The organism is Streptomyces sp. NPDC104313 (genome assembly GCF_055583985.1).
In genome coordinates this window covers 730,393-788,063 of the sequence record NZ_JBVJMW010000001.1, presented here as the reverse complement: position 1 = coordinate 788,063, position 57,671 = coordinate 730,393, and the positions used below count along the sequence as shown (strand labels likewise).

Genomic DNA, 57,671 nt, shown 5'->3' with positions numbered 1-57,671 from the left:
CGGATCACTCCACCTGGGCCACGCCTTCGAGCACACCCTGATCGACGCCCTCGTCCGCCGGAAGCGCATGCAGGGCTTCGAGGCGCTCTACCAGCCGGGCATGGACCACGCGGGCATCGCCACCCAGAACGTCGTCGAGCGCGAGCTCGGCAAGGAGGGCAAGTCCCGCCACGACCTGGGCCGCGAGGCCTTCGTCGAGCGCGTCTGGCAGTGGAAGGACGAGTCCGGCGGCCAGATCTCCGGCCAGATGCGCCGCCTCGGCGAGGGCGTCGCCTGGTCCCGTGAGCGCTTCACCATGGACGAGGGCCTGTCCAAGGCCGTCCAGACCGTCTTCAAGCAGATGTACGACGACGGGCTCATCTACCGCGCCGAGCGCATCATCAACTGGTGCCCCCGCTGTCTCACCGCGATCTCCGACATCGAGGTCGAGTACCAGGAGGACGACGGCGAGCTCGTCTCCATGACGTACGGGGACGGGGACGAGACCATCGTCGTCGCCACCACCCGTGCCGAGACGATGCTCGGAGACACCGCCGTCGCCGTCCACCCCGACGACGAGCGCTACAAGCACCTGGTCGGCAGGCAGATCAAACTGCCGCTCACCGACCGCACGATCCCCGTCGTCGCCGACCACCACGTCGATCCCGAGTTCGGCACCGGTGCGGTCAAGGTGACGCCCGCCCACGACCCGAACGACTTCGAGATCGGCAAGCGCCACGACCTGCCGTTCCTCACGGTCCTGGACGAGCGCGCGATCATCACCGTCCCCGGCCCCTTCCAGGGCCTGGACCGGCTGGAGGCCCGCTCCGCCATCGTCGCCGCCCTGCGCGCCGAGGGCCGGATCGTCGCCGAGAAGCGGCCCTACGTCCACTCCGTCGGGCACTGCTCGCGCTGCAAGACCACCATCGAACCGCGCCTCTCCCTCCAGTGGTGGGTCAAGGTCGCCCCGCTCGCCAAGGCCGCCGGCGACGCGGTCCGCGACGGCAGCGTCAAGATCCACCCGCAGGAGATGGAGAAGCGCTACTTCGACTGGGTCGACAACCTCCACGACTGGACGATCTCGCGCCAGCTCTGGTGGGGGCACCGCATCCCCGTCTGGTACGGCCCGAACGGCGAGGTCGTCTGCGTCGGACCCGACGAGGCGGCGCCCACCGGCGAGGGCTGGACCCAGGACAGCGATGTCCTGGACACCTGGTTCTCCTCGGGCCTGTGGCCCTTCTCCACGCTCGGCTGGCCCGAACGGACCGACAGCCTCGCGAAGTTCTACCCGAACTCCGTCCTGGTCACCGGCTACGACATCCTCTTCTTCTGGGTCGCCCGGATGATGATGTTCGGCCTGTACGTCAACGACGGCGTCCCGCCGTTCTCCACGATCGTCCTGCACGGCATGGTCCGCGACGAGCACGGCAAGAAGATGTCGAAGTCCTTCGGCAACGTGGTCAACCCGCTGGACTGGATGGACAAGTACGGCTCCGACGCCCTGCGCTTCACCCTCGCGCGCGGCGCCAACCCCGGCACCGACGTGCCCATCGGCGAGGAGTGGGTCCAGGGCTCGGCGAAGTTCTCCAACAAGATCTGGAACGCCACCCGCTTCGCCCTGATGAACGGCGCCACGATCGAGGGCGAGCTGCCCCCGGTCGAGGAGATGTCGGTCACCGACCGCTGGATCCTGTCCCGTCTGAACAAGACGGTCGCGGAGGTCGACGCGTTCTACGACGACTTCCAGTTCGCCAGGATCAGTGAGTCGCTGCGCCACTTCGCGTGGGACGAGGTCTTCGACTGGTATGTCGAGCTGTCCAAGACCACGTTCTTCGCGGGCGGCCGCCCGGCCGTGGTCTCGGGCCGGGTCCTCGGCGAGGTCCTGGACGTGATGCTGCGGCTGCTGCACCCGATCGTCCCGTTCGTCACGGAGACGCTGTGGACCGCGCTCACCGGGCGCGAGTCGATCGTCATCGCCGAGTGGCCGGGCGACTCCGGCTTCCGCGACGACGCGGCCGAGCAGGAGATCGAGCTGGTCCAGCAGGTCGTCACCGAGGTCCGCCGCTTCCGCAACGACCAGGGTCTCCAGCCCGGCCAGAAGGTCCCGGCCGAGCTGACCCTGACCGGCACGGCGCTCGCCCCGCACGAGGCGGCCATCCGCCAGCTGCTGCGGCTCCAGCCCGCCGGGGACGACTTCCAGGCCACCGCGTCGCTCCCGGTCGCCGGGGCCACCGTCGCCCTGGACCTGTCCGGCACCATCGACGTGCCGGCCGAACGCAAGCGCCTCACCAAGGACCTGGAGGCCGCGCTGAAGGAGAAGGCCCAGGCGGAGGCCAAGCTCGGCAACGAAGCCTTCCTGGCCAAGGCGCCGGACAACGTGGTCGACAAGATCCGTGGCCGGCTCTCCAAGGCCGAGGCCGACACCGAGCGGATCTCCGCCCAGCTGGCGGCCCTCCCGCAGAGCTGATGAGCTGACGGCGAAGCCCCCGCACCCCCGACCGACCGGGGGAGCGGGGGCTTCGCCGTACCGCTGGGCGAGAGTCCCCCGGGCGCCGCGCGCGATGTCGGCGGCCATCCGTAGACTGGTCCCCGTGAGTGAGCCCCGCCCTTCAGACCGGCACGATGCGCCCGATCCCGACGACACCTTCGAGGAGATCGTCGACGAGGCGACCCAGCGCGACCCCGACCTGGCGGTGATCGAGGCCGGGAGCCGCACCCTGCGCGCCCACTCGGGCCGGCCCCAGGGCGAAGCGGTCCCGGCCCGCCCGGCCGACCCCGAGACCGACAAGGCGCTGCGCGCGGTGGAGCAGGAGCTCGCCGGACGCTGGGGCGAGACCAAGCTGGAGCCGTCCGTCACGCGCATCGCCGCGCTGATGGACGTCCTCGGCGAGCCGCAGCGCGCCTACCCCTCCATCCACATCACCGGTACCAACGGCAAGACCAGCACGGCCCGCATGATCGAGGCCCTGCTGAACGCCTTCGAGCTGCGCACCGGCCGCTACACCTCCCCGCACGTCCAGTCGATCACCGAGCGGATCAGTCTGGACGGCGTCCCGATCGAGCCCGAGCGGTTCATCGAGACGTACGAGGACGTCAAGCCGTACGTCGAGATGGTCGACGCCCAGCAGCCCTACCGGCTCTCCTTCTTCGAGGTCCTCACCGGCATGGCGTACGCGGCCTTCGCCGACGCGCCCGTCGACGTGGCGGTCGTCGAGGTCGGCATGGGCGGCACCTGGGACGCCACCAACGTCATCGACTCCACGGTCGCCGTCGTCACCCCCATCTCGCTGGACCACACCGACCGGCTCGGCACCACGCCCGCCGAGATCGCCGGGGAGAAGTCCGGGGTCATCAAGCAGGGCGCCACGGTCATCCTGGCGCAGCAGCCGGTGGACGCCGCGCAGGTGATGCTCAAGAAGGCCGTCGAGGTCGATGCCACCGTGGCCCGTGAGGGCATGGAGTTCGGCGTCACCTCGCGCGAGATCGCCGTCGGCGGACAGCAGCTCACCCTTCGGGGCCTGGGTGGTGAGTACGAAGGGATCTTCCTCCCGCTGTACGGGGCCCACCAGGCGCACAACGCGGCCGTCGCGCTCGCCGCCGTCGAGGCGTTCTTCGGCATCGGCGCCGAGCAGGCCCGCTCCCTCGACATCGACGCGATCCGCAAGGCGTTCGCCTCGGTTCTCTCGCCCGGCCGTCTGGAGGTCGTGCGCTCCAGCCCGACCGTCGTGCTGGACGCCGCGCACAATCCGGCGGGCGCCAAGGCGGCGGCGGACGGTATCTCCGAGGCGTTCAGCTTCTCCCGGCTGATCGGCGTGGTCGGCACGAGCGGCGACAAGGACGCCCGCGGGCTCCTGGAGGCCTTCGAGCCGATCTTCGCCGAGATCGTCATCACGCAGAATTCCACCGCCCGCGCGATGGACGCGGACGAGCTGGCCGCGATCGCCGTCGAGGTCTTCGGCGACGACCGGGTCCAGGTAGAGCCGCGTCTCGACGACGCGCTGGAGGCGGCGATCACGCTGGCCGAGGAGGACGAGGAGTACGCGGGCGCCGGGGTGCTGGTGACCGGATCCGTGATCACGGTCGGCGAAGCCCGGCTGCTGCTGGGAAGGGGCTGAGAAGAAGGATGCGGACGCTCTGCGCCTCGACGCTGATCGGCGAGTTCTTCGTGATCGGCTTCGCCGGTCTCGTCGCGATGAAGCTGGACGACGCCTCCATGGCCGTGGTCTGGACGGTGTGCGGCATCGGCATGGTCCTCTCCGTGCTGCTGTGCGGAATGATCACCCGGCCCGGCGGCGTCCAGTTGGGCTGGGCGCTCCAGGTCGCGCTGGTCCTGAGCGGGTTCGTGGTGCCGACGATGTTCGTCCTGGGCCTGGCCTTCGGCGGTCTGTGGTGGGCCTCGATCCACTACGGGCGCAAGATCGACGAGGCCAAGGCCGACTGGGCCGCCCGGCAGGAAGCCGAAGAGGCCGCGGCCTGAGGCCCTGAGCCGGGCCTCCCGTCCGGATCCCGGCCGTCCGCCTGTCCGGATCGTGCCTGGCCCGCCCGACACGACCGGCTCGCCCTTTGGGCCCCGGAAATCCGGGGCCCAAAGGTGACCCTGGGTGAACCCGGGCGCAGACCCGCCCCCGAACCCCTGTAATCTCGCCCTCACCGCACCCGTATGCCTGGCCTTGCAAGGAGCCGTACATGACTCAGCGCACTCTCGTCCTGCTCAAGCCCGACGCGGTCCGCCGTGGCCTGATCGGCGAGATCGTCGGCCGCATCGAGCGCAAGGCGAACTGGCGGATCACCGCGCTGGAGCTGCGCACCCTGGACGAGGAGACTCTGGAGCAGCACTACGGCGAGCACAAGGGCCGCCCGTTCTACGAGCCGCTCATGGAGTTCATGAAGTCCGGCCCCGTCGTCGCCCTGGTGGCCGAAGGTGAGCGGGTCATCGAGGGCGTCCGCGCCCTGGCCGGCCCCACCGACCCGATCGCCGCCGCGCCCGGGTCCATCCGTGGTGACTTCGGCACGATCACCCGCGAGAACCTCATCCACGCCTCGGACTCCGAGGAGTCCGCAGAGCGAGAACTGAAGCTTTTCTTTCCGGGACTTTCCTGACCCGATCGGCCAAACAGCGCTGTACGCGAGGGGCGACCGAAGTAATTCGGTCGCCCCTCGGCATAGGGTTTGGGATCGCGGGAACGCATCCCTTCGACGCGACGTCACCATGGGTAGAACGGGCACCCGTTCCGCTCACCATGGCGAAGGACCCTCGCGTTGTGTCCGTGCATACGGCACTACGATGGAAGCTTCCACGCCCGCAGCGCCAACCTCGCCTACCAGAACAAGCCATCTTCGCTACCTGGGAAGGCCCGACGCATCCTCATGGGGAACAAGGGGAACTCAATGTCGTTCATCGGCCGTGACATGGCTATCGACCTCGGGACTGCCAACACGCTGGTGTACGTCAGGGGGCGCGGCATCGTTCTGAACGAGCCGTCCGTCGTGGCCATCAACACCAACACCGGCGGAATTCTGGCGGTCGGCTCCGAGGCCAAGAAGATGATCGGGCGCACGCCGGGCAACATCGTTGCCGTGCGGCCCCTGAAGGACGGCGTGATCGCCGACTTCGAGATCACCGAGCGGATGCTCCGCTACTTCATCCTCAAGATCCACAAGCGTCGCTACCTGGCCCGCCCCCGGGTCGTCGTCTGTGTGCCCTCCGGTATCACCGGGGTCGAGCGCCGCGCCGTCATCGAGGCGTCCACGCAGGCCGGCGCGCGCCAGGTGCACATCATCGAAGAGCCGATGGCCGCGGCCATCGGCTCCGGCCTGCCGGTCCACGAGGCCACCGGGAACATGGTCGTCGACATCGGCGGCGGCACCACCGAGGTCGCCGTGATCTCGCTCGGCGGCATCGTCACCGCCCAGTCGATCCGCACCGCCGGTGACGAGCTGGACAACGCGATCATCCAGCACATCAAGAAGGAGTACTCGCTCCTCCTCGGTGAGCGGACCGCCGAACAGATCAAGATCACCATCGGTTCGGCGTTCGACCTGGAGAAGGACGAGCACACCGAGATCCGCGGCCGCGACCTGGTCTCCGGGCTGCCCAAGACGGTCGTCATCTCGGCCGCCGAGGTCCGCAAGGCCATCGAGGAACCGGTCAACGCGATCGTCGACGCCGTGAAGACGACACTCGACAAGTGCCCGCCCGAGCTGTCCGGCGACATCATGGACCGAGGCATCGTCCTCACCGGCGGCGGCGCGCTGCTGCGCGGTCTTGACGAGCGGCTGCGCCACGAGACGGGCATGCCGATCCACATCGCCGAGGACCCGCTGGACTCGGTGGCGCTCGGCTCCGGCAAGTGCGTCGAGGAGTTCGAGGCGCTCCAGCAGGTGCTGGACGCCCAGCCCCGACGCTAGAGCACGTCCGGGGTGTCCCTCCGGGGACATCACCCGATCCGGCGAGCGGACGCTGACGCTCCGCCCGCCGGATCGTTGATATAGATCGTTGTTGTACCTGTACCGGCGCGGAGACACATCGGCCCGGACACACGTACAGCGACGTACAAAAAGGCACGAACATTCCGACGAGGAAGGCACGGCCGCCGCACGTGAGGGACACACGAGAGAGCCGGCTGCTCCTGGTGCTGCTGATCGCCATCGCATTCGCCCTGATCACGGTGGATATCCGAGGCGGCGAGGAGTCACCGGTGGACGGCGCGCGGCAGGCCGCGGCCACCGTCTTCGGGCCGGTAGAGAACGGCGTGGCGGCAGCGGTCGACCCGGTGGGCAACGCCATAGGCGCGGTACGGGACTCCGGCAACCGGCACGACCGGATCTCCGCCCTGGAGCAGGAGAACGCCGCGCTGAAGGCCAAGCTCGGCAGCGACGACCGCACCAACAGCCGGGTCCGCCAGCTCGACGCCATGCTGAAGAACGCGGGCGCCGGACAGTACGGCATCAAGGGCGCCGAGGTCATCGCCATAGGCGCGGCCCAGGGCTTCTCCTGGACGGTCACCATCGACGCCGGGGCGGGCGACGGCATCCGCCGCGACATGACCGTCCTCAATGGGGAGGGGCTGGTCGGCCGGGTCACCACCGTCGGCCCCGACACCGCGACGGTCCTGCTCGCCAACGACCCGGACTTCACCGTCGGCACCCGGATGGAGAAGACCGACGAGCTCGGCTTCGCCACCGGCCAGGGCTCGCGCCCGCTGTCGGTGCAGTTCCTCAACGGCAAGGCCAAGGTGAAGGCCGGCGACCGGCTGGTCACCTTCGGCTCCAGCAAGGACAAGCCCTTCGTGCCCGGCGTGCCGGTCGGCGAGGTCGTCCGCGTCGACCCCTCCGGCGGCGCGCTGACCCGGACCGTCTACGTGAAGCCCTACGTCGGGTTCACCAAGCTCGACATCGTCGGCGTCGTCGTCCAGGCTCCCCGCGAGGACCCGCGGGACACGGTCCTGCCCAAGCAGCCCGTCAAGACGAAGCCGAAGCCGACCCCCACGGTCACCGTCACGGTCCAGCCCAACGGGGACCTGGTGGACGGCTCCGGCAAGGTCGTCGGCAACATCAACGAGCAGCCGGGCGGCGACGCCGCCGGTGACGCGGCAGGCGACCAGCAGGGCAACACCCAACCCGACAACGCGGCCAACGACCAGGAGTAGAGCTGATCCCCATGCGCATCAACCGGACTCTGCTCTCGATCGTCCTGGTCGTCGTCGCCCTCGTCGTCCAGGTCTCCGTCCTCGCCCGCCTCCAGCTCCCCGGGGCCGTCCCCGACCTGCTGCTCCTCACCGTCCTCGGACTTGCCTTCGTGTACGGGCCGGTCAGCGGCTCCCTCATCGGCTTCGGCGCGGGCCTCCTCGCGGACCTCGCCCCGCCCGCCGACCACGCCGTCGGGCGCTACGCCCTGGTGCTCTGCGTCATCGGCTACCTCGCGGGCCTGGCCCGGCCGGAGAACGGGCAGCTGAAGTCGGCCTTCGCCCCGATGGCCGTGGTCGTCGCCGCCGCGATCGGCTCGACCCTGCTGTACGCGGGCGTCGGCGCACTCGTCGGCGACACCGCCGCCCGCCATGTGGGCCTGGGCAGCCTGCTGTTCACGGCCGCGATCTACGACCTGCTGCTGGCGCCCTTCACGGTGCCGCTCATCATGGCGCTGGCCAGACGCACCGAGAACGACCCGTTCGCCGAGGCCTCCTCCGGCGGCAACGACGTCGCCGCGGGCTGGCTCGCCTCGGGCACCGGCCTGCGGATCGGCAATCAGCGCGGTGGGCTGCGCGTCAAGGCCGCCCGCAACCGCGCCGCCCGCGCGGGCAGGATCAAGGGGGTCAAGCGACTGTGAAGCCGTACGCGACCGAGGAGGCCGGGGGCGCTCCGTGAGGCTCTACTTCCCGGGGGACGACCCCCGTACCCCCAGCAGGACCACCACAGGGGGCACCGCGTGAGCAACATTCCCGAGACCGGGCGGACCCAGCGGGTCCAGATCCGGCTCATCGTCATCCAGGTCCTCGTCTTCTCGCTGCTGCTCACCCTCGGCGGCCGCCTGTGGTACCTCCAGATCCGCAACGGCGACGAGTACACCGCCGAAGCCGCGGGCAACGGTGTGCAGCAGGTCGTCAAGCCCGCCGTGCGCGGCTCGATCCTCGACGCCCGCGGCGTGCCGCTCGCCGACAACGAGACCCGCCTCGTCGTCTCCGCGAGCCGCACCGAGCTCCTGAAGATGAAGGACGACGGCATCGGCGTCCTCACCCGGCTCGCCGACGTCCTGGACATGAAGGCCCAGGACGTCCGGGACAAGGTCCGCCTCTGCGACGCCAAGACCCCCCAGCCCTGCTGGAACGGATCGCCCTACCAGCCGATCCCGGTCACCGACGAGGCCACCACCCAGCAGGCCCTCCAGATCCGCGAGCGCGCCGAGGACTTCCCCGGCATCACCGCCGAACCCACCCCCGTACGCCGCTACGCCGCACCCGGCAAGGCGAAGACCGCACAGGTCCTCGGCTACCTCTCGCCCGTCACCGACGACGAGATCCAGAAGGCGCAGGACGGCCCGTCGCCCTACCTCCGCTCCGACCAGGTCGGCCGCTCCGGACTGGAGCGCACCTACGACAAGGAGCTGCGCGGCAAGGCAGGCGTCACCCGCTACGAGGTCGACAACCTCGGCCGCGTCATGGGCGAGGCGGAGAACGACCCGGCGGTGTCCGGCTCCACCCTCGTCACCAGCCTCGACGCCCGCGTCCAGGCGGTGGCCGAGTACGAGCTGGCCCAGGCGATGAAGACCGTCCGCCAGGAGACCGACAAGATCACCGGCCGTAAGTACGAGGCCGACTCCGGCGCCGTCGTCGTCATGGAGTCCAAGACCGGCCGTGTCGTGTCGATGGCCTCCCAGCCCGACTACGACCCCAACGACTGGGTCGGCGGCATCTCCGGCAAGCAGTACGCCAAGCTCACCAGCAAGAAGTCCAACTACCCGCTGCTCAACCGGGGCATCCAGGGCCAGGCACCCGCCGGCTCGATCTTCAAGGTGGTGTCGGCGAGCGCCGCCGTGCGTGGCGGCCACGCCTTCGACGACCTCTACGAGTGCAGCAGCTCCTACAGCCTCGGCAACCAGACCTTCGCGAACTTCGAGTCCCAGGGCCACGGCCCCATCACCCTCGGCGACGCGCTCAAGTACTCCTGCAACACCGTCTTCTACCGTCTCGGCCACGAGGAGTGGGCGCGTGACGGCGGCATAAAGCCGAAGAAGGACGCCAAGAACTGGTTCTACCGCACCGCCCGTGACTTCGGTCTCGGCGCCGAGACCGGCGTCGACCTGCCCAACGAGGTCAAGGGCCGCATCCCGGACCGAAAGTGGAAGCAGGACTTCTGGAAGGCCAACAAGAACGCCTGGTGCAAGGAGGGCAAGAAGGGCGGCACCTACGTCCAGCAGATCGCTTACGAGAGCTGCCTCGAAGGCAACCAGCTCAAGGCCTACGACAGCATCAACTACGCGATCGGCCAGGGTGACGTGCTCGTCACCCCGATCCAGATGGCTACCGCCTACGCCGCGATCAGCAACGGCGGCACCCTCCACGAGCCCACCGTCGGCAAGGCCGTGATCAGCCCCGACGGCAAGAGCGTCCAGGAGATCGAGCCCAAGGCCGCCGGCAAGCTGCCGGTCAACGCCCAGACCATCAAGGACCTCGACAAGGGGCTGCGCTCGGTGGTCGAGCCCGGCGGCACCGCCGCCTGGCGGTTCGGCGGCTGGCCGCAGGACAAGATCCCGATGCGCGCCAAGACCGGTACCGCCCAGGTGTACGGCAAGCAGACCACCGGCTGGTTCGCGACCTACACCGACGACTACACGATCGTCATGACGATCTCCCAGGGCGGCACCGGCTCCGGCTCCGCCGGGCCCGCCGTCCGCAAGATCTATGACGCGCTCTACGGCCTCGACGCCGAGGGCAACCAGGACAAGAAGAGGGCCTTGCTCCCGAAGCCCCAGAAGGCGCTGCCGAAGGTCCAGCCCGACGGTTCGATCTACGCGCCGAAGGTCAAGCCCTACGACCCCACTCCGGTCACGCCGCAAGAGCAGCCGGGCGGACAGGAACCCCAACTGCCCCTGCAACCCGCGGGCCAGCCAGGACTCACCGGATCGCCCGCGTCGAACGGGAGGCAGCCCTGATGGCAGGTGGATTCTCCGTCTCCCGATACGCCCCCGAACAGGGCTCCTGGGCCAAGCTGACCGCCCGCGACTCCCTCGTACGGCGGCTGGACTGGCCGCTGCTCGGGGCCGCGCTCGCGCTCTCGTTCCTCGGCGCGCTGCTCGTATGGTCCGCGACCCGCAACCGCGACCACCTCACCCAGGGCGACCCGTACTTCTTCCTCCTGAGGCACGCCCTCAACACCGGCATCGGCCTCGCCCTGATGATCGGCACGATCTGGCTCGGCCACCGCACGCTGCGCGGGGCCGTCCCGGTCCTCTACGGCATCTCGGTGCTGCTGGTCCTGGCGGTCCTCACCCCGCTCGGCACCACGGTCAACGGCGCCCACGCGTGGATCAAACTCCCCGCGGGCTTCTCGATCCAGCCCTCCGAGTTCACCAAGATCACCATCATTCTCGTGATGGCGATGCTGCTGGCGGCCCGCGTCGACGCGGGCGACCAGGCCCACCCCGACCACCGGACCGTCGCCAAGGCTCTGGGCCTCGCGGCCATCCCCATGGGCATCGTCATGCTCATGCCGGACCTCGGCTCGGTGATGGTCATGGCCGTCATCGTCCTCGGCATCCTGCTGGCCTCCGGCGCCTCCAACCGCTGGGTCTTCGGCCTCCTCGGCGCGGGCGCGGCCGGAGCCGTCTCCGTCTGGCAGCTCGGCCTGCTCGACGACTACCAGATCGCCCGCTTCGCCGCCTTCGCCAACCCCGCGCTCGACCCGGCGGGCGTCGGCTACAACACCAACCAGGCCCGCATCGCGATCGGCTCCGGCGGACTCACCGGCACCGGGCTCTTCGAAGGCACCCAGACCACCGGTCAGTTCGTGCCCGAGCAGCAGACCGACTTCGTCTTCACCGTCGCCGGCGAGGAACTGGGCTTCCTCGGCGCGGGTCTGATCATCGTGCTCCTCGGCGTCGTCCTGTGGCGCGCCTGCCGGATCGCCCGCGAGACCACCGAGCTGTACGGCACGGTCGTCGCCGCCGGGATCATCGCCTGGTTCGCCTTCCAGTCCTTCGAGAACATCGGCATGACGCTCGGCATCATGCCGGTCGCCGGGCTGCCCCTGCCCTTCGTCTCCTACGGAGGGTCCTCGATGTTCGCCGTCTGGGTGGCCATCGGACTGCTCCAGTCGATCCGGGTGCAACGGCCGATGTCCGCCTGAACCCGGCCGGTCGCGGGTAGGTGTCCGTACATGGCGGACACCAAGCGCGAGATCGAGCGGAAGTACGAAGCCACCGACGACACCCGGCTGCCCGACCTGACCCGGGCGGCCGGGGTCGACCGGACGGCCCACCGCGGCCTGACCGAGCTCGACGCCGTCTACTACGACACCGCCGATCTCCGTCTCGCGGCCGACGCCCTCACCCTGCGCCGCAGGACCGGCGGGGCCGACGAGGGCTGGCACCTGAAGTTCCCCGTCGCCACCGGCATCCGTGACGAGATCCACGAGCCGCTCGCCGACACCCTGCCGCCCCCGCTGGCCGCCCTCCTGCGCTCCCGGGTCCGCCACACGGAGATCGCCCCCGTCGTCCGGCTGCTCTCCGCCCGCGACGTCCACCACCTCACCGCCGCCGACGGCACCCTCCTCGCCGAGGTCAGCGTCGACCGGGTCCGCGCCGAGCGGCTCGCGGGGGAGGGCACCGGCACCACGGCGGCCTGGACCGAGATCGAGGTGGAGCTGGCCGACGACGGCGACCCCACGATCCTGGACGCCGTCGAGAAACGGCTGCGCAAGGCCGGGGTGCACCCCGCGAAATCCGCCTCCAAGCTCGCCCGCGCCCTGGCCGAGACGGCTCCCGCACATGAGAGGAAGAGGCCCCCGGCACCGGACGGGCCCCGGACCGCGGGCGACCACGTCCTGGCCTACGTACGCGAACAGATCCGGACGATCGTCGACCTCGACCCCGCCGTCCGCCGCGACCTCCCCGACTCCGTGCACAGGATGCGCGTCGCCACCCGCAGGCTGCGCAGCACCTTCAGGACCCACCGCAGGCTCCTCGACCGCGAGGTCACCGACCCCCTCGGCGCGGAGCTCAAGTGGCTCGCCGCCGAACTGGGCCTCGACCGCGACCAGGAGGTCCTGGACGAGCGCCTCGGCACCAGCGTCGAGTCCCTGCCCGCCGCCCTGACCCTCGGCCCGGTGCGCGGCCGCCTCCGCGCCTGGTCGGCCGCCCGCCGCACCGGATCGCGCCGCAGGATCATCGACGTACTGGACGGGCAGCGGTATCTGGACCTCCTGGACGCCCTCGACGCGCTGAGCGCCGACCCGCCGCTGCGCCCCGCCGCCGGCCGCGCGCCCGAAAAGGCCCTTCACCGGGCGGTGCTCAAGGACTACGAGCGCCTCGCCACCCGTGTCGGCCACGCGCTCGGACAGCCGCCCGGCCCGGAGCGCGACGCTGCCCTGCACGAGGCCCGCAAGGCCGCCAAACGCGCCCGGTACGCGGCCGAGGCGGCCCGGCCCGCGCTCGGCAAGCCCGCCAAGCGCCTCGCTCAACGCGTGAAGGACGTGCAGACCGTCCTCGGCGACCACCAGGACAGCGTCGTCGCCCGCGAGGCCCTGCGCACCCTCGCGATCCAGTCGCACGCGGCGGGGGAGACCGCGTTCACCTGGGGGCTTCTGTACGGGCGGGAAGAGGCCGTCGCCGAGGCCCGGGAGCGCGAACTGCCCACGGTCTGGGCCCGCGCGTCGGCCCCGGACCGCGCGCGGAACTGAGGCGCTGAGTGCCGGGGTAGGCTGGATGGTCACCCCTGCCGGCTCACGAAGGTTCGCGAGATGTCTGCCGCATCGGTCTTCCCACAGCTCGAAGCTCTGCTCCCGCATGTGCAGAAGCCCATCCAGTACGTCGGCGGTGAGCTGAACTCCACCGTCAAGGAGTGGGACAGCTGCGACGTCCGCTGGACCCTCATGTACCCCGACGCATACGAGGTCGGACTCCCCAACCAGGGCGTCATGATCCTCTACGAGGTGCTCAACGAGCGCGAAGGCGTCCTCGCCGAGCGCACGTACAGCGTCTGGCCGGACCTCGAAGAGCTGATGCGCGAGCACAACGTGCCGCAGTTCACCGTGGACAGCCACCGCCCCGTCGGCGCGTTCGACGTCTTCGGGCTGAGCTTCTCCACGGAGCTGGGCTACACCAACATGCTCACCGCCCTGGACCTCGCCGGCATCCCGCTGGAGTCCAAGGACCGTGACCTGGACCACCCGATCGTCCTCGCGGGCGGCCACGCCGCGTTCAACCCCGAGCCGATCGCGGACTTCATCGACTGCGCGGTCCTCGGCGACGGCGAGCAGGCCGTCCTGGAGATCACCGAGATCATCCGCGCCTGGAAGGCCGAGGGCCGCCCCGGCGGCCGTGACGAGGTGCTCTTCCGGCTGTCGAGGACCGGTGGCGTCTACGTTCCGCGCTTCTACGACGTCGAATACCTCCCCGACGGCCGGATCGGCCGCGTCGTGCCCAACCGGTCCGGCGTGCCGTGGCGGGTCTCCAAGCACACGGTGATGGACCTCGACGAGTGGCCCTACCCCAAGCAGCCGCTCGTCCCGCTCGCGGAGACCGTGCACGAGCGGATGTCCGTGGAGATCTTCCGCGGCTGCACCCGCGGCTGCCGCTTCTGCCAGGCCGGCATGATCACGCGCCCCGTGCGGGAGCGAAGCATCACCGGCATCGGCGAGATGGTCGAGAAGGGTCTCAAGGCGACCGGCTTCGAGGAGGTCGGCCTGCTCTCGCTCTCCTCCGCCGACCACAGCGAGATCGGCGACATCGCCAAGGGTCTCGCCGACCGCTACACCGAGGACAAGGTCGGCCTCTCGCTGCCCTCGACCCGCGTCGACGCGTTCAACGTCGACCTGGCCAACGAGCTGACCCGCAACGGCCGCCGCTCCGGCCTCACCTTCGCCCCCGAGGGCGGCTCCGAGCGCATGCGCAAGGTCATCAACAAGATGGTCTCGGAGGAGGACCTGATCCGGACGGTCGCCACGGCGTACGGCAACGGCTGGCGCCAGGTGAAGCTGTACTTCATGTGCGGCCTGCCCACCGAGACCGACGAGGACGTCCTCCAGATCGGCGACATGGCGGTCAACGTGATCGCCAAGGGCCGGGAGGTCTCCGGGCAGAACGACATCCGCGCCACGGTCTCCATCGGCGGCTTCGTGCCCAAGCCGCACACCCCCTTCCAGTGGGCCCCGCAGCTCAGCGTCGAGGACACCGACGCCCGGCTGAAGAAGCTCCGCGACAAGATCCGCGGCGACAAGAAATACGGCCGGTCCATCGGCTTCCGCTACCACGACGGCAAGCCCGGCATCGTCGAGGGACTCCTCTCGCGCGGCGACCGCCGCGTCGGCTCCGTCATCCGCTCGGTCTACGAGTCCGGCGGCCGGTTCGACGGCTGGCGCGAGCACTTCAGCTACGACCTCTGGATGAACTCCGCCGAGAAGGCGCTGCCCGAGTTCGGGGTCGACGTCGACTGGTACACCACCCGCGAGCGCACCTACGAGGAGGTCCTGCCCTGGGACCACCTCGACTCCGGTCTGGACAAGGACTGGCTCTGGGAGGACTGGCAGGACGCACTCGACGAGACCGAGGTCGAGGACTGCCGCTGGACCCCCTGCTTCGACTGCGGCGTCTGCCCACAGCTCGACCTGGACATCCAGATCGGCCCGACCGGCAAGAAGCTCCTGCCGCTCAGCGTCGTGAACAAGTAGCCCCTCGCGCGTTCCGTGTGACGACACGGTGACGTCAGGCCCGGCCGGCAACCCCGGACCGGGCCTGACGCGTCCTTGACCACATGGACCACGGCAAGCACCAGACCCCTCAGGGGTACGAGCCCGGCGAAAGCGTGTCGACCAGGCTGATCAGGATCCCGGTGCGGATCGTGGTCCTGGTGCTCGTCTTGCCCGTCCGCATGATCTGGGACGTGCTCACCGCGCTGTGGCACGCCGCCGACCGTGTCCTGCTGCGCCCGCTGGGCCGGGCCCTGGCGTGGCTCCTCGACACCCTCGTACTGACCCCGCTGACCTGGCTGTACACCTGGGTCCTCACCCCCCTGGGCAGGGCCGCCTCCTGGCTGGCCGTCGCCCTGCTGGTCCGGCCCTGGATCGGCCTGTGGCGGTACGTGGTCGTCCCCGTCGCCCGCTACGGGATCGCCGTGCCGGCGCTCTGGCTGTACGGGGCCGTCCTCACTCCGCTGGGCCACGGCCTGCGATGGATCGCCGCCGCCCTGCTGGCCCCGGCGGCGCGCGGTCTCGGAACCGGTCTGGCCTGGCTGATCACCGTGCTGCTCGTCCGGCCGATGGCGGGTCTGTGGCAGTACGTGATCGTTCCGGTGGTGCGTTACGGACTGGTCGTGCCGGTGATGTGGCTGTACGGGAACGTCCTCACCCCACTCGGCCTCGGCACGGCCTGGGTGCTGGACCAGGTGTGGCGGGGGGTCGCGGCCACCGGACGTGGTCTGGGCCTCGCGGTCGCCTGGCTGGTCATGACACTGCTCGTCGCCCCCGTCTCCTGGACGTACCGCCGGATCCTCGCCCCGATCGGCCGGGAGATCGCCGCCGCCTTCGAGGTCGCCTGGCGGATCGCCGGCTACGTCTCCCGGGCCGTCGGCCGAGCCATCGCCTGGCTCGCGTGGCACCTGATCGGCGCGCCCGTCTCCTGGGCGTACCGCACCGTGTGCGCCCCCGTCGGCCACTTTCTGCGCGACTCCGTGTGGGCCCCCGCCCGGCGCGGAGCCGCCGAGGCGGGCCGGGCCGCCCGCGCGGCCCTCGCGTCCGCCCGGGAAACCGTGCGTCAGGCGCGCCGTGACGCCTGACGGGCGCTGGTCGGCTCCACGGCCGGCGCACGGCCCCGGGAACCGCTGGGGATCCCTGCGCGTACTCTGGGTGGTACAACGACTGTCCCCAGCGCGGCGCAGGCGTCCGAGACCCCTCTGCCCGGCGAGAAACTCGTCGAGCGGGGGTGAGCCGGAGCGGCACCCGGGGGCCACCCGATTTTTTCGTGGGCGGCGCGCCACCGCGCCCGCCCCGCACCGAGGAGAAGAACCACTGGGCAAGCGACAGCCCGAAGGCCCGCCGCCCGCACCGGCAGTGCAGCGCATCCGCCTGCGCTACACCAAGCGCGGCCGCCTCCGGTTCACCAGCCACCGGGACTTCCAGCGGGCCTTCGAGCGGGCACTGCGCCGCTCCGAGGTGCCCATGGCGTACTCGGCGGGCTTCACCCCCCACCCCAAGGTCTCCTACGCCAATGCCGCACCCACCGGCACGGGCAGTGAGGCGGAGTTCCTGGAGATCGCCCTCACCGAGACGCGGGACCCCGCGATCCTGCGCGGACTGCTCGACGAGTCGATGCCGGACGGCCTCGACATCATCGACGCGGTGGAGGCCCGCACCTCGGGCCTGGCCGAACGGCTCACCGCGTCCGTCTGGGAGATGCGCCTGGACGGCGTCGATCCCGAGGACGTCCGTACGGCCGTGGCCGCCTTCAACGACGCGGAGACCGTGGAGGTCCAGCGCAAGGCGAAGAACGGCATCCGGACGTTCGACGCCCGTGCCGCCGTCGCCGACCTGCGGGTCGTCGACGCTCCGGCCGATAGGCCGGGCGAGCGGCCCTGTGCGATACTGCGCCTGGTTGTTCGGCACGTGACACCTGCCGTGCGACCCGACGACGTCCTGTCCGGTCTCCGAGCTGTGGCCGACCTGGCGCCGCCGGTCCCCGCAGCGGTGACCAGGCTGGCGCAGGGGCTCTTCGACGAGGAGTCCGGCACGGTGACCGACCCTCTCGCGCCCGACCGCGAGGCCGCCCCGACCGCACATTCCGCGGTCGCCGGGGCAGCCGTCGCGACGGCGCCGGAAGGTGCGGGTTCCGCGTAAGGCGGTCGTTGTAGCGCAGCCCTCCGACTCGGGAGCCACCTGGGTCGGGCCGCGCACTGACCCACAAGACTTTCGCCAGGCCGTACGCACACCGCGTACGGAACCGGCGAGCCAGACATCAGTTCCCGTGCGGCGCCCGCGCCCCGGACGGCGGTATCGCACCACTGCGGACCGTGCCGGACCGGAATCAGACGCGGCGCCCGGGAGCACGACGGGAGAACCGCCCGCATGCCTCAGCCGAACGAACCCGGTACGACCGGGAACAACGAAGAGAACACCCCCGGCGACAAGCTGCCGCCGCGCCGCAGGCGCCGCGCCGCTTCCCGCCCGGCGGGCCCGCCCGGCGGAGCCGTGGCCCCCGCCGAGGACGTCACGCCGGCCATACCGGCCGATGGGTCCGCCGCCCCGGCCGCGGACGACACGCCCGGGGATACGGTCGCCGAGACCGCCCCGCCCGCCCGTACGCGCCGTCGCGCCGTGCGTAAGGCCACCGCGCCCGCCGGAGCCCCGGAGCCGGTGGAGAACACCGACCCCGCCCCGGTCGCCGAGGCCCCCGCACCGGCCGCCGCCGACGAGGAGCCCGCCGCACCCGCGCCGCGCGCCCGCCGCCGCGCGGTCCGCAAGGCGACCGCCCCGGCCGGTGCGCCGGAGGCCGCCGAGGCCCCCGCCGCGGTCGTCGAGACCCCGGCCGCGTCCGCCGAGGAGCCCGAGGAAGAGGCCGAGGCCGTCGTCGAGGTGGTCGAGGAGCCCCCGGCGCCCCGCCGCCGTCGCGCCTCCCGCAAGGCCACCGCCCCCGCGGGCGCCCCGGAGACCGCCGTCGTGGTCGAGACGGCTGCCGCCGCCGAGCCCGCCACCGTGGTCGAGGTCGCCGAGCCGGCGTCCGTCGAGGCCCCTCGCGGCCGTGCCCGCCGCCGTGCTTCGGCCCCGGCCGGTACGCCGGGCGCCACCGCGCCCGTCGCCGGGACGGTGACCGAGCCGACGCCCGCCGCCGAGGCCCCCGTCGCCGAGACGGAGGCCGTGGAGGAGACCCCGGCCCCGCGCACCCGTCGCCGCGCGTCCCGCAAGGCGTCCGCGCCCGCCGGTACGCCGCAGCCGGCCGCCGCCGAGCCCGTCGAGACCCCCGCCGAGGCCGTCGAGAGCCTGCCGGCCGCCGTCGCCGAGGAGCTCGCCGCCGAGGTGGAGGAGGTCGAGGAGGCCGCCCCGCGCGGACGCCAGCGCCGCCGGGCCACCGCCGCCGCCGGTCGCCCCGAGTTCACCGCCAAGACCGACGAGCCGACCCGTAGGGGACGGCGTGCGACGCGCCCCGCCGTAGCCGTCTTCCAGGCCCCGGTCTTCGCCGAGCCGATGTTCCAGACCCCCGAGACCGCGGCTGCCGCCGCCGCGGCGGGTCCCCCCTCGGCGCCCGACGAGACCGATGAGGCCGAGGAGCAGCAGAGCGCCGAGGTCGAGCAGAGCGCTCCGCCCGCCGAGGCCGCGCCGCAGGGCGGCTCGCGTCGCCGTCGCCGCCGCCGCGGCGAGTCCGACGGGACCGAGCAGGCCGCCGAGCCCGCCGCTCCCGTGGAGGCGCCCGCCGGGCAGCCGGCCGATGAGGCCCCCGAGGCCGAGACCGAGTCGGACGAGCACGAGGGCGAGGACGCCGACGAGTACGGCGACCGCCCCTCACGCCGTCGCCGTCGTGGCGGCCGTCGTCGCCGTCGTGGCGAGGCCAACGACATGGACGACGAGCAGCACGCCGACGACGCGCCCGCGCCGTCCCGTGCCGAGGAGTCGCGCTCCGAGGACGAGCAGGACCGGGGCCGGAACCAGGCCTCGGACGCCGCCGCCGTCGACGACGAGGACGACGAGGACGACGACTCCTCGGCCTCCGGGTCGAGCAGCAGCCGCCGTCGCCGCCGTCGCCGTCGCCGCAGCGGTGACGCCGCCGCAGAGGCCGGCCACGGCACCACCGACGACCCGGAGCGTACGGTCGTCAAGGTCCGCGAGCCCCGCAAGAAGGAGGAGCGCGAGCCGGGCACCGGTTTCGACGAGGTCCAGTCCATCAAGGGCTCGACCCGTATGGAGGCCAAGAAGCAGCGTCGCCGTGAGGGCCGCGAGCAGGGCCGCCGCCGGGTCCCGATCATCACCGAGGCGGAGTTCCTCGCCCGCCGCGAGGCCGTCGAGCGGGTGATGGTCGTCCGCCAGAGCGGCGAGCGCACCCAGATCGGCGTCCTCGAGGACAACGTGCTCGTCGAGCACTACGTCAACAAGGAGCAGGCCACCAGCTACGTCGGCAACGTCTACCTGGGCAAGGTCCAGAACGTACTGCCGTCCATGGAGGCAGCCTTCGTCGACATCGGCAAGGGCCGCAACGCCGTCCTGTACGCCGGTGAGGTCAACTTCGAGGCGCTCGGCATGGCCCACGGGCCGCGCCGCATCGAGACCGCGCTCAAGTCCGGCCAGTCGGTCCTGGTCCAGGTGACCAAGGACCCGATCGGCCACAAGGGCGCGCGGCTGACGAGCCAGGTCTCGCTGCCCGGCCGCTACCTGGTCTACGTGCCCGAGGGCTCGATGACCGGGATCAGCCGCAAGCTGCCCGACACCGAGCGCTCCCGCCTCAAGACCATCCTCAAGAAGATCGTCCCCGAGGACGCGGGCGTCATCGTGCGCACCGCGGCCGAGGGCGCGAGCGAGGACGAGCTGCGCCGTGACGTCGAGCGGCTCCAGGGGCAGTGGGAGGACATCCAGAAGAAGGCGAAGGGCACCAGCGGCTCCAACGCGCCGACGCTGCTCTACGGCGAGCCGGACATGACCGTCCGGGTCGTCCGCGACATCTTCAACGAGGACTTCTCCAAGGTCATCGTCAGCGGCGACGAGGCGTGGGAGACCATCCACGGCTATGTCTCGCACGTCGCGCCCGACCTGACGGAGCGGCTGTCGCGTTGGACCTCCGAGGTCGACGTCTTCGCGACGTACCGCATCGACGAGCAGCTGATGAAGGCGCTGGACCGCAAGGTCTACCTGCCCAGCGGCGGTTCGCTGGTGATCGACAAGACCGAGGCGATGATCGTCGTCGACGTCAACACCGGCAAGTTCACCGGCCAGGGCGGCAACCTGGAGGAGACCGTCACCAGGAACAACCTGGAGGCGGCCGAGGAGATCGTGCGCCAGCTGCGGCTGCGCGACCTCGGCGGCATCGTCGTCGTCGACTTCATCGACATGGTGCTGGAGTCCAACCGGGATCTGGTGCTGCGGCGGCTCCTGGAGTGTCTGGGCCGCGACCGGACCAAGCACCAGGTCGCCGAGGTCACCTCGCTGGGCCTGGTCCAGATGACCCGCAAGCGGGTGGGCCAGGGTCTGCTGGAGTCCTTCTCCGAGACCTGTGTCCACTGCAACGGGCGCGGCGTCATCGTCCACATGGAGCAGCCGACGTCGATCGGCGGCGGTGGCGGCGGAAAGAAGTCCAAGAAGCGCGGCCGCGGTGGCGCGGGCCAGGACCACGAGCACGGTCAGGACCACGAGCACAGCCACGACGAGCACGCGGCCGAGCCCGCCGAGACCGAGGCGGAGCTGGCCGCGGAGGTCGCCGCCCCGGTGGCCGTGGAGCCCGAGGCCGCAGCCGACGAGGAGTTCTACAGCAGCCCCGCCGAGGCCGAGGCGGCCGCCACGCGCGGCCGTGGCCGCCGCCGGGCCTCCCGCAAGGCGTCGGCCCCGGCCGGCGCCCCGAGGGCCGAGGCACCCGCCCCGGCCGTCGAGGCTCCCGTTGCCGAGGCCCGGCCCGAGCCGGTCCTCGACGCTCCCGCCGAGGCCCCGGTCGCGAACACCCCCGTCACGGAGGCCGCCGAGGCTCCGGTCGAGGCGGCGCCCCAGGGGCGCCCGCGCCGTCGGGCCACCCGTAAGGCGACCGCTCCGGCGGGTTCGCCGAAGCAGGCCGAGCCCGCGGAGCCGGTCCGGCCGGCCGAGCCCAGTACGGACCCGGTCGCGGTCGAGGACCCGGTCGTCGAGGCGTCCGCCGTCGGGGCGCAGGCCCCCGAGGCCCCGGAGGAGAAGGCCCCCGAGGCCGAGACCCCCGTGGCGGCCCCGCCGCGCGCCCGGCGCCGGGTGACCCGCAAGGTCACCGCACCGGCGGGCTCGCCCACCGGGTCGGACGACGCGGAGGTCGTCGTGGTCGCTTCGGCGCCCGAGGCGAAGGCCCCGGAATCCGATGGCCAGGGCGCCGAGGGAGCGGCGGAATCCGGAATGGCGGAATCCGAATCCGATTCCGCGGAACCGGCGCCTGCGAAGAAGACGGCCCGCAAGGCCGCGGCCAAGAAGGCACCGGCGAAGAAGGCAGCCGCTAAGAAGACCGTCGCGAAGAAGACCGCCGCCAAGAAGACGACGGCCAAGACGGCCGCTAAGAAGACGACGAAGAAGACCGTCGCCGCTGAGCAGTCGTCGCCGTCCGTAACGGCTTCGGTGCCTTCTGTGGAGGGCGAGTCGTCGGCCGGCTGATGAATCCGTAACCGGTTGTTCATCTTCAGGTGTCCCGCTCCGAGCGCATGGGGGCGGGACACCTGCTTTGTTTCAGAATTGATGCAGGTGGCGGTTAACGAGCCCGAAATGGGCCGAGAAATCCCTGATAATGTGACGGCGGTTGCCACGCGTGTGAGCGTTCTTCACGGAAACTACGGTTGGTGACAAGGCCCGGCGAAGATACCGACCGGGCCGGATTCCTCGGCAGGGCGTCGGCATCGCGCCGGTGGGGTTACGCGCGACCTCGGTAAGACGTCCCGCACCTCGGAGCTCTGCCTGGTAACGAGCTCTTGCGGTGTTCAAGGAGGACGTTCATGACGAGCATCAACGAGCAGCCGATTCCTGCTGCCCGCCCGGTCATCGGGGAAGACGAGATCGAGGCCGCGGTACGTGTGCTTCGCAGCGGTCGCGTCGTGCAGGGCCCGGAGGTCGCGGCCTTCGAGGAGGGCTTCTCCCGCCTGGTCGACGACCGGCACTGCGTCGCCGTCAACTCGGGGACCTCGGCCCTTCACCTGCTGCTGCTGGCCCTGGGCATCGGCCCCGGCGACGAGGTGATCGTCCCCTCCTTCTCCTTCGCCGCCTCCGCGAACGCGGTCCGCCTCGTCGGCGCCGACGTGGTGTTCGCCGACATCGAGCCGGGCAGCTTCGGCCTCGACCCGGTGGCGGTCGAGGCCGCGATCACGCCGCGCACCGCCGCGATCATGCCGGTGCACCTCTACGGCCACCCGGCGGCGATGGACAAGCTCATGCCCATCGCCGACAAGCACAAGCTCGCCGTCGTCGAGGACGCCTGCCAGGCCCACGCCGCGGCGCTGAACGGCACCCCCGTCGGCGCGTTCGGCGCGGGCGGCACCTTCAGCTTCTACCCGACCAAGAACATGCACTCCCTCGAGGGCGGCATGGTCACCACGGCCGACGCCGAGCTGGCCCGCACCCTGCGCCTGCTGCGCAACCAGGGCATGGAACAGCGGTACGCCAACGAGATCGTCGGCGCCAACATGCGGATGACCGACGTGTCCGCCGCCGTCGGCCGCGTACAGCTCGGCAAGGTCGAGGGCTGGACCGAGCAGCGCCGCGCCAACGCCGCGTACCTCGACGCCCACATCACCGCCCCGGCCGTCACCACGCCGCCGGTGGCCGAGGGCGCCCGGCATGTCTACCACCAGTACACCGTGCGGATCAGCGGCGACCGGGACGCCGCGATGGCGAAGCTCACCGAGGCGGGCATCGGCAACGCGGTCTACTACCCGACGCCGATCCACCGGCTCAAGCCCTACTGGGAGCCGGACCAGAAGGCCGGCCGCACCTGGGACCTGCCGGAGACCGAGAGGGCCGCCGCCGAGGTCGTCTCGCTGCCCGTCCACCCCTCGCTCACCGAGGGAGACCTGGCCCGGATCGTCGCCGCCGTGAACTCCCTGGGGGAGAACCTGTGAGCGCCGTGCTGAGGGCCGGACTCATCGGCCTCGGCTCCATGGGCCGCCACCACGCCCGCGTCCTCGCGAGCCTGGAGGGCGTCGAGCTGGTCGGCGTCGTCGACCCGATGGGCGACAAGAACGGCTGGGCCCAGGGCGCCCCCGTCCTGTCCACCGTCGAGGAGCTGATCGCCCTCGGCATCGACTACGCCGTCGTGGCCTGCCCGACCGCGCTGCACGAGGAGGTCGGCCTCCAGCTCGCCGACGCCGGAGTCAGTGCCCTGATCGAGAAGCCGCTCGCCGACACCGTCGAGGGCGCCCGCCGCCTCGTCGACGCGTTCGATTCACGCGGCCTGGTGGCCGGCGTCGGCCACATCGAACGCTGCAACCCGGCCCTGCTCTCGCTCCGCGCCCGCCTGGAGGCCGGCGAGCTGGGCGACGTCTACCAGGTCGTCACCCGCCGCCAGGGTCCCTTCCCGCACCGGATCGCCGACGTCGGCGTGGTCAAGGACCTGGCCACCCACGACATCGACCTGACGGGCTGGGTCACCGGACAGACCTACACCTCGATCGCCGCCCACACCGTCTCCAAGTCCGGCCGCCCGCACGAGGACATGGTCTCCGCCGTCGGCCAGCTGTCCGACGGCACGATGGTCAACCACCTGGTCAACTGGCTGAGCCCGCTCAAGGAACGATTCACCTCGGTCACCGGCGAGCGCGGCTGTTTCATCGCCGACACCCTCACCGCCGACCTCACCTTCCACTCCAACGCCGCGGTCACCACCGAATGGGAGGCGCTGCGCGCCTTCCGCGGGGTGTCCGAGGGCGACATGATCCGCTACGCCATCCCCAAGCGCGAGCCGCTGCTCGTCGAGCACGAGCTGTTCCGCGACGCCGTGCGGGGCGAGCCCGCCGACATCTGCACCCTGCGCCAGGGGCTCCGTACGGTCGAGGTGGCCGCCTCCGTGCTGGAATCCGCCACCGGCGGCACCACGGTGCTGATCCCGGCGGACCGGGAGCAGAAGCAGGAGCCCAGAAGGTGACCGCACCCGATGTCACGGTGGTCGTGGCCGTCTACAACACGATGCCGTACCTCACCGAGTGCCTGGATTCGCTGGTGGGCCAGAGCATCGGTCACGAGCGGCTCCAGGTCGTGGCGGTCGACGACGGATCGACCGACGACAGCGGCAGGGAACTCGACCGCTTCGCGCAGCGGTACCCGGACGTCTTCACCGTCGTCCACCAGCCCAACTCGGGCGGCCCGGCCGCTCCGAGCAACCGCGCCCTCGACCTGGCGACCGGTCGCTTCGTGTACTTCATCGGCTCGGACGACCACTTGGGCGAAGAGGCGCTGGAGCGGATGGTCGCCTGTGCGGATGCCAACGAGTCCGACGTGGTCGTCGGCAAGATGGTCGGCACGAACGGGCGTTACGTCCACCAGAAGCTGTACACGGGCAACCGCGACGTCACCCTCGACGGCTCCGAGCTGCCCTACACCCTGGCCAACACCAAACTCTTCCGCCGGGAACTGGTCGAGAAGCACGGGCTCCGCTTCCCCGAGGACATGCCGGTCGGCAGCGACCAGCCGTTCACCATCGAGGCGTGCGTCCGGGCCCGGAAGATCTCCGTGATCTCCGACTACACCTGCTACTACGCGGTCAAGCGCGGCGACGCGAGCAACATCACCTACCGGGCGAACCACCTGGCCCGGCTCCGCTGCGTCCAGCGGATCATGGAGCACACGGCCGCCCTGATCCCCGCCGGCCCTCGGCGTGACGCCGTGTTCAAGCGGCACTTCGACTGGGAGCTGACCAAACTCCTGCAGAAGGACTTGCCCGCGCTCGACGCCGACACCCGCCGCCAGGTGTGCGAAGGGGTCGGCGCCCTGGTGGACGCCTACTTCACCGACGGCCTGCGCGACGGTACCGGGGTCAAGCGCCGGGTGCGCTTCGGCCTCGCCCGGAGCGGCGCCGTGGACGAGCTCACCCGCGCGATCGCGGAGGAGACCGGGCACGGAGCGCCACCCTTCCTGCTGGAGGGCGACCGGGCCTTCGCCTTCTACCCCGGATTCCGTGACGCGGCCGTCGGCCTCGACGACCGCTACTACGAGGTGCTCGGCGAGTCGGTGGCGGGGCGGCTCTCCGCCGGTACCCGACTGGAGTCGGCCGAGTGGGAACAGGAGGGCAGCGAGCTGTCCAGCGTCCTGCGGCTGCGCGTCGGCGTCACCGGCGACACCTCCTCGGCCGTCGTCGCCCTCGCCCAGGGCGCCATGCCGCAGAGCGCGGACAAGCCCGGCGCGCGGAGGCTGCCCGCGGACGCCCCGCGCCCCGAGCGCGGCGGAACGCTCGCCGCCGAGGCGACCGAGGACGGCGGCACCCTGCTGACCGCCCGCATCCCGCTGGCGGCCACACAGTCCAAGAGGGGCGCCCGCCTCTACGTGGAGGTGGCGGGCTCGACGTACGAGATTCCGGTCCGCACCGAGGGGCAGCCGATGCCGCTGGCACGCCGGTGGGGGAGCACCGACCCCCACCGCGTGGCGGCGAACACCAACACCAAGGGGCGGCTCGTGATCACGACGGCCCCTCTGCGGGAACCGAAGTCCGGCGTGGGCGCACGGCTGCGCCGCACGCTGTCCAGGTCGAAGAGGAAGTAACCCGATGAATATCTGTGTAGTCGCGCTCGGCAAGATCGGACTTCCGCTCGCCGTGCAGTTCGCGGCCAAGGGCCACAAGGTCATCGGCGCGGACGTCAACGAGAAGGTCGTCGAACTCGTCAACGCGGCCACCGAGCCGTTCCCCGGTGAGCACGACCTCGACCTGGGGCTCAAGGAGACCGTCGGCGCCGGCCTGCTCTCCGCCACGACGGACACCACGGCAGCGGTCGCCGCGTCCGACGCCGTCGTGGTCGTCGTCCCGCTCTTCGTGGACGCCGAGGGCACCCCCGACTTCGGCTGGATGGACTCCGCCACCAAGGCCATCGCCGCGGGCCTGAAGCCCGGCACCCTGGTCAGCTACGAGACCACGCTGCCGGTCGGTACCACCCGTACCCGCTGGGCGCCGATGCTGGCCGAGGGCTCGGGCCTGACCCCCGGCGAGGACTTCCACCTGGTCTTCTCCCCGGAGCGGGTGCTCACCGGCCGGGTCTTCGCCGACCTGCGCCGCTACCCCAAGCTCGTCGGCGGCATCGACGAGGCGTCCGCCGCGGCCGGCGTCGCCTTCTACGAGTCCGTCCTCGACTTCGACGAGCGCGAGGACCTGTCCCGCCCCAACGGTGTCTGGGACCTCGGCACGGCGGAGGCCTCCGAGCTGGCGAAGCTCGCCGAGACCACCTACCGGGACGTCAACATCGGGCTGGCCAACCAGTTCGCCCGGTTCGCCGGCCAGAACGGCATCGACGTCAAGAAGGTCATCGAGGCCTGCAACAGCCAGCCCTACAGCCACATCCACCAGCCCGGCATCGCCGTCGGCGGCCACTGCATCCCGATCTACCCACGGATGTACCTGTGGAACGACCCGGAGGCGACCGTCGTGCGCTCGGCCCGCGAGGCCAACGCCGCGATGCCCGCGTACGCCGTCGACCTGCTGGCCGCCGCTTACGGCGACCTGGAGGGCGTCGGGGTCCTGGTGCTGGGCGCGGCCTACCGGGGCGGCGTCAAGGAGACCGCGTTCTCCGGTGTCTTCGGCGTCGTCGAGGCCCTTAAGGCGCGGGGCGCGGTGCCGTTCGTCTCGGACCCGATGTACACCCCCGAGGAGCTGACCGCACTCGGCCTCGTCCCGCACGACGCCCACCAGGCCGTCACCGCCGCGATCCTCCAGGCCGACCACGCCGAGTACCGCGAGCTGTCCGCCGCCGACCTCCCGGACGTCCGCGTCCTGGTCGACGGCCGCCGCACCACGGACCCGGCCAACTGGGCGGGCGTGCGCCGCGTCGTTATCGGCGGCTAGAACCTCGTCCGAACGCAGAAGGGTGGCCCATTCCGCAAGGAATGGGCCACCCTTCTGCGTTCGGACGTACCGGTCAAGACCCGTCGATGACCGGAAGGTGCTCGAACAAGGCGCGGGACAAGTTGGTCGTGACGTTCAGATGAGGGTGAGCCTTGGCTATCCGCCACCCGATCAGCGTCGAGTTCGTGTCGCAGACGAACACGTGGTCCGTCAGGTCGAGCTCCAGCTGCGGTAGGGCGTCACGTTGGGCGATCTTGGCGAAGACGCGGGGGCGTACCGTCCTGTAGCTCGGCTGGAACACCTTCTTGTGGAAACCGTCGGCCAGTTTGCCGTGTGCGCGCTTGGCCGCCTTGACGGCGAGTTCCGGTGTGAGCTTGTCCTGGTGCTTCTTGGCCATGCGGTCGGCTCGTTTGAGAACGGCACGCGGCACCCGGTAGACGACGTACTGTTCTCCGCGAGGGATCACCAGTCGGCGTTCAGCCGGTTCCATGTCCACAATGCGTACGCGATGGTCGAGTTCGGCACGGGACAAGAGGCCCTTGCGCGCGGTCACCAGGTCGATGTGAATTCCCCTGGCGGCCATAAAGTTGGCGAATTCGGCAATGGCCTGCGCCCGGGCAGGCGTGAATGCGAGCAGGACCACCCGGCCGGGGACCGCGTCCGTCGCGACGGCGCTCGGGCCGACCTTCGCCGGCAGGGACGCCGCTGTGGACGCCGCTGTAGGTTCGGTGCTCGGGCTCGGCTCCTCGCCGGGGGGCTCGACGGCCGAAGCCCGCCCCTCGTAGAGATCCACGAGCTGACGGCCGATAACCTCACTGCTGTACTTCCCGACCAGCGCCGTGCGTGCTTTCGCGAGGTCGAGCGAGAAGTAGCGTTTCCGCAGACCCCAGTAGGCGGTGACGATGGTTTGTGGATCCTCGTCCACATCCATCAACGCGCCCGCGAGATCTTCGATGCCTTCCAGGGAGTCCTCGGGCCCGTTGCTGCGTGTCACCAGAACGGGCAGACCCGCCGCGTTGGCTTCGACGACGGTCATGCCGAAGGTCTCGAAGTGGCTGGGGTGGACCAGGAGGTCGTACTGGTGCATCAGCCCATTGACCTCCTCGGGCGGCACCGGTGCCAGGATACGGAACCGGTCACCCAGCCCGAGTTCGCGGCCCCGGGCGATGAGGTCTTCCTGCAGAATGCCGGTGCCGACCATGGTCAGCGTGGCGTCCGGCTCGGTCTCGGCGACCTCCGCGAAGGCTTCGAGCAGGGTGCTCACGCCCTTGGTGGGTATCAGCCGGCCGAGGTAGAGCCACTTGAGCAGCTTCTCCGAGGGCTTGGCCTCGGGGGTGAAGTGCTCGAAGTTGATGACATTCGGCACGATGCGGATCTTGCCGGCGTGGTGCGGGAACTCCTGCTCGATCTGGTCGCGCAGATAGGTGCTGACGCACAGGAATTCGTCGGCCCGGCGCAGCACCTGGTCGTACAGCTTGCGGGCGGCCGGCTGCTTGAAGACCTTGGCCAGGAAGCTGGAGTGCTCGGTCACCACGATGCGCGCGTCGGGCCGGGCCAGGCGCATGGCCAGCACCCCGCCGTAGATCCCGGTGTGAGCGTGGATGACGGGGGCCTCGATCCGGCCGGTCGGCAGCGAACGGCGGAGCGCCGAGGTCTGCGACCCCACCCAGTTCGCGTAGCGGCGGCGCGTGGTCAAGGGCACGGGGACCCGAGTGAGGGCGCCCTCCGGCGTGTCGAGTACCGGAACCAGGTTGTGGCGGTCCCTGAGCCTGCCCGACGTGATCTTGATGGCGTCCTCGAGGGCCGGGTCGGCCCTGCCCGCCCAGTCCTCCGTGTGCAGGATCGAGATGCGCTCGTAGTCGCTCGCCACGGCTTTGACCGCCGCCTGGACGAATGCCCCGGCGAAGGGGTTGTTCGGCGAGGGATACCAGGGAGTGATGACCGCCAGGTCGGCCGGTTCGGTGGGTCGACCGGTCTCCTCGTACGGCTCGAGGCGGAAGTCGAGGTCCGGACGTTGGCGCAGGGCGGCCCATGCTGCCGGGAGCGCCTGTGCGTCACCTGCGACGAGCAGATCGGCTTGGTGCAGGGGCCCCTTCCGGGAAGTGATGATGCCGCGCGCGGCGCGCCAGGCGGATCCCTTCCTGTTCGGCGCGACCCGGATCACCCGGATGCGGGGATTCTCGGGCAGATCGTTCCATTCCTCGCGGTCGGCGATGACCAGAACGACGTCGCGCCCCTGGGCCGCCAGGCTCTCGACATGTGCACGCGTGCCGCGTACGCGGGATTCACCGAGCGCCAGATAAAGGACGTGTGTGCTCGCGCTCATCGGGTTCCCTCCACCAGCTGACGCATGCGTTCTTCCCACGGTCCGAGCGTGGCCGCGCGGGTGTACGAGTGGGCGTGCTTCACGGCGAGTCCGTACTGGGAGTGGTCCACCGCGCGCGCGGCCTTGGCTGCCTCGATGAACGACTGGGCGACGTCCGCCGCAGTGAGTTCCTCCCCGCGGAACCAGAGGGGGTAACCCTTCAGTACCTCGGAGGCCGCGATGTCGGTCTGATGTACCGAGACGATCGGTTTACCGGACGCCATGTACTCGAAGATTTTGCCGGAGGTGACGTAACGCGCACCGGGAACGCAGAACACCAGTGCGTCGGTCTGGGCGTAGAGCTCTTTTACGTCGGTCTTCTCGAAGGCTCCGTGGTAGCGCACACCGAGGTCCTCGTCCAATGGAATCCGCTCCAGCAGGGGAGTCGCATCACCGGGGAAGAATCCGAGGTGGCCATGAATGTTGAGCTCGGCGTCCTGCAACAACGGATGGCTGCGGGCGAGGCGCCAGCCGTCGAACAGCTCTTCGAGTGGCAGGTAGGACGTTACGGTCCCCAAGTAGCCGAAGCGTAGGGGGCGGTTCTCGATCGGCGGGACATAGTCGCCCACTCCGAGAAGTTCGGGCTCCCAGCCGTTCGGAACCACGGTCATGCGATCGGCCGCGAACGGATAGCGATCAGCATGCCACTGCCGCATTCCATTGTTCACATAGATGATCTCGGAGGCATCGCGGAGAACCTTGGCTTCCCACTCGAACGCCTTGCTGCCCTCCGCGAACTTCAGCGTCTCGGTGAACTGGTTGAAGGTCCAGGAATCCCGGTAGTCCACCGCGTAGGGCACCTTGAGCAAGCGCCCCAACGCCTGCGCGGCCACAAACGAAGCGAAAGGGTTTCCGGTGGCTATGATGAGGTCGAACTTCTTCTTGAAGTGTGCCTTCACCGCGCTGGAGATAACTCCAGGAATCCACGTTGCGTAGTGCTCCGGGAGTACCTTGCTCTGGAAGAGTTTATAGAGACTCGCGGACACAGTCGGAAAGTTTCGGCGGAGTTTGCCGAATTGACGGATGTCTTTTTCCCAGCCGTAATAGGACATGGGGGTTCGCGTCACCTGGACGCGAGGATCGACTGTATCTTCGAGTGAGGGATCGCAGGCGTTCCCGAGATAGGTCTCAAAGAATTCTCGCGGAGCCGTGTAGACGGATACGTCCCACCCGGCCTGGGCAAAGTGATTTGCTGTCGCCCTGGCCCGGAAAACGCCACTCGCGCGGCTGGGCGGGAAGAAATACGCAAGGTAGAGAACGCGCAGCGGGCGTTCGCGTTGACCAGGCGGCATGGCGATGTGGGACCTTTCCTGAAGATGCGGTGAGGGTGAGCCTACCCGAGCCGGGGCCTATATCGCGCTGAGCCATGGGCCGTGAGAGGTTTGCCAGCCGCGTGTTTTTCGATTGTTACGCCAAGGTCGAGGACCTTGTGCCGCATTGGGGCGTCGGGAGATTCGGTGTGCTTGCTCAGGCGACGGGAATGAGGATCACAGCTCCGAGAGCGCCCCGTTCTTCTCTTCGTACGACGCACCGCTCTGCGGGCACTCCCACACGTTCGGCTCGCCCTCGCGCGCGACGAGACGCTCCCCGCTGCGGCCCACCCAGCCGATCTGCCGAGCCGGCACTCCGACGACCAGCGCGAAGTCCGGGACGTCCTTGGTGACCACGGCACCTGCCGCGACCATCGCCCACCGACCGATCCGGACCGGTGCGACGCAGACCGAGCGGGCCCCGAGTGACGCGCCTTCGGCGACCTTCACACCGACGGCCTCCCAGTCGCCGCCGCGCTTCTGCCTGCCGTCCGGGTCGACCGACCGGGGGTTGCGGTCGTTGGTGAGGACGACCGCGGGACCGACGAAGACGCCGTCGCCGAGTTCGGCGGGCTCGTACACGAGCGCGTAGTTCTGCAGCTTCACGTTGTCGCCGATGCGCACACCGGTACCGACGTACGCGCCGCGGCCGACGACGCAGCCTTCGCCGAGCCGGGCACCCTCACGAATCTGCGCCAGCTCCCAGACACTGCTGCCCGCTCCGATCTCGGCGGTCTCGTCGACCTGAGCGGTGGGCTGGACCCTGTAATTCACGGCATTGCCTTTCGGAGAGCTGATGCGCCCGGAAAGCATAAGGTCCGGCCCACTCCTCCCGCGTGCCGGGCCGGTCGGTCGGACGACGCTGCCCGACCGGTGGAGCACCGGCGCGTCGGTGCCGGTGCCGGTGAAGGTGAACAGCGTGGAGGGGACGTGCTTCCCGTCCGCGGCCTGCCCGGCACCGTAGAGGGGTCGGGAACCCAGGGCGTCGCGTAGGGCCGCAGCCGGGTGCACACGGCTCTCGCCCGCCACCGGGGCGGAGTCCGTGAGGGGCGGCGGGGTGATGTCCGTGACCGGCAGGGTCAGGTCGGCCATCACCGGATCACGGTCGGCGCGAGAGAGCGAGGGCGAGGGCGCCGGCAGCGCCGACAGCCGCGAACAACGCTATGCCCCGCACACGGCGGGAGGATTTCGGAGATACGAGTGTTTCTTGCTGGCAGAAGCACCGTTTGGGGCCGGTACGACACCGGAAACAGCCACCTCGTTGAGCGGAGATGCGGAAAATCGTCGTGACCAAGGGTGATGCGGAGAAGTGGCGAAACTTCTCCCTCGACATCCACGAACAGTCGGTGGCCCGGCATCCGAACAATCCGGAACTGGTGAACCCGATCGAAAGATCACGGGCGGATCTTTTTCCGTACTCACTCCATGGGCGATCTCCAGGGGCTGTGATGCGTTTCATCATGAGCGCGGACCGAAGGACCGTAGTGGCCTTCGAGCCCACCTCGGCCGAATACGTTCTGGAGCCGGATGCTCTGCTCACGATCGAGTGGCTCGGTCAGGAAGGTGGCGGAATGATCTCTCCGGAGGTCGGTGAATTCGTCGTCCCGGCGCCGGGAGGCGGGGCATACGAGGGCGTGGGAATGGGAAAGCGACGGTTCGGAGGTGTGTCTCGGCCCTGGACCCGAGCCGTAAGGGCTGAACGGTTTCGCAGCCGGTGCCGGTGACGTGGAGGAGTCACGCGGGCGGTGGCGGAGCGCGTCGCCCTCCCCGCTCCGCGTGACTCCTTCCCGTGCGTACGGCGAGGTGCCCGCACGTGCGTACGGCGAGGTGCCCGCGGGGAGGGCGGTTTGACCCCCACACCCCCGCCCCGTAACGTTGACCCTCGGTGTGTTTCCTTAACGCGCCTACCCCTGAGCACATCCCTCCCGGTAACGGTCGGTGTTCGCGCCGTCCGCCAGGAGAGGCCGCTCATCCTTCCGGATCGTCCCGGGCCCCGGCCCGTGCGAGCGGCTGGCATCAGGGGATCCGTTCCGAGCGAGAGAGAGATCCGCGTGTACGCCATCGTGCGCAGCGGTGGTCGCCAGCACAAGGTAGCTGTCGGCGACATCGTTGAGGTTGACAAGATTTCCACTGCCAAGGTTGGCGACACGGTCGAGCTCTCGACCCTGCTCGTTGTCGACGGTGACGCGGTCACCAGCGACCCGTGGGTGCTGGACGGCATCAAGGTCACGGCTGAGATCGTGGACCACCACAAGGGCGCGAAGATCGACATCCTTCGCTACAAGAACAAGACCGGCTACCGCCGTCGCCAGGGTCACCGCCAGCAGTACACGGCGATCAAGGTCACCGGTATCCCCGCGGCTGCGAAGTAAGGGACTGAGAACACATGGCACATAAGAAGGGCGCATCTTCCACTCGGAACGGGCGCGATTCCAATGCTCAGCGGCTCGGCGTGAAGCGCTTCGGCGGTCAGGCCGTCAACGCCGGTGAGATCCTGGTCCGCCAGCGCGGCACCCACTTCCACCCGGGCACGGGCGTCGGCCGTGGCGGCGACGACACGCTGTTCGCACTGGCCGCCGGTGCGGTGGAGTTCGGTACGCACCGTGGCCGCAAGGTCGTGAACATCGTTCCGCTCGCCGTCTGATCCTTCTCAGCGCGCGCAGAACGACACAGCACCTTCCGAGGGCGGATCTCAGCTTTCCCGGCGAACGGGGAAGCGGGTCCGCCCTCGGCGTGTTACGACAGAGACACTTCCGTATTTTCCGCTGTACCTGGAGGCACCAACCATGACCACCTTCGTGGACCGCGTCGAGCTGCATGCCGCCGCGGGTAACGGAGGCCACGGCTGCGCCTCCGTCCACCGTGAGAAGTTCAAGCCGCTGGGAGGCCCCGACGGGGGCAACGGCGGACGTGGCGGCGATGTGATCCTCGTCGTCGAGCAGTCCGTGACCACGCTGCTGGACTACCACCACAGCCCCCACCGCAAGGCCACCAGCGGCCAGCCCGGCGCCGGCGACAACCGCTCCGGCAAGGACGGACAGGACATGGTCCTGCCCGTCCCCGACGGCACCGTGGTGCTCGACAAGGCCGGGAACGTGCTCGCCGACCTCGTCGGCCAGGGCACCACCTTCGTGGCCGGTCAGGGAGGCCGCGGCGGCCTCGGCAACGCGGCGTTGGCCTCGGCCCGCCGCAAGGCCCCGGGCTTCGCGCTGTTCGGCGAGCCGGGGGCGAGCCGGGACATCGTCCTGGAGCTCAAGACCGTCGCCGACGTGGCCCTCGTGGGCTACCCGAGCGCGGGCAAGTCCTCGCTGATCTCGGTGCTCTCCGCGGCCAAGCCGAAGATCGCGGACTACCCGTTCACCACTCTCGTGCCGAACCTCGGCGTCGTCACCGCCGGGTCGACCGTCTACACCATCGCCGACGTCCCCGGGCTCATCCCCGGCGCCAGCCAGGGCAAGGGCCTCGGCCTGGAGTTCCTGCGGCACGTCGAGCGCTGCTCGGTGCTCGTACACGTCCTGGACACCGCGACCCTGGAGTCCGACCGTGACCCCGTCTCCGACCTCGACATGATCGAGGAGGAGCTGCGGCTCTACGGCGGTCTGGAGAACCGGCCCCGCATCGTCGCCCTCAACAAGGTCGACATCCCGGACGGCCAGGACCTCGCCGACATGATCCGCCCCGACCTCGAGGCCCGGGGCTACCGTGTCTTCGAGGTCTCCGCGATCGCGCACAAGGGTCTCAACGAGCTCTCCTACGCGCTCGCCGGGATCATCGTCGAGGCGCGCGCCACCAAGCCGAAGGAGGAGGCGACCCGCATCGTCATCCGCCCCAAGGCCGTCGACGACGCGGGCTTCACCGTCGTCCTGGACGACGACGGGATCTACCGGGTGCGCGGCGAGAAGCCCGAGCGCTGGGTGCGCCAGACCGACTTCAACAACGACGAGGCCGTCGGCTACCTCGCCGACCGGCTCAACCGGCTCGGCATCGAGACCGCTCTGATGAAGGCGGGCGCCCGGGCCGGCGACGGCGTCGCGATCGGCCCCGAGGAGAACGCGGTCGTCTTCGACTGGGAGCCCACCGTCACCGCGGGCGCCGAGATGCTCGGCCGCCGCGGCGAGGACCACCGCCTGGAGGAGCCGCGCCCCGCCGCGCAGCGCCGCCGGGACCGCGACTCCGAGCGCGACGACGCCGAGAAGGAATACGACGAGTTCGACCCCTTCTAAAGGGTTTCTCCCGGGGGAGTCCCCCCGGTCCTGGCCGACGGCCCGTCTCCCCGGAGGCGGGCCGTCCGGTAGCCTCGGAGCCGGGCATCGGCGGTTTCCGCCGGTCACGCCGGGTGAACGTGCCGCGGATGTGCGGATTGAGCAACACATCTGTGGGGTCGGTCACCCCCGGGCGACCGTCCGGAAGCGCCCAACCTCCCTGGCCAGAGGGTGAACTGCGGGTATCCGCAGGACGATCGGCGGACGACGTCCACCTTGCGAGACGGTCACGGAGAGTGCGACCATCACACTGTTCCCCCGTCATAGCAAGGTAGGTCGTCTGTGTCTGTGCCGCATGAAGCCAAGCCCCGGACCACAGCGGTCGTGCTCGCCGGTGGGACCGGCCAGCGCGTGGGCCTGTCGATCCCCAAGCAGTTGCTGAAGATCGCGGGCAAGGCCGTCATCGAGCACACGCTGACCATCTTCGAGAACGCCGACGGCATCGACGACGTCATCGTGCTGATGGCGCCCGGATTCGTGCCCGACGTGGAGAAGATCGTCGCGAAGGCCGGACTGACCAAGGTCACCCGGATCATCGAGGGCGGCAGCACCCGTAACGAGACCACCGAGCGTGCCATCGCGGTCCTCGGCGAGGGCCTCGCCGAGGGCGAGGACCGCAACGTCCTCTTCCATGACGCGGTGCGCCCCCTGCTGTCACAGCGCGTGATCACGGACTGTGTCGACGCGCTGGACCGTTACCAGGCCGTCGACGTCGCCATCCCGTCCGCGGACACGATCATCGTGACCCGCACGCACGGCGAGGACGGCGAGTTCATCACCGAGGTGCCCGACCGTTCCCGGCTGCGCCGCGGCCAGACGCCGCAGGCCTTCAAGCTCTCCACGATCCGCAGGGCGTACGAGGTCGCGGCGGGCGACCCCAACTTCCAGGCGACCGACGACTGTTCGGTGGTCCTCAAGTACCTCCCCGACGTGCCGATCCACGTGGTCGCGGGCGACGAGTACAACATGAAGGTGACCCAGCCGGTCGACGTCTTCATCACCGACAAGCTCTTCCAGCTGGCCTCCACCGCCGCCCCGCGCCAGGCCGACGAAGCCGCCTACCGGAAGCTGCTCACCGGCAAGACCCTCGTCGTCTTCGGCGGTTCGTACGGCATCGGCGCCGACATCGCCTCCCTGGCCGAGAACTACGGCGCGAAGGTCTACGCGCTGGGCCGCTCCACCACCGGTACGCACGTGGAGAACCCGGAGCACGTGGACGACGCGCTCTCCAAGGCGTACGGCGAGACCGGGCGTATCGACTACGTCATCAACACCGCGGGCGTGCTGCGGATCGGCAAGCTGGCCGAGACCGACAACACGACGATCCAGGAAGCCCTGAACGTCAACTACCTGGCGCCCGTCCAGATCGCCCGTGCCTCGTACAAGTACCTCGCCGAGACCCAGGGTCAACTGCTGCTCTACACCTCCAGCAGTTACACCCGGGGCCGCGCCGAGTACAGCCTCTACTCCTCCACCAAGGCCGCCATGGTCAACCTGACCCAGGCGCTCGCCGACGAGTGGGCGGGCGAGGGCATCCGGGTCAACTGCGTGAACCCTGAGCGCACCGCGACCCCGATGCGCACCAAGGCGTTCGGTCAGGAGCCCGAGGGCTCGCTGCTCTCCTCGGAGGCCGTGGCCCGCACCTCGCTGGACGTCCTGCTCTCCGCCCTGACCGGTCACGTCATCGACGTACGGCAGCAGGACCCGACGGCGGGAGCCGCCGAGTCCTCCGGCTTCGAGCAGGCCCTGGCCTCCGTGCTGGACCGTCAAGCAGATGTGTAATAATTCTTGACAAATGTGCTTTTCCGGGCCTCTGTTGTCGCTTTGTGCGATGGCAGAGGCCCGAATGCGTGAATCCGCACCTTCACATTTCCGCCAATACGTGAATCAACCGGCACCCCCTGGAGCAGGTTCTTCGTGATCTCGACAGCCATTCGCCTGGCCCGTGTGGGCAGCAGGTCGGAACTGGCGGCAGCGTTGTTGATGGGGCTGGGATATCCCTGCGTCATGCTTGCCGCGCTCATTCCCCACATCTGGTTCTTCGCGGCGGCCACCGCTGTCACGTATGCCGCCGACTGGTATCTGCACCAGAAGGGGAGCTATCTGGTCAACCGCCTGGGCAAGGTGCGCGCCGGGCTGTCGATCCGCTTCCTGCTGCGTCAGCTCATGGTCATCCTGCTGCTGGCCCGGCTGGATCTCGCCGAGGAGCCGCTGTTCTACTCGGCGGTGGCCTGCTTCCTGCTCTTCTACGGGCTCCAGGCGCCGCACGGCGCCCTGACGACCCTGATCCGGCTCCGCCGCACCATGCCGGTCGTCACCCGCAACGTGGACCTGCACGCGGTCCGCATCCCCGACGCCCCGCCCGGCGCGCTGCTGCGCCGCTCCGCCGAGAAGATGCTGCACCTCGACATCCCGGCCGTGGCGGGCATCCTGATCGCCGCCGGTACCGGTGAAGACGTCATCGGCTACGCGGGCATCGGCCTGACCCTGCTGCTGGCCCTGCTCTACCTCGCACGGCTGTTCCCGTACATGCGCCGCGGCCGGCTGGCGCCTCCGGCCCCCGCCGTGCTCAAGGCCGTCGACAGCTGGCTGCGCGATTACCAGCCGACCGTGGTGCTCTACTTCTCCGGCTCCAACGAGTCCGCCTACCAGGGCAACATGTGGCTGGAGACCATGGCCCGGATCGAGGGCCGGCCGCTGATCATCATGCGGGAGCGCGGCCTGGTCCCGCAGCTGACCGAGACCTCCGTCCCGGTCATCTGCGTCCCGGCGGGCACCCACCTGATGAACCTGGACCTCTCGACCGTCCGGGTCTGCCTGTATCCCGCCAACGTCGGCAAGAACATCCACATCCTGCGGGTCCCGACGATGAAGCACGTCTTCATCGGTCACGGCGACAGCGACAAGCTCGCCAGCGTCAACCCGTACTCCAAGGTCTACGACGAGGTCTGGACCGCGGGCCGGGCCGGACGCGACCGTTACGCGCTGGCCGACGTCGGCGTCCTCGACCAGGACATCGTCGAGGTCGGCCGTCCGCAGCTGGAGCCCATCAGGAGCTGGACGGGCGCCGTCAAGAACCCCATCCCGACCGTGCTGTACGCGCCCACCTGGGAGGGCTGGGACGACAACCCGGGCAACACCTCCCTGCTGCTGGCGGGCGAGAACATCGTGCGCCGGCTGCTGACCGCCGCCGACCCGGTCCGGATCATCTACAAGCCGCACCCCTTCACCGGCATCCGCAGCGGCAGGGCCAAGGCCGTCAACGCCCGGATCCGGGCGATGCTGGAGAAGGCCGCCGCCGAGCGCGCCGCCGATCCCCGCTGGGCGAAGGAGGCCTCATCGGCCGCCGCCGGGCAGAGCGCCGCCAAGGCCGAGCTGACCCGGATCGACGCGCGGCTCGCGCAGCTGGCGGCCCCCGGCCGCTCGGGCGGCGACGAGGCGGAGGAGTCGCGGATCTCGCTCGCCGACCCCGCCCGCGAGGCCGAGACCGCCCGGCTGCGGGCCGAGTGGAACGACGCCTACTGGCGCTCCTTCGGCTGGTGGGAGCACCGTACGGTGACCGGTGCGCAGCCCAAGCTGTACGACTGCTTCAACGAGTCCGACGCCATGGTTTCGGACATTTCCAGTGTGGTCTCCGACTTCATCGCGAGCGGCAAGCCGTACGCGGTCACCGACTCCGCCGAGCTCGGGGCCGAGGAGTTCAAGCGGCAGAACACCGCGGTGCGCGCCGCGGTCATCCTGTCCAACGGAGCCGAGGAGCTCGACGCGCTGCTGGCCGCGGTGGCCGACCCGGCGGCGGACGCTTTGGCGGACGCCCGCCGCGAGCTGAAGACCTACCTCCTGGGGCCGGACGAGCCGACCTCCATGGAGCAGTTCAACGCGGCCGTACGGGCGCTGGCCGCCAGGGCCGGGGCCCGCAATCTGGGCGTCGCCCAGCGGCTCGGAGACCAGTCCGTGGCGGTGCCGGACGAGGAGGCCGTCACCAGCGGCGTCGGAGCCGGCGATCCGCAGGCGGTGGCCGAGGCCGACGCCGTGGCGGACCCGGACGCGCCGGAAGCCGACGCGGTGAAGGCGGAGACCGCTCTCGCCGAAGGGGCCCCGTCCGCGCGCTGAGCGACGTACAGCCGTGTGAGCGACGCACTGCCGAGCGCCGTATATCCGATCGAACTGGCTGAAAAGTAGGCAACTCCGAGCGCGACCCGTACCTCTCTCTTGGGAAGGGGTGTACGGGTCGTTCGGTATGCGAATGCGCAAAGGGTGCAGAGTCGGGCAATCCACCCTTTTTCGTGTTCAAATCGACAGGTGCACATGGTCGACATGCCCAGGAAGAACGACGAGCCCGATGTGAGTGTGATCATCGGAGCTTATGACGCGATGCCCTACCTGGTCCGGTGCCTGGAGTCCGTCGAGGCGCAGACCATCGGCGCGGACCGCATGGAGATCGTCGCGATCGACGACGGCTCCACCGACGGCACCGGCGCCTGCCTGGAGGAGTTCGCCGCCCGGACCGCGATTCCCACGAGAGTCGTCCGGCAGGCGAATTCCGGCGGACCCAGTGGCCCGCGCAATCGGGGCCTCTCCCTCGCCCGCGGCCGGTACGTCTTCTTTCTCGACGCGGACGACTATTTCGGCGAGGAAGCCCTGGAGCGCATGGTCGCCATGGGGGACCGGGCGGGCACGGACGTGGTGCTCGGGAAGATCGTCGGCGTCCATCGCGGTGCCCCGAAATCGATGTGGAAAGAGACCGTCGAGCGCGCCGACCTGTATTCCTCCAACGTCAAATTCACGTTGAGCGCGCAGAAGCTGTTCCGGCGCGATCTGCTCGTACGCCTCGGTATGACCTTCGACGAGAAGCTGAAGACGGGCGAGGACGCCCTGTTCACGATGGAGGCGTACATCCGCGGCAACGGGATCTCCGTCGTCGCCGACCACACCTGCTACTACCTGGTGGGCCGCGAGGACCGTAACCAGATGACCAAGAAGGGCGGCTACAAACGCCGCTTCGACTCGGCCCGCGCCCTCATGGGGCTCATCGCCCGGTACGTGCCCCCGGGCCCCCGCCGCGACATCCTGATGGTGCGGCCCTTCGCCATCACGCTGCTGCCCCAGTTCGGCCCCGGACTGCTGAAGCAGAAGGCCGAGGTCCGCGAGCGGAAGATGGCGCTCGCCGCCCCGCTGATGAAGACGTACTGGACGCCGGAGCTCGGCCGCAACCTCAAGGTGAACGAACGGCTGCGGCTGACCTGCCTCGCCGCGGGCCGGCTCGACCTGCTCCTGGACATCGCGGCCTACCTGCGCGCCGAGGAGGAGCCCGAACTCGTCCGCCGGGGGAACCCGCCCCGTCTCCACCTCGCCTATCCGCACTTCGGCGAGAGCTCCGTGCTCCCCGACCGGGCCTACGAGGTGACCGTCACGGAATGGGTCGGCGGGCGGCGGATCGAGGCGCCCCAGGACAGGCCCCGGCTCTCCCTCGCCCGGCGCGTGGCCCGCAAGGCCCGCCGGGGGCTGCTCAGCGCCCTGCGGGCCCCCCGCACCCACCGCGTACGACCGGACGGGCCCGGGGGTCCCAGAACCCCTCTGCCGCCCCGGTGACGACCGGGTGGTTCGTCCTGTGAGAGGTGTCACGTCATACTGTGGGGCAACCATGAGACGGTTGGAGCCGTCTCATTAACGCCCCGTCCTCCTGGGGTTCATATCTGCACGTCCCCCCGGAAAGGCCCTCCACCCGTGGCGTCCCTCGAAGCGATCCCCGACGAGCTCAGCCGGCTCATGCAGTACTTCCCGGAGACTCCGGCCGAGGAGCGCCCCGAATTCCATCGAGCGGCCAAGGACTTCCTGGCCCGCGCCGCCCCCAAGGTCGTACGGCAGTTCTCCCCGATGGCCCGGGTCAAGTGGCACCTGGCGGCCAGCGGCCGCGGTGACGAGCTGGCGGACCTGCTGCACTACGAGCGCGAGAACCCGGGATCCTTCGCCGTCCGCGGCCTGCGGCGCGCCCGCATCGAGCTGCCCGGCGTCGAGAGCTCCTCGCTCCCCTCCTCGGTGCGCAACTTCAACCGCAGCGAACTCCCCGTACGCGGCAAGCTCCTCGACCTCGGCTGGGAGGACGGCAAGCTCCTCGTCAAGGGCTACGCCTACATCCCCAATGTCCCCTCGGCCACCGGCAAACGCTCGCTGCGCGTCGCCGTGCTCCGCCGCCAGGGCAGCCGCTCCACCCTCCCGCTGCGGATGCGCACCGTCCTGGAACCCCGTGCCACCACCGAGGCCAAGGGCGCCCTGCACAGCTACGACTGGGCCGGCTTCGAGCTCGGCATCGACCCGGGCCGGCTGCGCGTACGCGGTCAGTGGCAGCCCGGCACCTGGCGTCTGGGCATCGGCATCCCGCGCCCCGGCGGCATGTCCGTGGGCAGCGTCACCAAGAACAACGCGGGCGCGTCCGGCCACAGCTACACCCGGGTCCTGGACGACGGCGTCCGCCTCGTCGCCGGCTTCGACCGCAACCGGCTCAAGCTCTCCGTGGACGTCGTCCCCGCCGAGATCATCGCCCAGAAGGCCGACGGCGAGACCCTCACCGTCACCCTGCGCTCCCGTGTCACCACCCCCGCGGGCAAGTACCCCACCGCCCTGCGCATCGACCACGAGCCGAGCGGCTTCGCCACCGACCTCCCGCTCCAGCAGGGCGAGAGCGGCGACGACGGCTGGCTCCGCCACACCGCCCGCCTGGACTTCGCGGACCTCCCCGTCGACGGCGTACGCCCCGGCAAGGCCGTCAAGTACCGCGCGCTGATCGTCTTCGCCGACGGCACCACCCGCCGTGCCACGGGCGGCGAGAAGCCCGTCACCGGAGTCCACCCGCTGCCCGAGGGACGCGAGTTCGCGATCCTCACCGACGGCGCGGGGAACTTCACCCCGCAGGTCCGCACCGTCCAGCCCCTCGTCGACAGCGTCGAGTGGAGCGCCGAGGGCGAACTGGTCCTCTCCGGCGTCTACACCGGACCCGCCGAGCAGATGAAGATGGTCCTGCGCCACACCGGCCGCAACGAGGACCGCCCGCTGCCCGTCGAGTTCGCCGACGGCCGCTTCACCGCCCGTCTGCGCCCGGACACCATGCCCACCTACGAGGGCACCGTGTCGCTGCGCGCCGGCCGCTGGATGCCGCGCCTGCGCCTGCGCACCGAGTGGGACCACACCCGCGACCTTCCCGTCACGATCCGCCCCGACCTCGTGGACACGCTGCCGCTGGCCCACCGCGGCGAGCACCGCACGTACACCGTCGAGCGGCTCGACTTCGACCGGATCTTCGTGGAGTCCGGGCCGGTCCTCGACCCGGAGCTGCGCGGCGCCTACCGCCAGCGGCTGATGCGCGACGTCTACACCCCCGAGCAGCGCAAGCTGCCGCTGCGTGAGGCCGTGCTCTACAACAGCTTCGGCGGCAAGCAGTTCTCCGACTCGCCCCGCGCGGTCTACGAGGAGCTCAAACGCCGCGGCACCGAGGTCGAGCACATCGCGATGGTGCACGACCAGCAGGTCGTCCTGCCGCCCGGTGTCCGCGGCGTCGAGTGGGGCAGCAAGGACTGGTACGAGGCACTGGCCCGCAGCCGGTACGTCGTCACCAACGGCGGCATCCGCGAGTGGTTCGTCCGCCGCGAGGGCCAGGTCGTCGTCCAGACCTGGCACGGCACTCCGCTCAAGCGCATCGGCGCCGACCTGCTCGGCACCCCGAAGGCGAACCTGGCCTACATCGCGAGCCTCCCGCAGCGCTCGCGCCAGTACAGCCTGTTCATCACGCCGAACGCCTTCACCACTCCGATCATGACCAACTCCTTCCGCCTCCAGTGCGAGGTCCTGGAAGCGGGCTACCCGCGCAACGACGTCTTCCACGCCCCCGACCGCGTCAAGCGCGCCGCGGCCGTACGGGAGAAGCTCGGCATCCCCGCGGGCAAGAAGGTCGTCCTGTACGCGCCCACCTGGCGCGACGACCAGCGCTACGGCGGCCGCCGCTTCAAGCTCGACAACCAGATCGACGTCGAGGCCGCCAAGCGCGAACTCGGCGACGACCACGTGCTGCTCTACCGCAAGCACCACAAGGTCCTCGACTCCATCCCCGGCGCCGGACAGGGCTTCGTCTACGACTGCACGTACTACCCGGACATCGCCGACCTCTACCTGATCGCCGACGTGCTGATCACGGACTACTCCTCGGTGCTGTTCGACTTCGCGCACTCCGGGCGGCCGATGCTCTTCTTCACGTACGACCTGGAGCACTACCGCGACACCCTGCGCGGCTTCTACTTCGACTTCACCTCCCGCGCCCCCGGCCCGCTGATCAAGACCTCCGAGGACCTGGTCTCCGCGATCCGGAACATCGACGAGGTGAGCGAGGAGTACAAGGAGAAGTACGCCCAGTTCCGGGTCGACTTCTGCGAGCCCTCCGACGGCCGCGCCGCCGCCCGGGTCGTGGACCGGATGCTCGCCGTCAAGGACGAGCGGCAGAGCTGAGCCCACCGAGGCCGCCCCCGCCGCCCGCCCGCACTCCGCCCACCAGCCGTCCTTCGGCGTCCACCGAACGGAACGGGCGGCGGCGGGGGCGGCCGCTCGCGTACTGTGCTGTGCCGGGGGCGGCACGAAGGCCCCGCATCGAACACCGGGGCGATCCAGAGCGAGGAAGCACGTGGCAGAGCAGAGGCCGTCGGGCCGCGCGTCGGCGGTGACCGGGGCCCGCAGGGTCGTCGTCAAGGTCGGCTCCTCCTCGCTCACCACGGCCTCCGGCGGCCTCGACGCCGACCGCGTCGACGCCCTGGTCGACGTCCTGGCCAAGGTGAGGGGCGGCGGCGAACGCGAGATCGTCCTCGTCTCCAGCGGAGCCATCGCCGCCGGACTCGCCCCGCTCGGCCTCGTCCGCAGGCCCAAGGACCTGGCCCGCCAGCAGGCCGCCGCCAGCGTCGGCCAAGGCCTCCTCGTGGCCCGCTACACCGCCTCGTTCGCGCGCTACGGCGTCCGCGTCGGCCAAGTGCTCCTCACCGCCGACGACACCAGCCGCCGCGGCCACTACCGCAACGCCTACAGCACCCTGGACAAGCTCCTGGAGATGGGCGCCGTCCCCGTCGTCAACGAGAACGACACCGTCGCCACCGACGAGATCCGCTTCGGCGACAACGACCGGCTCGCCGCCCTCGTCGCCCACCTCGTCCACGCCGACCTGCTCGTCCTGCTCTCCGACGTGGACGGCGTCTACGACGGCCCGCCCGGCACCCCCGGCGCTGCCCGCATCGCCGAGGTCACCGGCCCCGAGGACCTGGCGGGCGTCACCATCGGCAGCGCCGGGAAGGCGGGCGTGGGAACCGGTGGCATGGTCACCAAGGTCGAGGCCGCCCGCATCGCCACCGCCGCAGGCATTCCCGTCGTCCTCAGCTCCGCCAGCCGGGTCGCCGACGCGCTGGCGGGCCGCGACACCGGCACGTACTTCCACCCCACCGGACGTCGCTCCGCCGACCGGCTCCTCTGGCTGGCCCACGCCTCCACCCCGCAGGGCGCGCTCACTCTCGACGACGGCGCCGTACGGGCCGTGGTGGAGCGGCGCACCTCCCTGCTGCCCGCCGGAATCTCCGCCGTCGAGGGCGACTTCAGCGCCGGCGACCCGGTCGAACTGCGCGACCCGCACGGCACCCCGGTCGCCCGCGGGCTCGTCAACTTCGACGCGAAGGAGATCCCCCAACTACTCGGCCGCTCCACCCGGGACCTCGCCCGCGAACTGGGCCCCGCCTACGAACGCGAGATCGTACACAGGGACGATCTGGTCCTCCTCACGCCGCGCCTCACCCCCTGAAACGGCTGAAAGTCCCGCCATCCAGCGGGGACCTTCCCCAAAACCACCCCATGCCCGGCTGTGGGCTGGTCCACTTTGTAGTGGGGAAACAGGGGACCGCACAGCAACACATCACAGGAGGCCGCCGGTGAGACGAGCGCGCCCGGGGGCGCCGCCCCGAGGCACGGCCGACCGAGCCCTGACGAGTGTCGGAGCGGGGGCGGATTTCGACCGGAATCCCCTCCCGGCGGACACCGTCGAACGGGAGCCGGTCACGACGGCGAAGGAGGAGTCCCCGCAGTCCAAGCTCTGGCACATCACGCTCAGCGTGTCGGGCGCCGAGACTCCGCTGGGGGAGGTCAGACGCGGCCTGGAACAGCTCGCGCACGACCATCCCTTCCTGCTGACCAGCCGCTACGCGGGCGACCACGCGGAGATCCGCTACTGGGAAGAGGCCCGCGATCTGCACGACGCCGCCGCGGTCGCGCTGCGGCTGTGGGGCGAGCACCGCTCCAGCGCCCAGCTCCCACCCTGGGAGATCGTCGGCCTGGAGGTCATCGACCGCGAGACCTACCACCTGCGGATCGCCGAGGGCTACGGGCCGCCGCCCGCGGCCCCCGTGGGCGTGCACCCCTACTGACCCCGGGGTGATCCGGACCGCCCTGGACCGATCCGGGGCCGGTCCCGGGCTGACCCCGGGCGATCCGGAGGCGTCCGCCACCGGGTCGGCCGTCTCGCATCACGGGATACGTGACGGATGCCCGCAGAGTGCGCATTACTCTGCGGGCATGACCCCGCTCTCGCCCTACGACAACCTCTCCCCGGTCGCGCGGACCGCCTACCGGGCGCGTGCCGCCGCCGCCGACATCGCGCCACTTCCGCGCGCGGCCAAGGACGACGCACTGCTGGCCATCGCCGACGCCCTCGAAGTGCGTACGAGCGAGATCGTCGAGGCCAACGCGGAGGACGTCGAGCGTGCCCGCGAGGCCGGGACGGGCGAAGGCATCATCGACCGCCTCACCCTCACCCCGGAACGCATCCGCGCCATCGCCGCCGACGTACGGGACGTCGCGGCCCTGCCCGACCCGGTCGGTGAGGTGGTGCGCGGATCGACCCTGCCCAACGGCATCGACCTCCGGCAGGTGCGGGTCCCGCTCGGCGTGGTCGGCATCATCTACGAGGCCCGGCCCAACGTCACCGTCGACGCCGCCGCGCTCTGCCTGAAGTCCGGCAACGCGGTCCTGCTGCGCGGCTCCTCCTCGGCCTACGCCTCCAACACCGCCCTCGTCCGGGTCCTGCGCGACGCGGTCGGCGGCTCCGGCCTGCCGGCCGACGCGGTGCAGCTCGTCCCGGGCGAGAGCCGTGACTCCGTGCGCGAACTGATGCGGGCCCGCGGCCTGGTCGACGTCCTCATCCCGCGCGGCGGGGCCTCGCTGATCCGCACGGTCGTCGAGGAGTCCACCGTGCCCGTCATCGAGACGGGCACCGGCAACTGCCACGTCTACGTCGACGCGCAGACGGACCTGGCCATGGCGGTCGACATCCTGATCAACTCCAAGGCCCAGCGCCCCAGCGTCTGCAACGCGGCCGAGACCCTGCTCGTCCACAGGGACGTGGCGGACGCCTTCCTGCCGCTCGCCCTGGACGCGCTGGCCGAGGCCGGGGTCACCGTCCACGGCGACGAGCACGTCCTCGCCCGCGCCGAGGGATCCAAGGCCACCGTGGTCGCGGCGACGGCGGAGGACTGGGAGACCGAGTACCTGTCGTTCGACATCGCGGCGGCGGTCGTCGACTCCCTGGACGCGGCGGTCGCCCACATCCGGCTCTGGTCCTCCGGCCATACCGAGGCAATCGTCACCACCTCGCAGTCCGCCGCACGCCGGTTCACCCAGCTGGTCGATTCGGCCACGGTCGCCGTGAACGCCTCCACCCGCTTCACGGACGGCGGACAGTTCGGCTTCGGCGCCGAGATCGGCATCTCCACGCAGAAGCTGCACGCCCGCGGTCCGATGGGCCTGCCCGAGCTGACCTCGACGAAGTACATCGTCACGGGGGACGGGCACACCCGCTAGCCGAGCCGGACCCCTCCTCGGCCCCTTGGGCCGGTCCCTTCCGCCGGGAGGGGCCGGCCCCGGTGTTCCCCGTGCCGATCCGGGAGTTCACGGGGGGTCCCTGCCCAAAAGGTCCCGGCCCGGCTACGCTGAATCCGTGCCGGACGACGTGGGGGGCAGGCCGTTTCCTGACGGCTGGGAGCCCGACGACGACCGCGGGGGCGCGGACGAGGACTTCGCCTCCGTGGTGTTCGACGAGGACTTCGTCCGGTCGGCGCCCGTCCATGAGCCCACCGCCGTGGAGCGCCTGCTCGCCGCCGCCGCGGCCCGCGCCGAGACCGACGCCCGCGCGCGTCGGAGCCGCCGCGCGGGCGACGGGGCCTACGACCCCCACGGCGGTCCCCGGGGCTACCGCGACCCCCAGGACCTCGACTACGACCCGGACCACGTCAGCCGGGACAACGGATGCCCCCCGGGGCCCTACGGCCGCCACGGCGGCTCCCTGCGTCCCTACCGCAACTCCGCCCGCTGGCACCGCCCGGTCGCCTGGCTGCTCGCCCTGGTGATGGGTGTCGGCATGGTCTCCCTCGCCTTCACCGCGGTCTACCGGGGCTCCTCGAACAACCGCCAGGACCAGGGGCCGCCGCCCGCCACCAGCGGTGTGGACAAGCCCGGGGCCGCCCCGTCGGCCTCCGCGGGCTACTCCCGCCGCACGGTCCCCGCCGAGCCCCGGGTGCCCTGAAGGCACCCCCTCCGTCACCCGTTCGCCGACAGCCGCACCAGGCGCTCCCGCACTTCCCGGCCTTCTCCGCGTTTACGCGGGCCGCAATCGACCTACCCTCAAGGTGTGACCCCTCGTTCCCAGGGGGGCTTCTCGCTGCGGACGTCACTCGGCCGAAGCAGACCGTTACGCACCGAACCGACCGGTGTGGAGATGGGGAGAGAAGTCATGACAGGCCGCTCAGAACCACCGGACGGTGCGCCCGAGAACCCTGCGGGCGGCGAGGACGAGTACCGCTCGCTCGTCTTCGACGAATCGTTCGTCCAGGCTGCGCGGATGCGGGAGTACTCGGCGCAGGAACGGATGGGTGAGCACGCCCGCGCCGTCCGGGCGCTGCCCGACGCGCAGGCCATCCGGAGCGGCGGCGGCTCCCGGGCCGCCATAACCCTGGTCGTCCTCATCGCCCTGGCTTTCGCGGTGGCCGTCTACATCGGATTCCGGAGCCCGTATGCCCAGCCGGCCGCCCGACGCGCCGAACCCCTGCGGACCACCGTCGTCCCCTTGGCCCCCCGCGGGGCCGTACCGGGCGGGTCACCCGAGCGGCTGTACCGGGCCGAGCCGGTCGCCGGATTCCGCACGGGCGCGGCAGGCATCAACTACCCCGGTGTGGAGCGCACGCAGAACTTCTCCGACAGCCAGATCACCGCCGCTCTCGCCACGGTCAAGGACTATCTGGTGGAGTCGTCCCTGAACCCCGACGTCCTCACCGGGTCCGTACACCGGCCCGTGGAGTACCTCCTCGACCCGGACCAGCGAGCCCAGTTCGAACAGAGTCTGAGCAGCACGGCGGACGACGGGAGCCACGTCGCCACCGGCTGGCTGGTGCGCTTCGACCCGGAGCAGGTGGAGCTCGCGGACCCGCAGATCCGGGTCCACGGCACCCTCCGCTACGAGGAGGAGGGCCCGGGCGCGCTCGGCGTCGTCTCGGACCACACGTTCACCTACGCCCTGCGCCCGGCGGACGGGCCCCACCGGGACGACGACGCCTCCCTGTTCACCGTGCGGCGCGAGCTGAGCTTCCGCTTCGACCGGGAGGACCTGCGACTGCACCGCCTGGAGGTGCGCACCGCCCATGTCCAGGCCGGGCCGCTGTCCTGCTCGGCCGACGCGACCGGGAGGTTCCGTCCGCTCCTCGCCGGGGAACGGGCAGACGCCCGCGGACCCGCCGCCACCGACCCGTACGCCACGGGCCGGCCCACGGCGGCGCTGTGCGGGACCCTGGAGGCCGTCAGCTCCCCGACGGCCCCGACGGCCCCGGGCTCCCCTCCTCAGGGTCCTGAGGCCGACCGGACGTCCCGTCCCCGTCCGTAGCGGAATCGCCGGACGGGCCCTGCGCCCCGTCCTTCGCACTCCCTGTCCCGGTGAACCGGTCGCGCAGCTTGCCGCCCAGGTCTCCCGCACCGCCGGCGATATCGCCCACGAGCTTCATCAGCGGGTCCTTGCTGGTGCGCACCGCGTCCGCGTAGTGCGAGGCGGACTCCCGGAACGAGTCGGTCACCGAGGTGTCCTTGTCCTCGTCCCGCCGCGGGTAGTGGCCGTCCATGATCCGCTGGAAGTCGCGGGTCTCCGACCACTTCTTCAGCTCGGCGGCCCGCACCGTGGTGAACGGGTGCGTGCGCGGCAGCACGTTGAGGATCTTGAGGACGGAGTCCCGCAGATCGCCGGCCTTCTCGTACTCGTCGGCCTGGGCGAGGAAGGCGTCCACGTTCATCTCGTGGAGGTGATTTCCGCCCGCGATCTTCATCAGACCGCGCATGGAGGCTTTGATGTCCTGGCCGACCAGCAGCCCGGCCCGGTCCGCGGACAGCTCCGACTTGCGGAACCACTCGCGCAGCGCCGTCACTATCGCCATGATCGCCACATTGCCCAGCGGGATCCAGGCGACCTTCACGGCGAGGTTGGTCAGGAAGAGAAGTATCGTCCGGTACACCGAGTGACCGGAGAGCGCGTGGCCCACCTCGTGGCCTACCACCGCCCGCATCTCCTCCTCGTCGAGCAGCTCGACCAGGCCGGTGGTGACGACGATGATCGGCTCGTCCAGCCCGATGCACATGGCGTTGGGCTGCGGGTCCTGCTTCACGTACATCGGCGGGACCTTCTCCAGGTCCAGGACGTAACACGCGTCCCGCAGCATGTCGTTGAGGTGGGTGAACTGCGCGTCGCCCACCCGGACGGAGTCGGAGAGGAAGAGCAGACGCAGGCTGCGCTCCGGGAGCAGCCCGCTGAGCGCCTTGAACACGGTGTCGAACCCGGTCAGCTTGCGCAGGGCCACCAGGGCCGAGCGGTCGGCGGGGTGCTCGTAGGCCCGGGAGGAGATCCCGGGGAATCGTCGGCGCTGCCTGCTCGGCACGTTCTCGTGACTGTTGTCGGTCATGGATGGCCCCCTGTTCGTACGAGACGTTGCTCGTCCCCCGGACAAAACCCAGCGTATGCGCTGGCGCTACGGTGTGCGGGGGGCTGTGGATAACCTTGAGGAGCGCCCGGAATGCCGCACACCGCCGTACTGCTCGCCGCCGCGTCCGAGGAGCAGGGACCGGGTGACACCCTCCGGATCGTGTTGCTCGTCTCGATCCTCGGAGCGGTGCTGCTCGCCTGGTTCCTGCTGCGTGGATACCGCAACGACGACAACAACGACTGAGTCGCCGTGAGCGTGCCCGGGGGTCCCGCATACGATGTGACCGACGTCTTCCTTCCGATTCACGATCGATAGGTCCTGCCGAAGATGAGCCTCACGAGCACCGCACACCAGTTGGTCACTCTCGCCTCCGGGGGCGGCGAGGGCGGCAACCACGAAAGCCTCAACCCCTACTTCGTCGGCGCCGGGGTGTTCCTCGCGCTGATGTTCCTGCTGTGGATCACCACCCGATTCAACCGCGACCGCTGAGTCAGGGGCGTACAGCTGTGCCAGTAGGCTCTGCACGCATGGGAGAGCAGGAAGTGCCTACCGGCCCCGGCAAGCGGCGCCTCGGCGTGATGGGCGGGACATTCGACCCGATCCACCACGGACACCTGGTGGCGGCCAGTGAAGTGGCCGCCCAGTTCCATCTCGACGAGGTCGTCTTCGTCCCGACCGGGCAGCCGTGGCAGAAGAGCCACAAGAAGGTCTCCCCGGCCGAGGACCGCTATCTGATGACGGTCATCGCCACCGCGTCCAACCCCCAGTTCTCCGTCAGTCGCAGTGACATCGACCGTGGCGGCCCGACGTACACCATCGATACGCTGCGGGATCTGCGCGAGGTCCACGGCGAGGCGGACCTCTTCTTCATCACCGGCGCCGACGCGTTGTCCCAGATCCTCACCTGGCGCGACGCGGAGGAGTTGTTCTCGCTCTCCCACTTCATCGGTGTGACCCGCCCGGGTCATGTGCTCACGGACGACGGGCTGCCCGAGGGTGGTGTCTCCCTCGTGGAGGTGCCCGCGCTGGCGATCTCGTCCACGGACTGCCGTGAGAGGGTCGCGCAGGGGGAGCCGGTCTGGTACCTGGTGCCGGACGGCGTGGTCCGCTACATCGACAAGCGCCAGCTGTACCGCGGCGAATGAGCCACGGAGAGGGGCACCGGTGAACGACCGACAGAACCCGTACGACCCGTACTACCAAGAGCCGCAGATCGTCGGCTACGACGCGTACGGGCAGCCGGTCTACCAGCAGCAGGGGCAGCAGCAGTACGACCAGCAGGGTCAGCAGGGCCAGGGTTACGACCCCTACGCCGCACAGCCGGGTCAGGGGCACCAGACCCAGGACGCCGGCTACGGCTACGACGCGTACGGCAACCCTCAGCAGCAGCCCCGGAGTTACGACGCCTACGGCGACCGGCACCCGGGCCAGGCGTCCCAGTCGCCCCAGACGCAGCAGGGCCAGGGCACCGATCAGGGGTACGGCTACGGCTCCTACACCGACCACGGCTACGTCACCGGGCAGCAGCCCGCCACGGTCGACACCGGCCGGCACTGGAGCATCCCGCAGCAGGGCGCGGCCCCCGTACCGGAACAGGACCCGCAGCAGGCTCCCGCTCCGTATCCGCAGCAGTCACAGCATCCGCAGTATCCGCAGCAGTCACAGCAGCCAGTGGAAGAAACGGCGGAGGCGGACGCGGAGCCCGCGCCTCCGGGACAGCGCGAGCCCGCCCCCGACTACCGCACCGAGCAGTTCTCGTTCATCGAGGAGCCCGACGAGGACTCCGAAGACGTCATCGACTGGCTGAAGTTCACCGAGAGCCGCAGCGAGCGGCGCGAGGAGGCACGGCGCAAGGGCCGCAACCGGATGGTCGCCCTGATAGTCGTCGCGGTTCTCGTCGTCGTCGGCGGGGCCGGCTACCTCTGGTCCGCCGACATGATCCCCGGCCTGTCCGGAACGGACGGGAACAAGGCCGTGGCCGCCGGCGCCCAGCAGCGCGACATGATGGTGGTACACCTGCACGACACGAAGAAGGGCGGCACCTCGACGGCGCTGCTCGTCGACAACGCCACCACCAAGCAGGGCACCACCGTCCTGCTGCCGAACTCCCTCGCGGTCGCGGGCGACGACGGGACCACCACCACGCTCGGCAAGTCCGTCGAGGACGACGGCAGGACCGGCACGCGGGAGTCGATCGACACCCTGCTGGGCACCCGGATCACGGGTACCTGGCGGCTGGACACCCCGTACCTGGAGAACCTCGTCGAGCTGGTCGGCAACATCGAGGTCGACACCGACACCGATGTGCCCGGTGCGAAGAAGGGCGAATCGCCCCTGGTGAACAAGGGCGAGGGCCAGACGCTCAGCGGTTCGATGGCCGTCGCGTACGCGACCTACCGCGGTCCGGGCGAGCCCGAGGCCGAGCAGCTGACGCGGTTCGGCGAGGTCATGCGGGCCACGCTGCGCAAGATCTCCGAGGACCCCAAGGCCGCGACCGTCACCATCGAGACGCTGCTCCAGGTGCTCGACCCGTCACTGCCCGAGAAGGACCTCGGGGTCTCGCTCGCCAAGCTGGCCTCGCGCGCCAAGGTCGGTGACTACAAGACGGCCCTGCTGCCGGTCCAGGAGGACGGCACGCTCACCGAGGCGGACACCCGCGGCGTCGTCAAGGACATCCTCGGCGGCACGGTGAAGGCCCCCGAGGCCGGCGCTCCGCTCCGGGTCGCCGTCCGCAACGCCACCGGGAACGAGAAGGCAGCGGAATCCGCCCGGGTCCAGCTGGTCAACGGCGGTTACGCCTTCGTGGACAGCGGCAAGGCAGGGGCCAAGGCGTCGTCCGTCGTGCTCTACCGGTCCGCCGAGGACAAGGAGAAGGCCGTCGAGGTGGCCAAGACCCTGGGTCTTTCCGCAGGTGACGTGAAGAAGGGCGAGCCGGCCGCCAACGCCGACGTGTCCGCGGTCCTCGGTCAGGACTACGAGGTCCCGTAGCCCGCTCGGGATCACCGGCCGGCGCTCCGGCGCCGGCCGGTGATCCCGTGTCCCGGACCCCGGCCGTGAACGCAGTAAGGCTCTGTCGGCGGTCCGTGAGACCCTAGAGGTTGCATCCGACCGCCGACGAAAGCCTGCATGTGACCGCCACGGACCGCTCCATCGAGCTCATCAACGCCGCCGCTCAGGCGGCCGCCGACCGGCTCGCGCACGACATCATCGCCTACGACGTCAGCGATGTGCTGTCGATCACCGACGCCTTCCTGCTGGCCTCGGCCCCCAACGACCGCCAGGTCAAGTCGATCGTCGACGAGATCGAGGAGCAGCTCCAGAAGGAGCTCGGCGTCAAGCCGGTGCGCCGCGAGGGCGACCGCGACGCCCGCTGGATCCTCCTCGACTACGTCGACATCGTCATCCACGTCCAGCACAGCGAGGAGCGCGTCTTCTACGCGCTGGAGCGCCTGTGGAAGGACTGCCCGGAGATCGCCCTTCCCGAGGACGCGATCAAGACCCGCGGCAAGGCCGAGGAGCACGCACAGCTCAACGGCGGCACGGAAGGTGACCAGAGCTGAACGGCAGCAGCAGCGGCACGGGCCGCAGGATCGTCCTCTGGCGGCACGGCCAGACGGCGTGGAACCTGGAGCGCCGTTTCCAGGGCTCCACGGACATCGAGCTCACCGGGGTCGGCGTCGGGCAGGCCCGCCGCGCCGCCCGGTTGCTCGCCTCGCTGAAGCCGGACGTCATCGTGGCCTCCGACCTGCGGCGGGCGGCGGCCACGGCCGCCGAGCTCTCCGCCGTCAGCGGTCTCACCGTCTCCCACGACGCCGCACTCCGTGAGACGTACGCCGGCGCCTGGCAGGGGCTGACCCACCAGGAGATCGTCGAGCGATTCGGCGATCAGTACGCGGCATGGAAGCGCGGAGAGCCCGTGCGTCGGGGCGGCGGCGAGCTGGAGACCGAGGTCGCCGACCGGGCGGCCCCGGTCGTTCTGGAGCACGCCGAGAAGCTTCCGGAGAACGGCACGCTCGTCGTGGTCAGCCACGGCGGCACGATCAGGACGACGATCGGCCGGCTGCTGGGCCTGGAGGCGCACCACTGGGAAGGGCTCGGCGGGCTGTCCAACTGCTGCTGGTCCGTTCTCGGCGAGGGTGCGCGCGGCTGGCGTCTGTTGGAACACAACGCCGGCACGCTCCCGGAGCCGGTCCTCGGCGACGACGACTAGACGCCGTCGGGAGGCAGTTGAGAGGCCGTTCGCGGGCCGTCCTCGGGCGGCCCGGGCCGGATTTCACTTTCCGGCCGGTCGCAGGCTAAAGTTCTTCTTGTTCGCAGCGCGGAAACGCAGGGAAACAACAGTGAACAGCGGGGCTATAGCTCAGTTGGTAGAGCGCCTGCATGGCATGCAGGAGGTCAGGAGTTCAATTCTCCTTAGCTCCACAATCAGGATCCCGTCCCCAGTAGGGGGCGGGATCTTCTGTATGGGGGGCGCCGGGCGGGCTGACCCCCTTGCGGGGTCATGGCAGAATCGGAACGCCGGAGGGGGCGACGTACCGATCGGGAGGGAGCGCGATGCCTGCGAGTCGCGAACACGTCCCCGACCAGCCTCTTGTCGCCGCCACGTCCTCCGGCCCCGTACCGTTCGAAGATCAATACCGTCTCGGCTGTCCGTCCTGCGGTTCGTCCCATGTGGCCCAGGTTCTGGGTGACAACGGAGGGGTCTCCTACGTGTGCACGGCCTGCGGCCACAGCTGGAGCTGACTGATGGGTGCACACAGGCGTAAGTGCGACTGGTGCGGCAGCGGTACGCCCATCGTCAGGGACATGGACCCGGTCAACACGGAGTACCAGTACTGGTGCGAGGAATGCGCACGGGCGCTGATCATAAAAGGCGACCCCATCGAGACCTACCGGGAGCTGGAGGGGGAGCCGATCTACGGGCGCCTCCTGGAGGAGCACTGCGCCCTCAAGCGCTTCTACTCCTTCGCGACCGCCTGACCTGCGGCTGACGATCCACTGTTCGGGATGATTCGGGCGTATCGGTTCGGACCGGAAACGATTTGGTGAAGCACCGGGGGGACCGTGTAATGTTCTGGATGTCGCCAAGGGAAACCGGGTGGCACGCAATGAGGGGCTATAGCTCAGTTGGTAGAGCGCCTGCATGGCATGCAGGAGGTCAGGAGTTCAATTCTCCTTAGCTCCACAAGATCGACAGTGAAGAAGCGGGCCACCCGGATCGGGTGGCCCGCTTCTTTTGTCCGGGCGGGGATCTGTCCGGACCGTATCGGGTCCGGGCGGACTTGGCTCCGGGCCTTCTTCGGTCCGGACGGTCCGGACCTTCTTCGGCCCGGATCCGCCGTGTCCACCGCCCAGCGTTCGCCGGCCCGTGGCAGGCAGGGCGGGGCGCTGCTCGGCCGACGGCTGCTCGATGCGGAGAGCCAGGAGGGGGCGGTGCCGTACCGCCCGCCCGGGTGCCCGCCCAGCGGTATCGGAACTGCGGCGTGCGCCCGCCGAAGCGTCACTTTTCGGCTACGGGCAGCGACGGCTGGTCGGTAGGGTTCCGGCTCGTGCGTGCGGTGTCCGCTTCCTGGTTACTCCCCGCTCCCTTCCGGGCCCGTGCGGTATCCTGGCGCCATGCGTGCCGTACGCCTTCTGCTTAGCAAGCCGTGCTGAACAGTCCCGACCGGTGAGAACGCCTGGTCGGAGTCAGCGCGGCGTCCCCTCCTGTGCGAGGGGTTTTTTCGTTTCCTGGCAGATGACGATCGATGGAGCTTTGAGGATCATGAGCGAGACGAATTCCGCAGCCGAGACGGCCGCGCCGCACCGCTACACGGCGGCCATGGCCGCCGACATCGAGGCACGCTGGCAGGACTTCTGGGACGCCGAGGGGACGTACGAGGCGCCGAACCCCACCGGTGAGCTGGCGGGCGACCCGGAGCTGGTCGCCAAGCCGAAGAAATTCATCATGGACATGTTCCCGTACCCCTCGGGTGCGGGTCTGCACGTCGGACACCCGCTGGGCTACATCGCCACCGATGTCTACGCCCGCCACCAGCGGATGACCGGCCACAACGTGCTGCACACCCTGGGATTCGACGCCTTCGGCCTGCCCGCCGAGCAGTACGCCGTCCAGACGGGCACCCACCCCCGGGTCTCCACCGAGGCCAACATGGTGAACATGAAGGTCCAGCTGCGCAGGCTGGGTCTGGGCCACGACAACCGCCGCTCCTTCGCGACGATCGAGGCCGAGTACTACAAGTGGACGCAGTGGATCTTCCTGCAGATCTTCAACTCCTGGTACGACTCCGAGGCCGACCGGGCCCGCCCGATCGCCGAGCTGGTCGAGCAGTTCGAGAGTGCCGCGCGGGCGACCCCCGACGGCCGTGAGTGGAGCGCGCTGAGCGCCACCGAACGCGCCGATCTGCTGAGCCAGTACCGCCTGGCGTACGCCTCCGACGCCCCCGTGAACTGGTCGCCGGGCCTGGGCACGGTGCTGGCCAACGAGGAGGTCACCGCCGACGGCCGCTCCGAGCGTGGCAACTTCCCCGTCTTCAAGGCCAAGCTGCGCCAGTGGAACATGCGCATCACCTCCTACGCCGACCGGCTGCTGAACGACCTGGACGGGCTGGACTGGCCCGAGGCCATCAAGCTGCAGCAGCGCAACTGGATCGGACGTTCCGAGGGCGCCCGGGTCGAGTTCCCGGTGGACACCGCCGGCGGTATCACCGTCTTCACCACCCGCCAGGACACCTTGTTCGGCGCGACGTACATGGTGCTGGCGCCCGAGCACGACATGGTCGAGCGGATCATCCCGGCAGCCTGGCCCGAGGGCACGCACCCGGTGTGGACCGGCGGCCACGCGAGCCCGGCCGAGGCCGTCACCGCGTACCGCAAGCAGGCCGCCGCGAAGTCCGACGTCGAGCGGCAGGCCGAGGCCAAGGACAAGACCGGCGTCTTCACCGGTGCGTACGCGACCAACCCGGTCAGCGGCGAGAAGATCCCCGTCTTCATCGCCGACTACGTCCTGATGGGTTACGGCACCGGCGCGATCATGGCCGTACCGGCGCACGACGTGCGCGACTTCGCCTTCGCGCGCGCCTTCGAGCTGCCGATGCGCTGCGTCGTCCAGCCGTCGGACGACCGCGGAACCGACGCCTCCACGTGGGACGACGCCTTCAGCTCGTACGACGCGAAGCTGGTCAACTCCGCGAACGAGGAGATTTCGCTGGACGGCCTGGGAGTGGTCGAGGCCAAGGCGAGGATCACCGACTGGCTGAAGGAGCACGGCGTCGGCGAGGGCACTGTCAACTTCCGGCTGCGCGACTGGCTGTTCAGCAGGCAGCGCTACTGGGGCGAGCC

General features: G+C 70.2%; 42 protein-coding genes, 2 tRNA genes and 1 pseudogene (2 of these 45 only partly in view). 41 read left to right on the top strand and 4 right to left on the bottom strand.

Annotated elements, in window-relative coordinates:
- The 18 genes and pseudogenes from ACZ60Q_RS03500 to ACZ60Q_RS03415 all read left to right on the top strand — a co-directional run.
- On the top strand, positions 1 to 2,446 hold the 3' portion of the coding sequence (locus ACZ60Q_RS03500; protein WP_469627682.1) for a valine--tRNA ligase. Its footprint begins 176 nt before the window's first position; only the last 2,446 of its 2,622 coding nucleotides appear in the window; the start codon falls outside the window, past its left edge; it ends in the stop codon at positions 2,444 to 2,446.
- A 124-nt stretch (positions 2,447 to 2,570) separates the two neighbouring features.
- Positions 2,571 to 4,094, top strand: a complete 1,524-nt coding sequence (gene folC / locus ACZ60Q_RS03495) for a bifunctional tetrahydrofolate synthase/dihydrofolate synthase (RefSeq protein WP_469627679.1) — start codon at positions 2,571 to 2,573, stop codon at positions 4,092 to 4,094.
- An 8-nt stretch (positions 4,095 to 4,102) separates the two neighbouring features.
- Positions 4,103 to 4,456: a DUF4233 domain-containing protein gene (locus ACZ60Q_RS03490; RefSeq protein WP_469627676.1), complete on the top strand. Its 354-nt coding sequence runs from the start codon at positions 4,103 to 4,105 to the stop codon at positions 4,454 to 4,456.
- Positions 4,457 to 4,665: 209 nt separating this feature from the next.
- Positions 4,666 to 5,079, top strand: coding sequence for a nucleoside-diphosphate kinase (ndk, locus tag ACZ60Q_RS03485; RefSeq protein ID WP_469627673.1), 414 nt, complete (start codon positions 4,666 to 4,668; stop codon positions 5,077 to 5,079).
- 288 nt (positions 5,080 to 5,367) lie between these two features.
- Positions 5,368 to 6,387 (top strand): rod shape-determining protein, encoded by a 1,020-nt coding sequence (locus tag ACZ60Q_RS03480; protein ID WP_015608503.1) that lies wholly within the window; start codon positions 5,368 to 5,370, stop codon positions 6,385 to 6,387.
- A gap of 191 nt (positions 6,388 to 6,578) precedes the next feature.
- A complete protein-coding gene (gene mreC, locus ACZ60Q_RS03475) occupies positions 6,579 to 7,628 on the top strand; it encodes a rod shape-determining protein MreC (RefSeq protein WP_469627670.1) in 1,050 nt (349 codons plus the stop codon).
- Between the two features lie 11 nt (positions 7,629 to 7,639).
- Positions 7,640 to 8,305, top strand: a complete 666-nt coding sequence (mreD, locus tag ACZ60Q_RS03470; protein ID WP_469627667.1) for a rod shape-determining protein MreD — start codon at positions 7,640 to 7,642, stop codon at positions 8,303 to 8,305.
- 99 nt (positions 8,306 to 8,404) lie between these two features.
- Complete coding sequence (gene mrdA / locus ACZ60Q_RS03465; protein WP_469627664.1) at positions 8,405 to 10,627, top strand: penicillin-binding protein 2; 2,223 nt, start codon at positions 8,405 to 8,407, stop codon at positions 10,625 to 10,627.
- Positions 10,627 to 11,820, top strand: a complete 1,194-nt coding sequence (gene rodA / locus ACZ60Q_RS03460) for a rod shape-determining protein RodA (protein WP_469627661.1) — start codon at positions 10,627 to 10,629, stop codon at positions 11,818 to 11,820. The genes mrdA and rodA overlap by 1 nt, the downstream gene beginning before the upstream one ends.
- 30 nt (positions 11,821 to 11,850) lie before the next feature.
- On the top strand, positions 11,851 to 13,371 hold the full coding sequence (locus ACZ60Q_RS03455) for a CYTH and CHAD domain-containing protein (protein ID WP_469627658.1): 1,521 nt from the start codon (positions 11,851 to 11,853) through the stop codon (positions 13,369 to 13,371).
- 60 nt (positions 13,372 to 13,431) lie between these two features.
- Positions 13,432 to 15,360, top strand: a complete 1,929-nt coding sequence (locus ACZ60Q_RS03450) for a TIGR03960 family B12-binding radical SAM protein (RefSeq protein ID WP_469627655.1) — start codon at positions 13,432 to 13,434, stop codon at positions 15,358 to 15,360.
- A gap of 83 nt (positions 15,361 to 15,443) precedes the next feature.
- A pseudogene (locus tag ACZ60Q_RS03445) lies at positions 15,444 to 16,613 on the top strand (hypothetical protein).
- Between the two features lie 124 nt (positions 16,614 to 16,737).
- Complete coding sequence (locus ACZ60Q_RS03440; protein WP_469627652.1) at positions 16,738 to 17,520, top strand: TIGR03936 family radical SAM-associated protein; 783 nt, start codon at positions 16,738 to 16,740, stop codon at positions 17,518 to 17,520.
- Between the two features lie 228 nt (positions 17,521 to 17,748).
- Entirely contained in the window at positions 17,749 to 21,987 is a 4,239-nt protein-coding gene (locus ACZ60Q_RS03435; RefSeq protein WP_469627649.1) for an Rne/Rng family ribonuclease, read from the top strand.
- 335 nt (positions 21,988 to 22,322) lie between these two features.
- Positions 22,323 to 23,441 carry a DegT/DnrJ/EryC1/StrS family aminotransferase gene (locus ACZ60Q_RS03430; protein ID WP_469627646.1) on the top strand — a complete coding sequence of 373 codons (1,119 nt, stop codon included), beginning with the start codon at positions 22,323 to 22,325 and terminating at the stop codon, positions 23,439 to 23,441.
- A complete protein-coding gene (locus ACZ60Q_RS03425; RefSeq protein ID WP_469627644.1) occupies positions 23,438 to 24,463 on the top strand; it encodes a Gfo/Idh/MocA family protein in 1,026 nt (341 codons plus the stop codon). Before ACZ60Q_RS03430 ends, ACZ60Q_RS03425 begins: the two co-directional genes overlap by 4 nt.
- Positions 24,460 to 26,073 (top strand): glycosyltransferase family 2 protein, encoded by a 1,614-nt coding sequence (locus tag ACZ60Q_RS03420; RefSeq protein ID WP_469627641.1) that lies wholly within the window; start codon positions 24,460 to 24,462, stop codon positions 26,071 to 26,073. Before ACZ60Q_RS03425 ends, ACZ60Q_RS03420 begins: the two co-directional genes overlap by 4 nt.
- A gap of 4 nt (positions 26,074 to 26,077) precedes the next feature.
- A complete protein-coding gene (locus ACZ60Q_RS03415; protein WP_469627638.1) occupies positions 26,078 to 27,364 on the top strand; it encodes a nucleotide sugar dehydrogenase in 1,287 nt (428 codons plus the stop codon).
- Positions 27,365 to 27,437: 73 nt separating this feature from the next.
- On the opposite strand, the gene ACZ60Q_RS03410 is transcribed toward ACZ60Q_RS03415, so the two are convergent.
- The 3 genes from ACZ60Q_RS03410 to ACZ60Q_RS03400 all read right to left on the bottom strand — a co-directional run bounded on the left by ACZ60Q_RS03410 (position 27,438) and on the right by ACZ60Q_RS03400 (position 31,813).
- The gene (locus tag ACZ60Q_RS03410; protein WP_469627635.1) at positions 27,438 to 29,690 is read right to left on the bottom strand and encodes a glycosyltransferase family 4 protein; all 2,253 of its coding nucleotides are present in this window, start codon (positions 29,688 to 29,690) and stop codon (positions 27,438 to 27,440) included.
- The gene (locus ACZ60Q_RS03405; RefSeq protein WP_469627632.1) at positions 29,687 to 31,021 is read right to left on the bottom strand and encodes a glycosyltransferase; all 1,335 of its coding nucleotides are present in this window, start codon (positions 31,019 to 31,021) and stop codon (positions 29,687 to 29,689) included. The genes ACZ60Q_RS03410 and ACZ60Q_RS03405 overlap by 4 nt, the downstream gene beginning before the upstream one ends.
- 195 nt (positions 31,022 to 31,216) lie before the next feature.
- A complete protein-coding gene (locus ACZ60Q_RS03400; protein WP_469628006.1) occupies positions 31,217 to 31,813 on the bottom strand; it encodes an acyltransferase in 597 nt (198 codons plus the stop codon).
- 1,277 nt (positions 31,814 to 33,090) lie between these two features.
- Between ACZ60Q_RS03400 and rplU the strand changes: the two genes are divergently transcribed.
- The 12 genes from rplU (at position 33,091) to ACZ60Q_RS03340 (ending at position 49,246) form a co-directional block, all read left to right on the top strand.
- Positions 33,091 to 33,411, top strand: coding sequence for a 50S ribosomal protein L21 (rplU, locus tag ACZ60Q_RS03395; protein ID WP_003969204.1), 321 nt, complete (start codon positions 33,091 to 33,093; stop codon positions 33,409 to 33,411).
- 14 nt (positions 33,412 to 33,425) lie between these two features.
- The gene (rpmA, locus tag ACZ60Q_RS03390) at positions 33,426 to 33,683 is read left to right on the top strand and encodes a 50S ribosomal protein L27 (protein ID WP_026291105.1); all 258 of its coding nucleotides are present in this window, start codon (positions 33,426 to 33,428) and stop codon (positions 33,681 to 33,683) included.
- Positions 33,684 to 33,825: 142 nt separating this feature from the next.
- The gene (gene obgE, locus ACZ60Q_RS03385; RefSeq protein ID WP_469627630.1) at positions 33,826 to 35,262 is read left to right on the top strand and encodes a GTPase ObgE; all 1,437 of its coding nucleotides are present in this window, start codon (positions 33,826 to 33,828) and stop codon (positions 35,260 to 35,262) included.
- 321 nt (positions 35,263 to 35,583) lie between these two features.
- Positions 35,584 to 37,083: an SDR family NAD(P)-dependent oxidoreductase gene (locus ACZ60Q_RS03380; protein WP_469627627.1), complete on the top strand. Its 1,500-nt coding sequence runs from the start codon at positions 35,584 to 35,586 to the stop codon at positions 37,081 to 37,083.
- A 225-nt stretch (positions 37,084 to 37,308) separates the two neighbouring features.
- Entirely contained in the window at positions 37,309 to 39,414 is a 2,106-nt protein-coding gene (locus ACZ60Q_RS03375) for a hypothetical protein (protein WP_469627624.1), read from the top strand.
- A 195-nt stretch (positions 39,415 to 39,609) separates the two neighbouring features.
- Complete coding sequence (locus ACZ60Q_RS03370; RefSeq protein ID WP_469628003.1) at positions 39,610 to 40,893, top strand: glycosyltransferase family 2 protein; 1,284 nt, start codon at positions 39,610 to 39,612, stop codon at positions 40,891 to 40,893.
- A gap of 135 nt (positions 40,894 to 41,028) precedes the next feature.
- Positions 41,029 to 43,797, top strand: a complete 2,769-nt coding sequence (locus tag ACZ60Q_RS03365) for a CDP-glycerol glycerophosphotransferase family protein (protein ID WP_469627621.1) — start codon at positions 41,029 to 41,031, stop codon at positions 43,795 to 43,797.
- Between the two features lie 172 nt (positions 43,798 to 43,969).
- On the top strand, positions 43,970 to 45,124 hold the full coding sequence (gene proB / locus ACZ60Q_RS03360; RefSeq protein ID WP_469627619.1) for a glutamate 5-kinase: 1,155 nt from the start codon (positions 43,970 to 43,972) through the stop codon (positions 45,122 to 45,124).
- Between the two features lie 127 nt (positions 45,125 to 45,251).
- A complete protein-coding gene (locus tag ACZ60Q_RS03355; protein WP_469627616.1) occupies positions 45,252 to 45,743 on the top strand; it encodes a hypothetical protein in 492 nt (163 codons plus the stop codon).
- A gap of 148 nt (positions 45,744 to 45,891) precedes the next feature.
- Positions 45,892 to 47,175, top strand: a complete 1,284-nt coding sequence (locus ACZ60Q_RS03350) for a glutamate-5-semialdehyde dehydrogenase (protein ID WP_469627613.1) — start codon at positions 45,892 to 45,894, stop codon at positions 47,173 to 47,175.
- Between the two features lie 136 nt (positions 47,176 to 47,311).
- A complete protein-coding gene (locus ACZ60Q_RS03345; RefSeq protein WP_469627610.1) occupies positions 47,312 to 47,896 on the top strand; it encodes an SCO2584 family spore wall biosynthesis protein in 585 nt (194 codons plus the stop codon).
- A 207-nt stretch (positions 47,897 to 48,103) separates the two neighbouring features.
- Positions 48,104 to 49,246, top strand: a complete 1,143-nt coding sequence (locus ACZ60Q_RS03340; protein WP_469627608.1) for an SCO2583 family membrane protein — start codon at positions 48,104 to 48,106, stop codon at positions 49,244 to 49,246.
- Here the strand turns inward: ACZ60Q_RS03340 and ACZ60Q_RS03335 are convergent.
- Positions 49,164 to 50,309: a M48 family metallopeptidase gene (locus ACZ60Q_RS03335; protein ID WP_469627605.1), complete on the bottom strand. Its 1,146-nt coding sequence runs from the start codon at positions 50,307 to 50,309 to the stop codon at positions 49,164 to 49,166. The two genes, ACZ60Q_RS03340 and ACZ60Q_RS03335, sit on opposite strands and share 83 nt — an antisense overlap.
- Positions 50,310 to 50,420: 111 nt before the next feature.
- Here ACZ60Q_RS03335 and ACZ60Q_RS03330 point away from each other — a divergent pair, with 111 nt between their 5' ends.
- From ACZ60Q_RS03330 to leuS, 11 genes are all read left to right on the top strand, one after another.
- Positions 50,421 to 50,573 (top strand): hypothetical protein, encoded by a 153-nt coding sequence (locus tag ACZ60Q_RS03330; RefSeq protein ID WP_003969217.1) that lies wholly within the window; start codon positions 50,421 to 50,423, stop codon positions 50,571 to 50,573.
- Between the two features lie 84 nt (positions 50,574 to 50,657).
- A complete protein-coding gene (locus ACZ60Q_RS03325; RefSeq protein WP_469627602.1) occupies positions 50,658 to 50,819 on the top strand; it encodes a hypothetical protein in 162 nt (53 codons plus the stop codon).
- Between the two features lie 38 nt (positions 50,820 to 50,857).
- Positions 50,858 to 51,475, top strand: a complete 618-nt coding sequence (nadD, locus tag ACZ60Q_RS03320) for a nicotinate-nucleotide adenylyltransferase (protein WP_469627599.1) — start codon at positions 50,858 to 50,860, stop codon at positions 51,473 to 51,475.
- 19 nt (positions 51,476 to 51,494) lie between these two features.
- On the top strand, positions 51,495 to 53,318 hold the full coding sequence (locus ACZ60Q_RS03315; RefSeq protein WP_469627597.1) for an LCP family protein: 1,824 nt from the start codon (positions 51,495 to 51,497) through the stop codon (positions 53,316 to 53,318).
- A 140-nt stretch (positions 53,319 to 53,458) separates the two neighbouring features.
- Positions 53,459 to 53,890 carry a ribosome silencing factor gene (rsfS, locus tag ACZ60Q_RS03310; protein ID WP_050360133.1) on the top strand — a complete coding sequence of 144 codons (432 nt, stop codon included), beginning with the start codon at positions 53,459 to 53,461 and terminating at the stop codon, positions 53,888 to 53,890.
- Positions 53,887 to 54,540 carry a histidine phosphatase family protein gene (locus ACZ60Q_RS03305; RefSeq protein ID WP_469628000.1) on the top strand — a complete coding sequence of 218 codons (654 nt, stop codon included), beginning with the start codon at positions 53,887 to 53,889 and terminating at the stop codon, positions 54,538 to 54,540. Before rsfS ends, ACZ60Q_RS03305 begins: the two co-directional genes overlap by 4 nt.
- Positions 54,541 to 54,679: 139 nt before the next feature.
- Positions 54,680 to 54,752 (top strand) — tRNA-Ala (locus tag ACZ60Q_RS03300).
- Positions 54,753 to 54,884: 132 nt separating this feature from the next.
- Positions 54,885 to 55,073 carry a hypothetical protein gene (locus tag ACZ60Q_RS03295; protein ID WP_469627594.1) on the top strand — a complete coding sequence of 63 codons (189 nt, stop codon included), beginning with the start codon at positions 54,885 to 54,887 and terminating at the stop codon, positions 55,071 to 55,073.
- A gap of 3 nt (positions 55,074 to 55,076) precedes the next feature.
- Positions 55,077 to 55,310 (top strand): hypothetical protein, encoded by a 234-nt coding sequence (locus ACZ60Q_RS03290; protein WP_469627592.1) that lies wholly within the window; start codon positions 55,077 to 55,079, stop codon positions 55,308 to 55,310.
- A gap of 132 nt (positions 55,311 to 55,442) precedes the next feature.
- Positions 55,443 to 55,515 (top strand) — tRNA-Ala (locus ACZ60Q_RS03285).
- 579 nt (positions 55,516 to 56,094) lie between these two features.
- Positions 56,095 to 57,671: the 5' portion of a leucine--tRNA ligase gene (leuS, locus tag ACZ60Q_RS03280; protein WP_469627589.1), read on the top strand. Its footprint extends 1,297 nt past the window's final position; the window shows 1,577 of its 2,874 coding nt (coding positions 1–1,577); its start codon is at positions 56,095 to 56,097; its stop codon lies off the right edge, out of view.

Coding starts and splice junctions, on each gene's coding strand:
- ACZ60Q_RS03490 (WP_469627676.1), top strand. CDS start 4,103: ATGCGGACGCTCTGCGCCTCGACGCTGATCGGCGAGTTCTTCGTGATC.
- ndk (WP_469627673.1), top strand. CDS start 4,666: ATGACTCAGCGCACTCTCGTCCTGCTCAAGCCCGACGCGGTCCGCCGT.
- ACZ60Q_RS03480 (WP_015608503.1), top strand. CDS start 5,368: ATGTCGTTCATCGGCCGTGACATGGCTATCGACCTCGGGACTGCCAAC.
- mreD (WP_469627667.1), top strand. CDS start 7,640: ATGCGCATCAACCGGACTCTGCTCTCGATCGTCCTGGTCGTCGTCGCC.
- rodA (WP_469627661.1), top strand. CDS start 10,627: ATGGCAGGTGGATTCTCCGTCTCCCGATACGCCCCCGAACAGGGCTCC.
- ACZ60Q_RS03455 (WP_469627658.1), top strand. CDS start 11,851: ATGGCGGACACCAAGCGCGAGATCGAGCGGAAGTACGAAGCCACCGAC.
- ACZ60Q_RS03450 (WP_469627655.1), top strand. CDS start 13,432: ATGTCTGCCGCATCGGTCTTCCCACAGCTCGAAGCTCTGCTCCCGCAT.
- ACZ60Q_RS03435 (WP_469627649.1), top strand. CDS start 17,749: ATGCCTCAGCCGAACGAACCCGGTACGACCGGGAACAACGAAGAGAAC.
- ACZ60Q_RS03430 (WP_469627646.1), top strand. CDS start 22,323: ATGACGAGCATCAACGAGCAGCCGATTCCTGCTGCCCGCCCGGTCATC.
- ACZ60Q_RS03415 (WP_469627638.1), top strand. CDS start 26,078: ATGAATATCTGTGTAGTCGCGCTCGGCAAGATCGGACTTCCGCTCGCC.
- ACZ60Q_RS03410 (WP_469627635.1), bottom strand. CDS start 29,690: ATGAGCGCGAGCACACACGTCCTTTATCTGGCGCTCGGTGAATCCCGC.
- ACZ60Q_RS03405 (WP_469627632.1), bottom strand. CDS start 31,021: ATGCCGCCTGGTCAACGCGAACGCCCGCTGCGCGTTCTCTACCTTGCG.
- rpmA (WP_026291105.1), top strand. CDS start 33,426: ATGGCACATAAGAAGGGCGCATCTTCCACTCGGAACGGGCGCGATTCC.
- obgE (WP_469627630.1), top strand. CDS start 33,826: ATGACCACCTTCGTGGACCGCGTCGAGCTGCATGCCGCCGCGGGTAAC.
- ACZ60Q_RS03375 (WP_469627624.1), top strand. CDS start 37,309: ATGCTTGCCGCGCTCATTCCCCACATCTGGTTCTTCGCGGCGGCCACC.
- ACZ60Q_RS03370 (WP_469628003.1), top strand. CDS start 39,610: ATGGTCGACATGCCCAGGAAGAACGACGAGCCCGATGTGAGTGTGATC.
- ACZ60Q_RS03350 (WP_469627613.1), top strand. CDS start 45,892: ATGACCCCGCTCTCGCCCTACGACAACCTCTCCCCGGTCGCGCGGACC.
- ACZ60Q_RS03340 (WP_469627608.1), top strand. CDS start 48,104: ATGACAGGCCGCTCAGAACCACCGGACGGTGCGCCCGAGAACCCTGCG.
- ACZ60Q_RS03335 (WP_469627605.1), bottom strand. CDS start 50,309: ATGACCGACAACAGTCACGAGAACGTGCCGAGCAGGCAGCGCCGACGA.
- ACZ60Q_RS03330 (WP_003969217.1), top strand. CDS start 50,421: ATGCCGCACACCGCCGTACTGCTCGCCGCCGCGTCCGAGGAGCAGGGA.
- ACZ60Q_RS03325 (WP_469627602.1), top strand. CDS start 50,658: ATGAGCCTCACGAGCACCGCACACCAGTTGGTCACTCTCGCCTCCGGG.
- nadD (WP_469627599.1), top strand. CDS start 50,858: ATGGGAGAGCAGGAAGTGCCTACCGGCCCCGGCAAGCGGCGCCTCGGC.
- ACZ60Q_RS03295 (WP_469627594.1), top strand. CDS start 54,885: ATGCCTGCGAGTCGCGAACACGTCCCCGACCAGCCTCTTGTCGCCGCC.
- ACZ60Q_RS03290 (WP_469627592.1), top strand. CDS start 55,077: ATGGGTGCACACAGGCGTAAGTGCGACTGGTGCGGCAGCGGTACGCCC.